The 57,671-nt window shown below is 35.1% G+C and carries 48 protein-coding genes, 3 tRNA genes, 3 other RNA genes and 1 pseudogene (1 of these 55 only partly in view); 31 read left to right on the forward strand and 24 right to left on the reverse strand.

Annotated features, from left to right (window positions below; all coding sequences use genetic code 11):
• Positions 1-94 precede the first annotated feature (94 nt).
• On the forward strand, positions 95-805 hold the full coding sequence (locus tag J3U63_RS07055; RefSeq protein WP_267371093.1) for a JAB domain-containing protein: 711 nt from the start codon (positions 95-97) through the stop codon (positions 803-805).
• 77 nt (positions 806-882) lie between these two features.
• On the opposite strand, the gene J3U63_RS07060 is transcribed toward J3U63_RS07055, so the two are convergent.
• The 4 genes and pseudogenes from J3U63_RS07060 to J3U63_RS13405 all read right to left on the reverse strand — a co-directional run bounded on the left by J3U63_RS07060 (position 883) and on the right by J3U63_RS13405 (position 6,465).
• Positions 883-4,176, reverse strand: coding sequence for a VPA1262 family protein (locus J3U63_RS07060; RefSeq protein ID WP_267371095.1), 3,294 nt, complete (start codon positions 4,174-4,176; stop codon positions 883-885).
• A gap of 747 nt (positions 4,177-4,923) precedes the next feature.
• A pseudogene (locus J3U63_RS07065) lies at positions 4,924-5,197 on the reverse strand (RtcB family protein); the annotation flags it as partial.
• 113 nt (positions 5,198-5,310) lie between these two features.
• On the reverse strand, positions 5,311-6,132 hold the full coding sequence (locus tag J3U63_RS07070; RefSeq protein WP_267371098.1) for a hypothetical protein: 822 nt from the start codon (positions 6,130-6,132) through the stop codon (positions 5,311-5,313).
• Positions 6,133-6,324: 192 nt separating this feature from the next.
• Positions 6,325-6,465, reverse strand: a complete 141-nt coding sequence (locus tag J3U63_RS13405) for a DUF6882 domain-containing protein (RefSeq protein ID WP_416381301.1) — start codon at positions 6,463-6,465, stop codon at positions 6,325-6,327.
• A gap of 223 nt (positions 6,466-6,688) precedes the next feature.
• On the opposite strand from J3U63_RS13405, the gene J3U63_RS07075 reads away from it, so the two are divergent.
• Positions 6,689-8,086, forward strand: a complete 1,398-nt coding sequence (locus tag J3U63_RS07075; RefSeq protein WP_267371101.1) for an RtcB family protein — start codon at positions 6,689-6,691, stop codon at positions 8,084-8,086.
• A 61-nt stretch (positions 8,087-8,147) separates the two neighbouring features.
• On the opposite strand, the gene dcm is transcribed toward J3U63_RS07075, so the two are convergent.
• Positions 8,148-9,515 (reverse strand): DNA (cytosine-5-)-methyltransferase, encoded by a 1,368-nt coding sequence (dcm, locus tag J3U63_RS07080; RefSeq protein ID WP_267371104.1) that lies wholly within the window; start codon positions 9,513-9,515, stop codon positions 8,148-8,150.
• A gap of 117 nt (positions 9,516-9,632) precedes the next feature.
• On the opposite strand from dcm, the gene J3U63_RS07085 reads away from it, so the two are divergent.
• From J3U63_RS07085 to J3U63_RS07095, 3 genes are read left to right on the forward strand one after another with little or no spacing between them, the layout of a single operon-like run.
• Positions 9,633-11,183 carry an McrB family protein gene (locus J3U63_RS07085; protein ID WP_267371106.1) on the forward strand — a complete coding sequence of 517 codons (1,551 nt, stop codon included), beginning with the start codon at positions 9,633-9,635 and terminating at the stop codon, positions 11,181-11,183.
• A 26-nt stretch (positions 11,184-11,209) separates the two neighbouring features.
• Complete coding sequence (locus J3U63_RS07090; RefSeq protein ID WP_267371109.1) at positions 11,210-12,484, forward strand: LlaJI family restriction endonuclease; 1,275 nt, start codon at positions 11,210-11,212, stop codon at positions 12,482-12,484.
• A gap of 16 nt (positions 12,485-12,500) precedes the next feature.
• Positions 12,501-12,983, forward strand: coding sequence for a very short patch repair endonuclease (locus J3U63_RS07095; protein ID WP_267371110.1), 483 nt, complete (start codon positions 12,501-12,503; stop codon positions 12,981-12,983).
• Between the two features lie 159 nt (positions 12,984-13,142).
• Here J3U63_RS07095 and pdxY read toward each other — a convergent pair whose 3' ends face one another.
• The 9 genes from pdxY to J3U63_RS07140 form a co-directional block, all read right to left on the reverse strand.
• Positions 13,143-14,009, reverse strand: a complete 867-nt coding sequence (gene pdxY / locus J3U63_RS07100; protein ID WP_267371111.1) for a pyridoxal kinase PdxY — start codon at positions 14,007-14,009, stop codon at positions 13,143-13,145.
• A gap of 12 nt (positions 14,010-14,021) precedes the next feature.
• Positions 14,022-15,299 (reverse strand): MFS transporter, encoded by a 1,278-nt coding sequence (locus J3U63_RS07105; protein WP_267371114.1) that lies wholly within the window; start codon positions 15,297-15,299, stop codon positions 14,022-14,024.
• 274 nt (positions 15,300-15,573) lie between these two features.
• Positions 15,574-16,560 carry a peptide ABC transporter ATP-binding protein gene (locus J3U63_RS07110; RefSeq protein WP_267367199.1) on the reverse strand — a complete coding sequence of 329 codons (987 nt, stop codon included), beginning with the start codon at positions 16,558-16,560 and terminating at the stop codon, positions 15,574-15,576.
• Positions 16,550-17,527 carry a dipeptide ABC transporter ATP-binding protein gene (gene dppD, locus J3U63_RS07115; protein WP_267344757.1) on the reverse strand — a complete coding sequence of 326 codons (978 nt, stop codon included), beginning with the start codon at positions 17,525-17,527 and terminating at the stop codon, positions 16,550-16,552. The genes J3U63_RS07110 and dppD overlap by 11 nt, the downstream gene beginning before the upstream one ends.
• 13 nt (positions 17,528-17,540) lie before the next feature.
• Positions 17,541-18,464: a dipeptide ABC transporter permease DppC gene (gene dppC, locus J3U63_RS07120; RefSeq protein WP_141671486.1), complete on the reverse strand. Its 924-nt coding sequence runs from the start codon at positions 18,462-18,464 to the stop codon at positions 17,541-17,543.
• Positions 18,465-18,478: 14 nt separating this feature from the next.
• Positions 18,479-19,495 carry a dipeptide ABC transporter permease DppB gene (gene dppB / locus J3U63_RS07125; protein WP_267344759.1) on the reverse strand — a complete coding sequence of 339 codons (1,017 nt, stop codon included), beginning with the start codon at positions 19,493-19,495 and terminating at the stop codon, positions 18,479-18,481.
• 147 nt (positions 19,496-19,642) lie between these two features.
• Positions 19,643-21,256, reverse strand: coding sequence for an ABC transporter substrate-binding protein (locus J3U63_RS07130; RefSeq protein WP_323849468.1), 1,614 nt, complete (start codon positions 21,254-21,256; stop codon positions 19,643-19,645).
• A 1,103-nt stretch (positions 21,257-22,359) separates the two neighbouring features.
• The gene (locus tag J3U63_RS07135; protein ID WP_267344760.1) at positions 22,360-23,826 is read right to left on the reverse strand and encodes a hypothetical protein; all 1,467 of its coding nucleotides are present in this window, start codon (positions 23,824-23,826) and stop codon (positions 22,360-22,362) included.
• 679 nt (positions 23,827-24,505) lie between these two features.
• Positions 24,506-24,581 (reverse strand) — tRNA-Phe (locus J3U63_RS07140).
• A 158-nt stretch (positions 24,582-24,739) separates the two neighbouring features.
• On the opposite strand from J3U63_RS07140, the gene J3U63_RS07145 reads away from it, so the two are divergent.
• The 5 genes from J3U63_RS07145 to J3U63_RS07165 all read left to right on the forward strand — a co-directional run bounded on the left by J3U63_RS07145 (position 24,740) and on the right by J3U63_RS07165 (position 31,488).
• Positions 24,740-25,189 carry an FxsA family protein gene (locus J3U63_RS07145; RefSeq protein ID WP_267334045.1) on the forward strand — a complete coding sequence of 150 codons (450 nt, stop codon included), beginning with the start codon at positions 24,740-24,742 and terminating at the stop codon, positions 25,187-25,189.
• A 133-nt stretch (positions 25,190-25,322) separates the two neighbouring features.
• On the forward strand, positions 25,323-25,616 hold the full coding sequence (locus tag J3U63_RS07150) for a co-chaperone GroES (RefSeq protein WP_034915350.1): 294 nt from the start codon (positions 25,323-25,325) through the stop codon (positions 25,614-25,616).
• A 46-nt stretch (positions 25,617-25,662) separates the two neighbouring features.
• Positions 25,663-27,309, forward strand: a complete 1,647-nt coding sequence (groL, locus tag J3U63_RS07155) for a chaperonin GroEL (protein WP_065633806.1) — start codon at positions 25,663-25,665, stop codon at positions 27,307-27,309.
• Positions 27,310-27,708: 399 nt separating this feature from the next.
• Positions 27,709-29,340 (forward strand): hypothetical protein, encoded by a 1,632-nt coding sequence (locus J3U63_RS07160; protein ID WP_267371116.1) that lies wholly within the window; start codon positions 27,709-27,711, stop codon positions 29,338-29,340.
• An 18-nt stretch (positions 29,341-29,358) separates the two neighbouring features.
• Entirely contained in the window at positions 29,359-31,488 is a 2,130-nt protein-coding gene (locus tag J3U63_RS07165) for an AAA family ATPase (protein WP_267334043.1), read from the forward strand.
• Between the two features lie 310 nt (positions 31,489-31,798).
• Here J3U63_RS07165 and J3U63_RS07170 read toward each other — a convergent pair whose 3' ends face one another.
• Positions 31,799-32,413: a hypothetical protein gene (locus J3U63_RS07170; protein WP_267334042.1), complete on the reverse strand. Its 615-nt coding sequence runs from the start codon at positions 32,411-32,413 to the stop codon at positions 31,799-31,801.
• 28 nt (positions 32,414-32,441) lie between these two features.
• Entirely contained in the window at positions 32,442-33,602 is a 1,161-nt protein-coding gene (locus J3U63_RS07175; protein ID WP_323849461.1) for a bifunctional tRNA (adenosine(37)-C2)-methyltransferase TrmG/ribosomal RNA large subunit methyltransferase RlmN, read from the reverse strand.
• 122 nt (positions 33,603-33,724) lie between these two features.
• Between J3U63_RS07175 and J3U63_RS07180 the strand changes: the two genes are divergently transcribed.
• Positions 33,725-34,477, forward strand: coding sequence for a M15 family metallopeptidase (locus tag J3U63_RS07180; protein WP_267344456.1), 753 nt, complete (start codon positions 33,725-33,727; stop codon positions 34,475-34,477).
• 7 nt (positions 34,478-34,484) lie between these two features.
• Here J3U63_RS07180 and J3U63_RS07185 read toward each other — a convergent pair whose 3' ends face one another.
• Entirely contained in the window at positions 34,485-35,780 is a 1,296-nt protein-coding gene (locus J3U63_RS07185; protein WP_065633801.1) for an ATP-binding protein, read from the reverse strand.
• 19 nt (positions 35,781-35,799) lie between these two features.
• Positions 35,800-36,480, reverse strand: coding sequence for a response regulator transcription factor (locus J3U63_RS07190; protein ID WP_065633815.1), 681 nt, complete (start codon positions 36,478-36,480; stop codon positions 35,800-35,802).
• A gap of 393 nt (positions 36,481-36,873) precedes the next feature.
• Here J3U63_RS07190 and J3U63_RS07195 point away from each other — a divergent pair, with 393 nt between their 5' ends.
• The 16 genes from J3U63_RS07195 (at position 36,874) to asd (ending at position 48,826) form a co-directional block, all read left to right on the forward strand.
• Entirely contained in the window at positions 36,874-38,169 is a 1,296-nt protein-coding gene (locus J3U63_RS07195; RefSeq protein ID WP_267334039.1) for a serine dehydratase subunit alpha family protein, read from the forward strand.
• Positions 38,170-38,292: 123 nt separating this feature from the next.
• A tRNA-His gene (locus J3U63_RS07200) sits at positions 38,293-38,368 on the forward strand.
• A gap of 22 nt (positions 38,369-38,390) precedes the next feature.
• A tRNA-Pro gene (locus J3U63_RS07205) sits at positions 38,391-38,467 on the forward strand.
• 41 nt (positions 38,468-38,508) lie between these two features.
• Positions 38,509-38,633: non-coding RNA, RtT sRNA (locus J3U63_RS07210), on the forward strand.
• Positions 38,634-38,674: 41 nt separating this feature from the next.
• A non-coding RNA gene (locus J3U63_RS07215) (RtT sRNA) lies at positions 38,675-38,799 on the forward strand.
• A gap of 41 nt (positions 38,800-38,840) precedes the next feature.
• Positions 38,841-38,965, forward strand: a non-coding RNA gene (locus tag J3U63_RS07220) — RtT sRNA.
• Between the two features lie 176 nt (positions 38,966-39,141).
• Entirely contained in the window at positions 39,142-39,864 is a 723-nt protein-coding gene (locus J3U63_RS07225; protein ID WP_267371119.1) for a GntR family transcriptional regulator, read from the forward strand.
• Positions 39,861-40,544 (forward strand): GntR family transcriptional regulator, encoded by a 684-nt coding sequence (locus J3U63_RS07230; protein ID WP_267334037.1) that lies wholly within the window; start codon positions 39,861-39,863, stop codon positions 40,542-40,544. Before J3U63_RS07225 ends, J3U63_RS07230 begins: the two co-directional genes overlap by 4 nt.
• Positions 40,545-40,555: 11 nt before the next feature.
• A complete protein-coding gene (locus tag J3U63_RS07235) occupies positions 40,556-41,023 on the forward strand; it encodes a PTS sugar transporter subunit IIB (protein WP_065633797.1) in 468 nt (155 codons plus the stop codon).
• Between the two features lie 17 nt (positions 41,024-41,040).
• Positions 41,041-41,877: a PTS mannose/fructose/sorbose/N-acetylgalactosamine transporter subunit IIC gene (locus tag J3U63_RS07240; RefSeq protein ID WP_267334036.1), complete on the forward strand. Its 837-nt coding sequence runs from the start codon at positions 41,041-41,043 to the stop codon at positions 41,875-41,877.
• The gene (locus tag J3U63_RS07245; RefSeq protein ID WP_065633795.1) at positions 41,858-42,679 is read left to right on the forward strand and encodes a PTS system mannose/fructose/sorbose family transporter subunit IID; all 822 of its coding nucleotides are present in this window, start codon (positions 41,858-41,860) and stop codon (positions 42,677-42,679) included. The genes J3U63_RS07240 and J3U63_RS07245 overlap by 20 nt, the downstream gene beginning before the upstream one ends.
• Before the next feature lie 13 nt (positions 42,680-42,692).
• Positions 42,693-43,778 carry an SIS domain-containing protein gene (locus J3U63_RS07250; RefSeq protein WP_267371120.1) on the forward strand — a complete coding sequence of 362 codons (1,086 nt, stop codon included), beginning with the start codon at positions 42,693-42,695 and terminating at the stop codon, positions 43,776-43,778.
• Positions 43,775-44,773, forward strand: a complete 999-nt coding sequence (locus J3U63_RS07255) for an SIS domain-containing protein (protein WP_267371121.1) — start codon at positions 43,775-43,777, stop codon at positions 44,771-44,773. The genes J3U63_RS07250 and J3U63_RS07255 overlap by 4 nt, the downstream gene beginning before the upstream one ends.
• A gap of 14 nt (positions 44,774-44,787) precedes the next feature.
• A complete protein-coding gene (locus J3U63_RS07260) occupies positions 44,788-45,219 on the forward strand; it encodes a PTS sugar transporter subunit IIA (RefSeq protein WP_267334033.1) in 432 nt (143 codons plus the stop codon).
• 148 nt (positions 45,220-45,367) lie between these two features.
• Positions 45,368-47,449, forward strand: a complete 2,082-nt coding sequence (locus tag J3U63_RS07265; protein WP_267371123.1) for a prolyl oligopeptidase family serine peptidase — start codon at positions 45,368-45,370, stop codon at positions 47,447-47,449.
• Between the two features lie 273 nt (positions 47,450-47,722).
• On the forward strand, positions 47,723-48,826 hold the full coding sequence (gene asd, locus J3U63_RS07270) for an aspartate-semialdehyde dehydrogenase (RefSeq protein WP_267344464.1): 1,104 nt from the start codon (positions 47,723-47,725) through the stop codon (positions 48,824-48,826).
• Positions 48,827-48,868: 42 nt separating this feature from the next.
• Here asd and J3U63_RS07275 read toward each other — a convergent pair whose 3' ends face one another.
• Genes J3U63_RS07275 through nagB form a run of 3 tightly spaced genes read right to left on the reverse strand, consistent with a single transcriptional unit; the run spans position 48,869 to position 52,096 of the window.
• On the reverse strand, positions 48,869-50,098 hold the full coding sequence (locus J3U63_RS07275) for an ROK family protein (protein WP_267348619.1): 1,230 nt from the start codon (positions 50,096-50,098) through the stop codon (positions 48,869-48,871).
• Between the two features lie 37 nt (positions 50,099-50,135).
• The gene (gene nagA / locus J3U63_RS07280; protein WP_267334029.1) at positions 50,136-51,278 is read right to left on the reverse strand and encodes an N-acetylglucosamine-6-phosphate deacetylase; all 1,143 of its coding nucleotides are present in this window, start codon (positions 51,276-51,278) and stop codon (positions 50,136-50,138) included.
• Between the two features lie 11 nt (positions 51,279-51,289).
• Entirely contained in the window at positions 51,290-52,096 is an 807-nt protein-coding gene (gene nagB / locus J3U63_RS07285) for a glucosamine-6-phosphate deaminase (RefSeq protein ID WP_267334028.1), read from the reverse strand.
• Between the two features lie 246 nt (positions 52,097-52,342).
• Here nagB and nagE point away from each other — a divergent pair, with 246 nt between their 5' ends.
• Positions 52,343-53,836, forward strand: a complete 1,494-nt coding sequence (gene nagE, locus J3U63_RS07290) for an N-acetylglucosamine-specific PTS transporter subunit IIBC (protein ID WP_267334027.1) — start codon at positions 52,343-52,345, stop codon at positions 53,834-53,836.
• Positions 53,837-54,046: 210 nt separating this feature from the next.
• Here nagE and tusC read toward each other — a convergent pair whose 3' ends face one another.
• The 3 genes from tusC to fkpA are packed head-to-tail and all read right to left on the reverse strand — an operon-like array spanning position 54,047 to position 55,600.
• Positions 54,047-54,400, reverse strand: a complete 354-nt coding sequence (gene tusC / locus J3U63_RS07295) for a sulfurtransferase complex subunit TusC (protein ID WP_267334026.1) — start codon at positions 54,398-54,400, stop codon at positions 54,047-54,049.
• A gap of 15 nt (positions 54,401-54,415) precedes the next feature.
• A complete protein-coding gene (gene tusD, locus J3U63_RS07300) occupies positions 54,416-54,784 on the reverse strand; it encodes a sulfurtransferase complex subunit TusD (RefSeq protein ID WP_267334025.1) in 369 nt (122 codons plus the stop codon).
• Positions 54,785-55,600: an FKBP-type peptidyl-prolyl cis-trans isomerase gene (fkpA, locus tag J3U63_RS07305; RefSeq protein WP_267344468.1), complete on the reverse strand. Its 816-nt coding sequence runs from the start codon at positions 55,598-55,600 to the stop codon at positions 54,785-54,787.
• 229 nt (positions 55,601-55,829) lie between these two features.
• Here fkpA and fabZ point away from each other — a divergent pair, with 229 nt between their 5' ends.
• The 3 genes in view from fabZ to lpxB are tightly spaced (at most 43 nt apart) and all read left to right on the forward strand, a layout consistent with a single transcriptional unit that may run on beyond the window.
• Positions 55,830-56,276: a 3-hydroxyacyl-ACP dehydratase FabZ gene (gene fabZ / locus J3U63_RS07310; RefSeq protein ID WP_065558097.1), complete on the forward strand. Its 447-nt coding sequence runs from the start codon at positions 55,830-55,832 to the stop codon at positions 56,274-56,276.
• Positions 56,277-56,319: 43 nt separating this feature from the next.
• On the forward strand, positions 56,320-57,099 hold the full coding sequence (gene lpxA, locus J3U63_RS07315; protein ID WP_065633782.1) for an acyl-ACP--UDP-N-acetylglucosamine O-acyltransferase: 780 nt from the start codon (positions 56,320-56,322) through the stop codon (positions 57,097-57,099).
• Positions 57,099-57,671: the 5' portion of a lipid-A-disaccharide synthase gene (lpxB, locus tag J3U63_RS07320; protein ID WP_267371125.1), read on the forward strand. The gene runs 582 nt beyond the window's last position; the window shows 573 of its 1,155 coding nt (coding positions 1-573); the start codon lies at positions 57,099-57,101; its stop codon lies beyond the right edge, outside the window. The genes lpxA and lpxB overlap by 1 nt, the downstream gene beginning before the upstream one ends.

The following is a 57,671-nucleotide window of genomic DNA, read 5'->3' on the forward strand; positions in this document are numbered from 1 at the left end:
TGCCAGCACAGGTATAACAAAGATTAATTAACTTCTGCTAAGCCTAAGAAAAATATGCTATATTATTTTTTAATTGATTTTACAAGGTGATACGATGGATATTAAACTGACTAAGCATGACAAACGCTATATTGAAGGCACAGACGATGTCTACAGCATTATGCAACGTGTGTTATTGCGTGATAACCAAATCGACCAAGAAAAAGAACATCTTTGGATGATTGGGATGAATCAAGCTGGTTATATCCTGTATATTGAACTGATTGCACTTGGCAGTTATAAATCGGTCGACGTTGAACCGATGAATGTATTTCGTGTTGCGGTAATGAAAAACGCCTCACGCGTGATATTAGTTCATAATCACCCGTCAGGATCGCTGACACCTTCCGAAGCGGATAAAGATATCACCGATCGCCTAATCCAAGTCGGACGAATTTTAAATATCGACCTAATCGACCACCTAATCATCACCCCTAAATCCTATATCAGCTTCCGCAGTACTAAACTTATGGACGAGTTAGAGCAAAGCCTAAAATACGTCCCAACTTATCAAGTGGTTGAACGCATCCGTAAAGAAGAAAAGTTGATTGCCAAAGAGAAGTTAGCGGTTGCTAACAATAAAATTAAGGCAGAGAAAGACAAAACAAAAGCCGAAAAAGAACAAAAAGAAGCAGCACTAGCACAAGCTAAAGCATTAGCAAATGCTTTGCTTAATAAAGGTGTTGATATTGAAACTATTGCAAAATTAATGGAAGTTACTCCGAAAAAAGTTGAGAGGATTTTGGGGAAAGTAAAGGACAATTGATATAGCTCTTTTATACCAATTCCGACTTAAAAAGATAAAATCCCTAAAAAACAACTTACAGTCATATCCGGTTATTGCTATCGCAAGTTTTCTTTATTATCAATTATGCCTTTCATAAAATCCATTATATAAAAATAGATGCTTTGTTCATCTTGATGTTCTAAAATCAGTTTTTGCAAAATTAATTCTTCCAACTCTTGCTTTAAAAGCAAGATAACATCTTCAATGTTATTTGGCTTATCAAGATAAAAAACTACTAATTCTAAGAAAGATTTAATCCAAAAAATAATTGCTAATGCATTATCCCATTTATTCCAATCTGCTGTACTTGCCAATGGTTTTAATATTTCTCTTTTGCATTTTTTTATAATTTGCTGAAATGGTTGCAATGAGATAATTTGTTGTGAATAATCACTTTGACTGAATAAAAATGCCGCCATCAGCGTTAAATTACCTTCAACTTCTTTTTGAAATAAAATAGTTTGATTTACTAAATAACCATTTAAGTCAGATAATAAATCTTGTAACCAAATTTTACTTAGGTCGTTAGCTGAAATTCTTTCTTGTTCTAATAATGGCATAATAATATTGTCTGATATCCATGGTTCACTATAAGAAATTTTTGTCATGTTTTGGCGTAAAGAGTTAATCAACAATATAGTTTGTTCTTCTTCAAGTTTAGTTGGTAAAATTTCAAACAATAATGCTAATAACTCATAAAATATCTGTGATTGAATATGTGATGTTCTTATACCTGTTTTGACTAAAAACCAACCAATGATTTGCACTTTTTCAATTAAATTTACTTGACCAACATACCTTCTAAACTCTTGTAAATCAGAATCCTTTTCCAACCTGAATTTGAATACATTTAGCCCCATCCATTTAAATAAAGGATAGTCACTATCAAGAAGTGCATTTAATTGCTTATTGGTAATTCTAATTTGAGCACTCAATGAAATTTCACCAAGTGATTGAATTAAAATTGCATGAGGAAAAATATAATTATCTCGATTCGTTTTCTGAATAATTTCCATGATACTGTCAAGAACATCAATCAAACGCTCTGGTGAAAATTGCCAAAGTATTTTGATTGCAAAAACATCAGCCCAAGTTAAAAAGGAAAATTTTATTTGATATCTAAAATGTTCAATTCTTTTGCTAGATTGCAATAATTTTTCAAAGGGTTCTTTGATAATAGAATCTATTTCGATAGTTACTTTTTTATTGGGATCTGTAGGTGTATATATCTTTTTATAATTAATCTTCAAAAATATTACCAATTGTTCTATAAATTGTTGTTTATCATAAAGCTCTAGTTGATTAATATTATTATCGGTAAATGATGAGGCAAAAATATCACTCAATGCGCACCACTTTTCATAGAAGTAAGTAGAGTCATTGTTAAGAGAGGATAAATAGTGTTGTATTCCTTGCAAAATATCAGTTTTTATAGATATCCCCTTTAATACTCTAATTTCTTCCAGTCTATTTTTTAGTTTGAGTCCAGTTAATGTTCTTAATGATTCTTCTTTAATGCAATCTGCTAAAATATGACCTGCCCATTTATTATCAAATAGTTGTTCTTCTTGTTTTATGAGCAAATTAGATGCAGAGGTATTTTTTTGGGAATCAAACAATAATTGTAAATTTGATTTTTCTAAAAGTGATTCAACGTAATTACCAACCTTGATTAGTGTATCTGATGGTATTGGCGTAATTAATAAGGGATAGTTTTCACTGGCATGCTGAATTGAATTTGATAAATGAAATCCTGAAACTAATCGATTACCGGCCATGATTAGTAAGTAACGATCATGTAATGAACCTTTTTCGATATTATATATTTTTAATTTCTGGTTTCCAATTGAGAAATCTAATTTTTCACAACTTGAAAGTAAGCGTTTAATTCTATCTTCATCATCATTTTTTTTGTTATTATTATCTGGTAATGAGATAAAAACAGTATATTCGCATTCATGTTTCATATTAAGAGCTAGCAGACTAATACCAGCACTGTCAAAATAAGGATCAAATAAAAAAACCTGAGAATTGCGCTTAGTCTCAAGTATCTTTCTAAGCCATTCGACAAATTCTAAGCGTGCTAGGCCATTACTATCTCCTATTTTTTCAAAAAACATACCCTGTGAAGGCCTCGGGTCAATTTTCTCCAATAATTTGAGTAAATGCTTATTAATGGTCACCCAAGAATCAGTTTGGCGCCCGCCAATTATTGTTGGTTCTGGCTTATAATTATTTTTTATAGTTTGAACTAAATTTAACCTAATTTTAGCATCCTTTTGTTGAATGATCTTTTCTAACCAATCCGACTGAATTTTGTTATTACCTTCATTAAATGAGGGCATAATATTTAAACTTATTTCACAGATATAGTGATTTTGCCAGATAGTACATAATACTAATTCGGTATTCTCTTTTTTCTGCCCATATATTTTGATTTCAAGTGAATCTACTATTACGCCCATTTTTTTAGCAATGGACATTTCACTTCTAAAAATATGATCTGTTTGTTTATCCATCTTATTTAAAGTTGAATGGATTATTTGGTCATCATTTAATAGTGTAAAATTTATATAAAATGAACGATAAAAAGGTAATTGTTGAGTATCAAATTGTACTTTTATTATTTCTTTATTGAACATAACATTGAGTAATTCTTTTTCATGATCATCAAGTGTTGGAAATACCAATAATTCAATATCACCTAACCGCCTATAATCTTGTTTTCTAAATTGTAGCCCGGTCATAGCATTTAATTCAGTTATAATGAATTTAAGCAACTCTTGACAATAATCACCATCCATTTGAAATAATTCTTTTTTTTGACTTTGAATTAATGCCGCACTATACGAACCAGCACTATGATGAGGGCTTGACAATGAATTAATAAGATGCGCATCTTTATTAAATAAATACATTACTGGTCGGTAAATGACTGGATAGCTAATTTTTACATTGCCAATTTCTTGTTCAAGTTTATCGGAAAACTCAAATCCTATTTTTTTACTTATCTCTGATAATGAATATTGGCTTTCTAGACTCTCAATCAATAAACGTGTATCTTTATTTTGATAATAGAGATTAACTTGTATTAATTTTATTTCATTATCTTCTATTATTATTCTTTTAGGATTACTGGTTGCAGACCATTTTTGATTAGCATAACTATATGGAAATATCCGTCCATAAATTATATGACTTACAACCTTTTTCTGCTCTTTTTGTTTAATTTGTAATATCCACAATTGTATTACACAATTTTTGTCTTTTCCTTTAAATAACCGAGCTAATCGTTCATCTTGAGAAATATCATCAAGTGAAAATATTTCTTTTTCCTCTGGATGAATCATTAAAATTATCCTTCTAAAAATTAGAGACTCGAAGATAAATAAAACTCTATTTACTCACAAAAATATTTAATCATTAAATCTGTTAAGTCATATCATTCTATAGGCTAAATTGACAGGAACCACGTTAACTATTTACTAATCTTGAGCTACTGAAACGACCTTAATATAAGGTTATAGTTATTTTGTTTTAATAGCAAATATATCAAATTTCATTAAGTTAAAACCCTGAGGAATTATTTATGAATAAAAACCTGAATTACTAAGTTGATATTAAAAATTTAAATAAAAGAACTATAAGGTACGAATTTGACTGACAATACAAATAGAGGAAAACAATCCCCCTTTCAGTAGGCTTTAATAATGTTTTTAAAATTTTATAAAATAAATAAGAATTTAATCAAATTCTGCAATCCATCTTGCAAAAAATTACTATGTCTTAACATCTATTCTTCATTTATGCCATTAACATCTGAACCAACGCCTCACCCAAACCGGTCAAATATCCGCCATTACGCCCCACGCGCAGTGGAACGGGGAGCCAGAGGGGTTGGTTTGAACCCCTCGGTCGCCTGAACACCTGAACTTCAATATTGCACGGCAGTTTTTAAGGCGAAACCTATTGCACTAACCTAAAGGAAAATCTGCAAATATCTTATCGAAGAAAATTATGGTAATTAGTAAGTTTGGTAATTTAAAGTTGATAGCAGTAAATATTAATTGAAATCGAGGATTGCTCCTCGATAATTTTTATCCCTTCACACCCACCACTTGCCTTAATTGATGCACTATCTCGACCAATGCATTTTGCGCAGCCATAACAGCATCAATATCTTTGTTTGCCATTGGGATTTCATTAATCACATTAGCATCTTTTCGACATTCAACATGTGCCGTTGCTTTGATTTGATATTTAATGGTAAATCTGTTTCTCGTCGCTGTTGGGCTTATCACTCACTACACAATGTGAACAGGAGCAGAAACAATCTGCTTTGACCAGCCCTTGTAAAATAGAGCTTTTTGCGATTTCGAGAACGAAAAAACAGAAGAGTAATGATGCCGACAGGCTAAAAAAATATTTGGTGGGCTGAGTTGGGATGAGATTAACAGCCCCTAGAGCAAATTAGAGATCATGCATTAAAGACCAAATAATTGCTTCACCATTTGTTGATTGTATTTATCCTGACCACGCCAATAAGTGGCATATACCCAATCGTGTTTTCCCCTTGTTGGGCGCTCATAAGAAGCGGGTTGTAAAATCCCCACACAAGCCAAAATCTCAATAATGGTGTTACGTTCATCCTGATTGGATTTAAAGTTAGGTACATCCGTCAGTTTATCACTCAGTGAACCCAGGTAATCATCTTGCTGACAGGATGCAATAATGGCTAATATCCCTTTTAAAATAGCTATATCATCTTTGGTCGGTTCAGAGATTGCCTGTTTAGTGAATTGCATGAGATCAAAGTAGGTATAAAGTAAATCACCATGACGCACTCCTCCCCACTTTATTCGTTCAAAGTTTAAGATATTTAAATCTGCTTTGACGTAGTTTTCATTACCTATCATGCCATATTTGAGATCTCGGCAGACTTGACACGTATAGGATGAATGACTCATTTGGCCATCTTGATAAGATTGACCAGACACGACTGGCGTATATTGATGCGCAGTCATTAATTTTGCGATAAAGTATGATGCAATACCTGAGCGCCAATCAAGTCGCCGCGTTGATAAGCTGCTCAAAAAGGCCTTGGCAACGTGTTCAAGTGTGATTGTGGCGACGATGTTTATGATTTTATTGACACAATCATCGTGTGATATGGTAATGGGATCAAACATTAATCCTTTTTCTTTCGCATACGCGAAGTCGTTCGGCTCTGTTTTTATCTCCTTTCTGTCCTTCCAGCCATTTTTCCAATAGGTTTGAAACAGAATCTTTTTTGCTTTTTTGTCCATTTAATCACCGTATTTGTCTATTTTACTTTGAATTAGCACGAGTGAGCCCTCTAGCCATTGAGTTTAACTCATTGCGATAAATGATCAGATTCAGCAGTGATTTGATATTTTTCTTTTACTGCAATTAGCTTCGAACCGTCATTAAAAGTCACGTGCTAATCTTTAGTAAGCAAATAGTGTGTTAACACTTGCCTAAGCCCAAAGCCAAGTTTCAGAAGCATAGGAAAACCTTCCCAATATTTGGATTGAAAAATACAAATCATCACCCAAAATGATCTGCTGCTTTTGAATATCAATCTGCCAAGGTTGACCATCAATAACACCTTTTAAGATTTAAATAAACTTCATCAATTTATCGGTGAGTTTGCTATTTTAAAGCAAATGAGCGAGTCATAAAAATAAATTTATCAGGCTTACTATATCAATTTTATCCTTTACAAATAAATAATCAGCGTATAGAATTCATCCGCTTTCCTGAATAGTGCTGCTGCAGGAAAACAGTAATTATCTTCTCAATTTGAGGAGACGCTTTTTTATTGTTTTCTAGGTGGCTATTATGTCTACATTTTCCCGTTTACAAAAACGTTTGTCCCGTCTTGGGATTGAAAGTCATTTTAATAATGATATTTATACTTTAAATAAAGAAAATACTTCTGCTCAGATTTTGTTACCGAGTCCATTGCCATTAGAGCAAAAAGCGGTAGAACAGCTACTGAACTTTGCATCTGTGAGCGTTCCTAATAGTGTAGGGAAAGTTTGCATGGCTCGTGCTACACCTGATTTTCATCCAGGTGCGGTTGCGCCTGTTGGTAGTATTGTTGCAACTACTCAGGATTTAATTATCCCGGCAGCAATTGGTACCGATATTAATTGCGGTATGCGGCTTTTTACCACCGGTTTAAGCTTTGATCAGGTGTGTGAACAAAAATCGACAATTATTGCGCAGTTAAAACGTGTGTTATTGCAAGATGAACGTGATGTACCTGTTACTCCGCAATCTTTTCAAGCATTATTCGATCAAGGTCTTGGAGCATGGTTATCGGCATTACCGCAGCAAGGTTTGTGGAATTCAGTTAATTATGAACGATTACACGCAGAGCTTAATAAAATATCGGGTAATCACTTAATTAAGGCAGATAGTCAGTATGCGCCTGAAGCCTTTTTTGAAAAACGCGATATTATCCGCCCTGCGAGTTTAGGTACAGTCGGATCTGGCAACCATTTTGTCGAGTTACAAATTGTTGATGATATTATCGATCGACATTTAGCTTATCAATTAGGTCTTGAAAAAAATAGTGTCGTCGTCATGATTCATACCGGATCGCGTGATGTTGGTTTTTACATTGGTCAGCGTTGGCAAGATAGAGCAAAAGCTTTATGGCCGACTAATGAAAAGCAACCAAAATCAGGATTGTTTGGTTTAACAGATAGTCATGCACAAGCCTATTTACACGCTATGGGCGTTGCCGCGCGTTATGCTTGGATTAATCGAATTGTGATTACCGAATTGATACGTAAATCGCTTGCAACTATTTTTCATCAAGATGATAGTCAACTCGTGGTCGACATTTCGCACAATATCATTTTGCCTGAACATGAGATGAATATTCATCGTAAAGGGGCAACGCCTGCTTATGCTGGTCAGATAGCTTTAATCCCAGGTTCGATGGGTGATCACTCTTATGTGGCAGTAGGAAAAGGTAATGCAGATTGGTTATGGTCTTGTTCACACGGTGCAGGTCGAGCAGAAAGACGACAAGCTATGCGTAGCAAAAAAGTCGAATATGATAAGGTCAACTTGCCATGGCAATGTATTACCTTAAAAGAAGAACGGCTACGTGAAGAGGCCCCTACCGCCTATAAACCGATCACACCTGTAATTGAAGCACAACAAAACGCCGGTTTGATTCAAACAGTGGTTAAACTTAAACCGTGGGTTACGTTTAAGGTGTAATTTTTATACAACAACCGCATTGATTTGGCTTGATGCGGTTGCTGTTATTATACTAATGATTTTATTTATTAGAATGTTGCAATTTCATTTTATTAAAAACTAATTCAGCCTCAGTCCAGTTTTTATCCCTGATCGCTCGATCAACTAAACCTTTTAAATGATCAGATGTAAAACTTTCAGAATCTTTCATCTGATTAGCTAAAGTAAATGCCGCTAATAGTTGCTTTGCTACAGCTTTCACAACCGGCACTGTAACAGAATTTCCAAATTGTTTGTACATTTGTCCGTCAGATACAGCGTTAATAATATAATTATCAGGAAAACCTTGTAATCTGGCACATTCTCTCGGTGTTAATTTACGAGGCCTTTTTCCTAAGTCTGATTGGTCAATTAAAATTTCACTACCATCTTTATAATAACGAGCACTTAGAGTATTAGTATATTCACTGTTTGAATTAAATAAACTATAACCAAAGCCATTACCTTTTTGGGTATGTTCTTTTTTTCTTCGTTGATGACCATCCCATAGTTTTTCAGAAATAGTATATTTATCATCAATTTCATTTTCAGTTTGAAGGATGTCTCCTAGCTTTGTTGGTATACACGGAGGTTGCGGCCATTTGAATAAAATATTGAAATCAATATGATCATAATAATCTCTGTCAAAACCAATAATGAAAATTCTTTCTCTATTTTGTGGTACTCCAAAATCAGCGGCTCGCAATACTTTATAAAAAACCTGATAATTTAATTTACTTGATAAAGCTTCTTTCGCCTCGCCAGATAACGGAATATCATCGGGAATATGGCCAATATTATGACCTTCTAAAATATTTAATATTGTTTTTAACGTATTACCTTTATTATGGCCTTTTAGTTGTTTAACATTCTCAAGTAAAAATGCTTTCGGCCTTTTTTCAACCAGAATCTTTTGAATCTCAAAAAACATTGTGCCTCTGGTATCATTGAATCCTTTTCTTAATCCCGCCTGAGAAAAAGCCTGACAAGGAAAACCTGCTAATAAAATATCATGATCAGGAATGTCTTTTGCAGCTATTTTAGTTATGTCTCCACTCGGTACCTCACCAAAATTAGCAGTGTAAGTTTTTTGAGCAAACTTATCCCATTCTGAAGTAAACAAACATTTTCCACCTAGTTCCTGAAATGGCAACCGTATACCACCTATCCCAGCAAACAAGTCAATAAACGTAAATTTTTGAACAGTCGACTCTTTTTGTTTAAAAGGGCAATTATCATGTAATTGGCTAATCAATTCTAAAGTTGCTTTAGACGGTGTGTGCTCACCTTTTTCCCAACCTCGTACGGTTCTCTCTCCATTTTCATTCATACCTAATAATCGGGCAAAATCTTTTCGGGTTAGTCCTATTTTCATTCGCTTTTGTTCAATAAATGATGAAATTTCATTCATATGTAGGTATCCTAGTACAATATTAATTAAAAAGTGAGTTATCCGTTTTATTCCCGGATAATAGCACTGGATATTTAAACAGTCAATATTTTGCTGTAAAAATGGGATTGATGAAATATGTTAAAAGATCTTGATAAAGTTATTCTGGAATGCCGAAAAAAATGGAGTACGCTCCCAAACTACAAAGAAATTAGATTAGATCACTTATTTAAAGTCCTGCTCAAAAAGCATGCTACAGAATATTTTAAACAAACTAATAAAACAGGTACACATTTATGTATTAATGATTACTCCATTATTTATACTAACAATGAGAACCTTCGAGCTAATTTCTCTACAACCTGTCTCTATTATGCATATGCTTTTGCCCCTCTTCTTGAAGAATTAGAAAAATATAAAAATAAGTTTGATACTATCATAAATAATATTTCTAAAAAGAAAAAATTATCCTCTGATTCTAAGAAAAATTTTTTAGGAAAATTACCTTGTAGAGATTGGGAAAATCTACCTGAAGCAAAAGATTGGGTTGATGATATCAAAAAAGAGCTTAATAACTTAAATGACAATGATAGAAAATATTTAAGTTATTTTATTTCTGATCCTGATTGGTGGATAAAATCAACAACATCATCTTCCGGTCGAAAATTAAACAGAAGTGATGTTATCCAATCCGCCTTAAATTTGGCTATGAATGTTATACTAGCCAGCTCAGATAAATTATACGAAATTATAAAAATATGCCTAAATTCTGAGCTCAAAGAGGCACTAAAGAATTTAATTGATAAAAATGAAATTGATATTGGGCGTAATATCATTTTTTATGGAGCTCCTGGAACTGGAAAAAGTTACCAAATAGATCAACTGACTAAAGGTGGAGATTGTATACATACTGTTTTTCATGCTGACACTCAATATAGCGATTTTTTAGGTATGCTTAAACCAGCGATGAACGATAATAATGAATGTAGCTATCATTTCATGCCAGGTCCTTTTATTCAATCTTATGTTAATGCATTGAAAAATCCTCAAATACACCATTATTTGGTTATTGAAGAAATTAACCGAGCTCAAGCTGCAATGGTATTTGGTGAAATATTTCAACTTCTTGACCGAGATGAAAAAGGAATTGGTTGTTACGAAATTGAACCTGTGGATCAAAGCTTAGTAGATTATTTGATAAATCAAATTGGTGGTTATCCTGATAACAAAGTTAAATTACAGATGCCAGGTAATCTATCTATTTTGGCTACCATGAACAGTAGTGACCAAGCTGTTATGCCTTTAGATACTGCATTTAAAAGGCGTTGGGAATTTGAATATATTCAAATTAAGATGGATAAAGCATCAGATAAAATTATCAATATTCCGAACAATAATCAGACAGTTGGTGTTACCTGGAGAAAATTAGCAACAGAAATTAATGAACGTCTGTCAGAATTTAATATTCCGGAAGATCGTCATCTTGGGCCATTTTTTTTATCAACCAATGAAATAAATGAAAAAGGCTTAACGAATAAGCTTTTTATTTACTTATGGGATGATTTATTAAGACATCAAGCCAAAACAATCATTTTTGATTCAAGTATAAGAACATTTGGGCAACTTATTAAGTGTTTTGAAGAAAAAAAAGATATATTTTGTCCTGAATTACAAGAAAAACTATTTTAGTTATAAAATATATTTTGACAATTACAATGAAATTTAAATTTATTACTGATCGAGATAATATTTCTGACTTACCATCAGTTTTAAGAAAAGAAATTAATCAGCGCGGTTTATTTACAGCAAAAAATAGTAATAATGTCTCTTTCTGTGGCATGATGATAAACAATGATACTGTGTATATGTTTATTCCAAGAAGTTCTGATTATTCGAAAATAAACAAAATGGAATTTGCTTGCTTACTAATGTCTATGTTAGAAAGGTATGCAACACGAAATAAATCCCACATAACTTCAGATGATGAAGAAAACATTGAAGTTGGTTTGTGTTATCTTACTCTCGCCAAAGAGCTGCTATCCGATTATCAGACTTATGGCTTATACAAAAAAGTGTCTAAAAAAGAATTAGTTAATTCAGGTAAAATAAACTGGAAAAGAACATTCCAAAAAGAACTTCCTATTTTTATACATTCTAATACTCCATTTTATCTTGAATATTATGGCTATAAATTCACAAGCTTTCATACCCATGAAATTTCTAAAATTCACGCAGAAATAGTACATAAATTAGATCACAGTTTGAGCTGGTGGTTGAACAGAAAAGCAGGTTTATTGATTGCCCCTGATTTAGCTAAATTTGAAAAGTCCACTTTAACCATCGAAGAAAAAATTTACATTTTAAATAAAGAATTAAATCAAGCTTATTCAGATCGAGAAATAAAATTACTAAAAAACCTTATTACTTTTTTAAGTCAAGAGCCAGGTACTGAATCAACAATACTTGTTTTAGGAATTAAAAAGTTTGAACAACTTTGGGAAAATATGCTACGCATTGTATTAAGAGGAACAAATAAAGCGAATGATAACAGGCTTCCAATTCCTGTTTATAAGCATACAACTAATCATTTATCAGATATTAAAAGACCTGGAATGAAATTAGATATTTTTATCAAAGATGATAAATTACTAACTGGCGCAGTTATTGATGCAAAATACTATGATGCTAAAGATAATAATAGCGAATCGCTTCCTGCTTTAGGTGATATACTTAAGCAGATTTGTTACCTTAATGCAGTACAGTTAGTGCATCGAAATTTAATTAAAATAGATAATATCTTTATTTTTCCAGGAAATCATAATACTTTTTCTCACATAGAATTTAATCACGAGCAAATTGAACAATCAGAAATATTAAAAGTATTTCCACATATAAAATGCCTCTATTTAAATCCTGTAGATGTTATTAAAGCTTATGTTAATCATCAATATCTTGATAACATAAGAACTGTTTTATTGTCAGATAAGTAAACAGAGATAAATCTTTATGGTTGATGTCCATTCTAAAGAGATTAGACGTAAAAATATGCAAGCAATAAAGAAGGAAAATACCTTTATTGAAATTCGGATTAATAATCTATTAAAAAACTTAGACATTCCTTTCAACTTTCAAATCAAAGAATTACCAGGAAAACCCGATTTCGTTATTGAGCAATATAAAGCGATTATCTTTGTTCATGGCTGTTTTTGGCATAAACATAACTGTAATTTATTTAAGTTACCTAACTCAAATACTGAATTTTGGCTTAATAAAATTAATGATAATTGCAAACGCGATACAAAAAATATACAAAAATTAGCTAAGTTAGGCTGGAAAATATTGATAATCTGGGAATGTGCATTAAAAGGGAAATTTAAATTAACCGATGAACAACTTATAGATAGAATTGAAGAATGGTTGTGCTCTCATACAAAAAATGCAGAAGTTGATACTGAGGGTCTGAAAAAATCTCAAATAAATTTACAATAATTACTAAAAAATGTAATACCTTTTAAAATCCACAATAAGACGTGATCTCCAACATATCTTGTCGAGACCAAAGAGTTTTGATTCATGCACAATAATAAACTATTTAAATTTTGCAGCTAAAATGATTATGACCAAACGATAATACCGATCTGAATTGCCTTATAATGCTAGCGGTGTCCCACGATACTTCAAATCCGGCTGTTTAATCCACTGCTGAGCATCAATAATCGCCAGCTCTCGGGCATTTTGTTGTTTGGTGATATCAAGCACGTGATTGGCGGCATTGGCGGCGAGTTCAAAGGCGGTTAGTTGGGATTGTCCATTGACTAAATGGGCTGTAAATAGGCTACAGATTAAATCCCCAACGCCTAATGGACGGTGTGGAAAATCATATAATGGTCGAGCCAGATGATAGCTTTGCGATGGTGTGGCTAAAATCATTTCAAATAATTCCGTCGTTTTACCAGCATGTAGCAGATTTTTAACCAATATGGCTTGAATCGGCTTATTTTGCAGTGTTTTTATTGCGTTAAGCACATCGTTAAAGGTTTTGATTTCCAGATTCGATAATATCTGTAATTCTAATAAATTAGGTGTAATAAAGTCAGCGTATTTGATTGCTTGCTTAGTGAAGAAATCAATAATATTTTGTGGCAGAGAACTGCCTTTATTGATGTCGCCACCCATCACCGGATCGCAAACATACATCGCATTAGGATTATAAAATTTAATCTTTTTTACGGCTTCAAGGATCTCTTCACCTTGTTCGGCAAGCCCAATATAGCCCGAAATAATGGCATCAATGAATGACAATACGCCAATTTTTTCTAAACTATTGACGATTCGAGTGATTTGCTGAGCGCCTAGCACAATGCCGTCATAATGTGGATAAACCGTATTACTCGATAACTGAACAGTGTGTATTGGCATCACTTCGACACCTTGTAATTGCATCGCTAGCGTCGCCACTTTATTACCGGCATAACCATAAACAACATTGGACTGAATTGATAAAACGGTTTTCATATATTGACCTTATTATTCATCATAATAACGATATTTGCTTAACAAGTAGATGCAGATAATGGATATCAGTGCTAAACCGCAATAAAACAAGGCTAATGGTAACCAAAAACTTTTGAAGGTATAAATAACATAACCACCTATCATCGGAATTAAGCTACCAAAAATAGCCGCACATCCTTGATAACTCATTGATAACCCAGTATAGCGCATTCTGGCAGGGAAAATACGACTCAAATACCCTGCTATTACACCATAAAAGCCGCTGTAACAAATCACATTTAGCGAAATCCCAATAATAAAACTGGTTTTTGTGCCTGTATTTATAATCGGGAATAACAAGAATACCGATGCCATTGCCAACATTGCTGTACAAATCAAAAAGCGTGTTGCTGAGAATTTTTCTGACCAATAAGAGATAAACGGTTGAGCAACAAAATGGACAATAGCGATCCAAAACAGTGCATCAACTATCACTGATTTTTCGACACCAAGTACCAAAGTAGTATAACCAATCATTAAGGTATTGGAAAAGATGCCACTAAATGACAGCACATTAGCACCAATCGCTAATAGTAATAATGGCAATGCTTTTTTAAATACTTCAATAATCGGTGCTGACTCTTGCTTTAAGTCTGCTTGTTTTTTAGATGCTTCAACAAAAACCGGCGATTCGGTTAACGTCACTCTAGCAATAATGCCAATAATTAACAAAATAGCACTGGCTAAAAAAGGAATACGCCAATAACCACTATCAATCAGTTCATTAACAGGTAAACGAATAATATAAGAAAAAACCAGTAATGCTAAAATATTGCCTGCTGGGCTTCCCCACTGAGCAAAGGACGAAAAGAAGTTTTTCAACCCTTTCGGCGCATGTTCATTCGTCATCAACACGGCACCCCCCCACTCACCACCAACAGCAACACCTTGTAAAATTCGCAATGCAACCAATAACGTTGGTGCCAAAATACCTGCTTGTTGATAAGACGGTAATAACCCAACACAAGTAGTCGCCGTCCCCATTAAAAGCAAAGTAATAATAAGTGATTTTTTACGCCCTAAACGGTCACCAATATGCCCAAATAACATCGCACCTAAAGGACGGGATAAAAAACCCACGGCAAAAGCAGCAAACTCCCCTAAAATTTGTACAAACTCGTTATCAGAGGGAAAAAATAGCTGACCAAAAATCAATACCGATGCTAACGCATAGATATAAAAATCATACCATTCAATAGTAGTACCAATAAAAGCAGCAAAAGCCACTTTTTTTGCAGATGAATTTGACATAAGTAAACCTTGGATAAACCAATACCTATTTTTATGTGAGTGATGAGTATGAAACTAACACAAAACCATAAATATCACAATTTGTTATCAGGAAAGAGGTGAAAATTATACAAAATATTGGGATATGCTGCTGCTTTCTAATGTATTAAATTGCTAGTTCGCTGATTATTAGCTGTTAATTTATGACTTTTACCAACAACATGTTTATATCATTAAACAATACAATAAATAGATTTATTACAGTATACGGTGACAGAATTCACTGTCACCTTTATTATCTTTTTTCTGTACAGAAACACGCAATTTTATGACCGTTATAATTGATAAGTTGCGGTTGTTCAATTGTGCAGCGTGAAAACGCTAAACGGCATCGAGCATTGAAAGCACAACCTAAAGGAGGATTAAGTGGGCTTGGTAATTCTCCTTCTAATTTAATCCTTTCACGTCTAAGATCGGGATTTAATCTAGGTGTTGCTGATAATAATGCCTGCGTGTATGGATGTTCAGGATTACCATAGATTTCATCTTTTTGTCCTTGTTCAACACAGCGACCTAAATACATCACCATTACCTCATCAGCAATATGTTCAACGACAGAAAGATCATGAGAGATAAAAATATAAGATAAACCGAGTTCTTGTTGTAGATCCATCATCAAATTTAGCACTTGTGCGCGCACAGAAACATCTAATGCAGAAACAGGTTCGTCAGCAACCACGATTTCAGGATCAAGCATTAATCCCCTTGCGATAGCAATACGTTGTCGCTGTCCGCCTGAAAACATATGTGGATAACGGTTATAAAACTCTTCCTTTAATCCAACTTTTTGCATCATTGCTAACACTTTTGCTTTACGATCACTTGCAGTTAAATCCGTATTGATAATGAGTGGCTCTTCTAGAATAGAGCCAATTTTTTTGCGTGGATTCAATGATGAATATGGATTTTGGAAAACAATTTGAATCTTTTGGCGACGCAATTTTTGCGCTTTTAAATCATTATCTAAAAGATTCTGATCTTTAAAATAAAGTTCTCCCGATGTGGGTTTTTCAATCATTGTCAATAATCTTGCTAATGAGGATTTGCCACAGCCTGATTCACCAACAATTGCAAGTGTTTTGGCTTTACCTAACGTAAAAGATACACCATCAACAGCCTTAACTTGTTTAGGTTCAGAAAAAAAACCAGTTTTAACATGATAATATTTTGTCAAGTTTCGGGCATCAAGCAATAATTCGTTATTTTCCATATTATTGTTCATATTGTGGTATTCCTTCGCTCGATAGTGGATAATGACATTTTACTTGCCTGGTTTGAGAGTAACTTATCAATGCTGGCTCCTCAGTATAACAACGTTCGGTAGCATAAGGACATCGAGGATTAAGTAAACAGCCCATTGGCCGATCATATTTCCCCGGAACAACACCCGCTAACGATGCTAACCGCTGTTTATCTTGAGTAAATTCAGGAAGCGAGCGTAATAGTGCTTGTGTGTAAGGGTGTAGTGGAACTTTAAAAATGATCTCCGCATCACCTATTTCAACTACCTGTCCAGCATACATGACAATAATTTTTTGCGCAGCCTCTGAAACTAAGGCCAAATCATGAGTAATGAGAACTAATGCCATATTATTTTTGCGTTGCAAATCAAGCAATAACTCAATAATTTGTCCTTGAATTGTTACATCCAGTGCTGTGGTTGGTTCATCAGCAATTAACAGTTTGGGATTACATGCAATCGCTATTGCAATCATTACTCGCTGACTCATCCCGCCAGATAACTGATGAGGATAAACATTGAGTCGATTTTCAGCATCAGGAATACCGACTAATTTAAGTAACTCAATTGCTCTTGCTTTGAGTGCTTTTTTCCTACCACCTTGATGGATTTTTAGTGTTTCAATGATTTGATAACCTATGGTAAAACATGGATTTAAACTTGTCATTGGATCTTGAAAGATCATCGCCACATCTGCACCCACAATATTACGACGCATTTTAGCTGAGATCTGTTGAAGATCTTTACCGTCAAAATGTAATGCATTTGCATTAACTTTACCCGGATAATCAATTAATCCCATTATGGCTAGTGAACTCACTGATTTTCCTGATCCTGATTCTCCTACAATGCCAACCACTTGTCCTTGTTCAACATCATAACTAATGTGATCTACTGCTTTAAATCCACCAAATTGAACAGATAATTCTTTTACTTCTAATAGTGCCATGACTGAATCTCCATTACTGTTTCAATTTGGGATCAAGCGCATCTCGCAAACCGTCGCCCATTAAGTTAAAAGCTAACACTGTCATTAAAATGACTAAACCTGGGAAGGTAACAACCCACCATGCAGATTGTGCAAATTGCAATACATCAGCAAGCATTGTTCCCCATTCAGGTGTCGGTGGCTGTGCTCCCATTCCCAAAAAGCCTAATGCTGCCATATCTAAAATTGCATTTGAAAATCCTAATGAAGCTTGAACAATTAATGGCGCTAAACAGTTTGGTAAAATATTTATAAACATCTGCCGTAAGGCGCCAGCGCCGGCAACACGGGAAGCAATAACATAATCTTTATTAATTTCAGCTAACGCCGCTCCGCGCGTTAAGCGGACATAATGTGGTAACGCGACAAATGCTAATGCCATAGAAGCATTAACAATAGAGGGACCAAATATTGCAACTAAAACAAGTGCAAGTAATAAGCTAGGTAAGGCAAGCATGATATCGACAGCACGCATAATTATATTATCGACAAAGCCACCAACATAACCCGCAATCAATCCCAATGTAATTCCTAAAATCAGCGAAATAATAACAACCAAACAGCCGACTAGCAGCGATAAACGTGCACCATAAATAAGTCTAGATAAGATATCTCGACCCACATCATCAGTGCCTAAAATAAATTGCCAACTCCCGCCATCCATCCAAACTGGGGGCGCTAATAATGCATCTCTAAATTGTTCAGAAGGTGAATGCGGCGCAATAAAATTAGCCAAAATAGCAAGTAATATAACAATCGCAATAAAGATCAAACCAACTAAAGCTCCTTTATTTTGTGAAAAATAAAACCAAAATTCACGTAAAGGGGTTAATGGTTGAGGTACCACCAAACTTGTGTCTTGCTCATTAGTGGCTTCAGTAATAACCTGTTTATTCATCTGTAAACACACTCTTATTTATGTCTTATACGGGGATTGATAACACCGTACAACATATCAACCAATAAATTCACCAAAATAATCATGCCTGCAACAATCAAAACACCACTTTGCACAACTGGGTAATCTCGACGTTGTAGTGCTTCAATTAACCAACGACCAATTCCCGGCCATGAAAAGACAGTTTCGGTCAATATTGCGCCAGCAAGCATCGAACCAACTTGTAAACCGATAACGGTAATTACAGGAATCATCGCATTACGTAACGCATGGATAAGAATGATTCGCAGTCGGCTAACTCCTTTCGCTCGTGCTGTTCGGATATAGTCTTCACTCAACACTTCTAACATAGAAGAACGGGTCATACGCACAATTACTGCTAATGGGATAGTACCTAATACAATGGATGGTAAAATTAAGTGAGTAACAGCATCAATAAAATCTTCCTTTTCTCCCCATAAAAAAGTATCAATTAACATAAATCCGGTTAAAGGTTGACTTTCATCTAAAAAAAGCATGTCGCTGACACGACCTGATACTGGGGTTAAATTTAAGTGTACAGAGACCAACATAATGAGCATCATTCCCCACCAAAAAATCGGCATGGAATATCCCGTTAAAGACAAACCTATAGCGGTGTGATCAAATATTGATCCACGTTTCACTGCCGCAAGCACGCCAATTGGAATCCCAAAACTAATCGCAAACACCATCGCACAAAATCCAAGCTCAAAAGTTGCTTTAAATCGGGGAACAAATTCCTCCCAAACTGGAATTTGGCTTTTAAACGATATCCCTAAATCACCATGCAGCATTCCAATAATGTATTGAAAATATTGCTCATATAGCGGTTTATCTAAACCTAATTGAGTCATTAATTCGGCATGACGTTCTGGCGATAAACCTCGCTCTCCGGCAAGAACGGTAATGGGATCACCAGGAATAAGGTGAACGAAAATAAAAGTCAGCAGTGTAATACTGATAAAAGTCGGAATAAGTATACCTAACCGCTTTAAAAGAAATCGAAACATGTAGTGGCTCTTAAGTATTGCTTCTAAATTATTGTCTATCAAATAGATAAACTTTTTATTGTTATAAAATAATATATTGATAATATTAAATTAGGTAAAACCCAACGCAGCGATTAACCGCATAATAGAGGTTAATCGCTAGGAATGCTATTTTTCAAGAGCAACTTGGTTGAAGTTATGTAATGCTAAAGGATCCATTATATAGCCTTTAACCTCTTTACGTATCGGCATATAAACCATTGAGTGAGCAATCATTAATGCTGGTGCTTGATCATGCATCTCAACTTGTGCTTGTTTATAGAGTTCAACCCGTTTTTCATGATTTGGTTCAATTCGAGCTTGTTGTAATAAATCATCGAATGGTTTATAACACCAATGTGAATAATTCGAACCAGATTTAACCGCATCGCAACTCATCAAAACTGAATAAAAGTTATCTGGATCACCGTTATCTCCCGACCATCCCATTAATACTGCATCATGTTCACCATCACGAATTCGGGATAGATACTCTCCCCATTCATAACTAACAATTTTAGCAGTTACCCCAATTTTAGCCCAATCCGCTTGAATCATTTCAGCCATACGGCGCGCATTAGGATTATATGGTCGTTGTACTGGCATTGCCCATAAATTAATAGTAAACCCGTTCTCTAATCCGGCTGATTTTAATAATTCTTTTGCTTGTGCAGGATCATAAGGATAATCTTTTACAGCATCGTTATAACCCCACATTGATGGTGGAATAAAGTTTTTAGCTGGTTCAGCTGCCCCCTGAAATACAGCTTTAATGATCGCATCCTTGTTGACAGCCATATTTAGAGCTTGACGAACTTTTAAATTATCTAGTGGTGGTTTATCCATATTGTAAGCTAAATAGCCAATATTAGTCCCTGCCATTTCTTTAACAACAATGTTATTATCTGATTTCATTCGTTCAACATCCGCTACATTTGGAAATGGCATTGCATGACACTCTCCTTTTTGTAACTTAGCATAACGCATTGCAGCATCAGGTGTAATTGAAAAAACTAAACGATCAAGTTTAGCTTTAGGACCAAAATAATCTGGGTTCGCTTTATAAAGGATTCGTGAATCTTTTTGATATTGAACAAAAGTAAATGGGCCGGTTCCAATAGGTAGTAAATCGACTTTTTCTGGTGTGCCATTTTTAAGCATAGCATCGGCATATTCTGCTGATAAAATTGAAGCGAAGGACATCGCTAAATCGGCTAAGAAAGGCGCTTCTGGCTGACTTAACTCAAATACGACAGTATGATCATCAACCTTTCTAACCTCTTTAATTAAATTAGGTAATCCCATACTTTCAAAATATTCATATTGGCCACCAGAAACTTTGTTATAAGGATGATTTTTATCCTTTTGTCGCATAAATGTAAAAACAACATCATCAGCATTTAAATTTCGGGTTGGTTTAAATTCTTTACTGTTATGCCATTTAACATCATCACGTAAATGAAAAGTATAAGTTAGACCATCTTGGCTAATATCCCAAGATTTAGCTAAAGAAGGTTCAATTTCGGTAGTGCCTAATTTAAATTCCACCAAACGATTATAAACAGGAACTGCACCCGCATCCATCGAAATACCGCTTGTCACAAGCTGTGGATTAAATGTTTCAGGTGAAGCTTCTGCACAATAAACTAACGTTCCATCAGCATACGATTGTGCACTGGTGAGCAACGTTATTAGTGCAGCACTCAATAAAAATTTTCGTTTATATTTACTTATATTTCTCATAAAATCATCCTAATTATCAACTATATTAAACCTATTTTGTCACACGTAAACAAAGTTAAGAGCATTGTATTTTTGATATCTTTAATATACAAATTTGATAAAATATCTTAATTTTAGTTCTTACAACAAAAAAATTTAATCTTGATTAAATCCATATTTTTACCATCTTCCGCACAGATATAGTGCAAAAAGCACCATAATTAAAATCAACGTGTGACATAGGCATTTACATTAACACACCATTTTTAATTGAAATGACTGCTAACATTAACGCAACAAAAGTTAGATACCGCCAAACAAATAAAAATATGCAAAATTAGTGCCAGTTTCAATTTGCAAATCTATATCAAAAATATGTTTTAGTTGTGATCAATTTAAGTATCACCCTTAACTTTTTATATAAATAATCACTTACTAATTGATTTTTATTAAATGTATTATAGTTAGTGTAAATAAAATAATCACCAAATTAATAATATAAAATTAAATTTTCAACTTGATTTCATGCAACTAAAATATAGTTGAAGCGTGGTTTTAGGAGGTTTTATAATTTTAGGATTGGTGCCTGATGGGAAATGAAGATATAGCTTAAAATATGAGGAGTTGGGATAAGGAATTTTAGGTAGAAAAAAGTATTTGTGTTTGTATTCTTAAAATTAATCTTTTTTTAAAGGCATTTTTACTCCGTTAACATCTTTCATGTTTTAACCAAACTTCTATCAAAAAAATTTAGTGTTTTATTAAAATTCGGTCTACAATACAAAATTTAAATACTTTGTAAAAAGCTAGTTTAGTAATACTAGTTACAAAATGACAGATTAAAAAATACTAATTCAAATCTCTTTAGTTAGATCAACTTTATCAAATACTGACATATCAATACTTATTTTCTTCAATTTTATTTCGACAATGCCTGATTACTCTTTTTTCGAGCCGCCAACACCACCGTTGGCGTTGTCGGTCGTAAGCGGTTGTCGCTAAAGCAACTACCGCTCTTTTCTCGCCAACTCTTTCGGCTCGGATTGCCCATGCCGCTGCGACTTTACATTGGCAGTTTATCCTTTATTACCTCTTATATACTCCCACAACTTAAGGACTAAGCACTAAGGATAGGCGCAAAGCGCGTTATGTGTGTTAAAGTTGTTGACAAAGCGCGCAGTACCTATGTCTACGTTCACTATAGCCAGGTCACCATCAGCATTACTCGGTTCACTAGTCCAGTACCATTGGCCTTTGAGACCAATGGCTGGATAATAAGCCATAGAGCCCCACTCCGCGAAAAAGCCCGCACCTATATAACGCATGTAATAATCACCAGGTGAGGAAGGAGAAGCGCCGACTAAACCGCTACAGAAGGTTAATGGAAAATCAGACGTACAAGATGCATTTGTCAAATCCTTTACCTTAGGTAATCGATAACCAATACTATTACACCAAGATAAGGTTTTAGAATGACTGTAATCTTTAGATCGGTTGACGAACCACTGCTTCAAAGTAAAACCATATTTAACGACAGCATTACCTCGACTGTCACGACCGACCAACTCGAATGTCTGGGGCAAAGTAGGTTTAGAAATAAGACCAGGATTGTCCGAATTTTGCTGGGATTCGGTAGCGAAAGGACCAGTTAAAGTAACGCGTACGCTTGTAGCAGTAGAATTACTCATTGTAGCTGTGATACCTCCCTGAGAGACCGGAGACCAAGACAAAAGCTGTTTACTACCGGTAATGAGTAAATCAAAGTACAATCCATTAGAACCAGTAGTAGGAAAGTTTTGACCATAACGTGATGGGTCAGTTGACTGAGAAAGAAAACCATTAGTAGGGTCCAACATCGAAGCCGGACCTGCAAATCGATCTGAAGCGTAAGTCAAATCAGGCCGAGAAAAACAAACCTCAGGCGTAGCCTTAGGATTGACGAAATAAGTCACACTACTTGCATTGAAATTACTACTATTAGGAACTCCGTAACGGGTAGTTAATGTGCCATTAGTACTGGATAACGTAACCTTATAAGGTGCCTTACAAATCTCTGGCACAGTACTACGTGATACCCATTGACCTCTTTTATCAACGATAGATAAACTTAGAGAACCGGTAGCTATAACGTCAGTATCTCCATCATCATCCCCCCAATAATTGTAAGGCTCGCCAATTAAGGTGTTCAAAGCGATAGCATCAGCAGCGGGTGGCACCAACATAGCAATATCAATAAAGCTTTCGTTTTCTTTAGGTAACACTATTGGATTATCTAAGGTTGAGGTATTATTTTGAGGAGTAATGCGGGTACCATCGGATAACGTAATACCTAACAGCCCCTCAGTCGTGGTAATTTTAGTTATCCCATTATCAGAGGTTAAATAGGGCTGACTACCATGAATGACTTGCGCCGTAGTCACCGACAACGCTCGAGTCGTAGTGGCATAAGGTAATAATAACAAAGGTATTAAAGCTAAATAGCGCTTTATATTGAAAACAATATATGGCGGACGATTAACCAATAATAGCTGTCGTCGACAATGATGTTGGGAGCTGGGTTGGCGAACGTGCGATACTAAACCAGATAGCAACCTCTGCCCTAAATTAGATACGCAATCACACTTTAATTTGAGCAAAAAACGAGAGACTAAATCGAATACTAAACTAAGTTTTAAATTAAGCTTTAGGTGTAATAAATCAGCTAAAGTGTGTTGATATAGATTTTTGACGTAAGGCTGCCAGTGTCTTGTGTCTTGTGTCTTGTGTCTTGTGTCTTGTGTCTTGTGTCTTGTGTCTTTATATTATAAAGCATAATGCGCAATCCTTCAAGCAAATTTATGTTTTATTTACACTTTTCCATTTTAGTGCGCAAAAAACTAAACGATTAATTTACCGGTCAAAGTATAGCACCTTAGTAAAATTTAACTACCGATTAACGACGATTATTTGTAAAGAATGGTAAATGAATAGGGAATGTTATTAATTTCTACTTATACGTTATTTAGCTAAAATTGCGAGAAAGTGGAAAAATAGACTTAAGTCAGTAACGTTCTTGTCATGCTTATTAACCTTAATATATAAAGGCATTAAAGCCATATTACCGATACATGCCATTATTGAAGCCAATCTACCTGTCTGTGTATTCGATATTGTACTTGATTTGATTTAATATTGGTGAAAGTTGATTGATAAGAAAATGCATTGCAAAGCTTATCAGAAAAGGCTTTAGACATAAAAAAACCAGCTTTCGCTGGTGTTCTTTTTTGGAATTGGTGCCCGGACGCGGAATCGAACCACGGACACGGGGATTTTCAATCCCCTGCTCTACCGACTGAGCTATCCGGGCAACAATGGATGCACATTAAACACGATCTGAGATTATCCGTCAATCCCTTTTGTAAGATATTTTAAAAAAAATAGATTGTTTGGTTGAAAAATAACTAATCATCTATATATTTGGATCTAATTTTAATAATATAACGTCACTTTTTAAGGAATTGTTATATGCGATATCTAGGCTTTATTGTTTTTTTTATTTATCTCTATTTTGAAATTAGTACATTTATGATGGTAGCTAACGCTATTGGCGTTTTTCTTGCCTTAATTTGTATTATTGCAACATCTATTATTGGTTTTTCATTAGTTAAAACACAAGGTTTAAAAAACCTGCGCGAAATGCAACAAAAAATAGCAGAAAATCAGAGCCCTAAAAATCAAATTATTAAAAGTGTTGCTTTATTGTTTGCTGGTTTTCTATTACTTATCCCTGGTTTTTTGACCGACATTTTAGGCGCTATTTTATTAATTCCTTATGTGCAAGAATCGATTGTTAATTTCATTGTGAGAAAAATGCCCAAAAAATCAATATTTTCATCATACCAACGCACTGATAAAAATGCTGATATTATTGAGGGAGAATTTACTCGTAAAGATGATGAAGAATTAATCAATTAAAAAATATTTTGATTTTATTCTCTTGAAGAATTTAAAACAAACCCCATGTAGTATTCACTATATTATATAGATCATAATTTGATGATTTATTGTTAATAATTATTTAATTTAAATTAGTGCTAGGAGATAACTAATGAAAATTCGTCCATTGCATGATCGTGTGATCATTAAACGCAAAGAAGTAGAATCAAAATCAGCTGGCGGTATTGTTTTAACAGGTTCAGCTGCGGGTAAATCAACACGTGGTGAAGTTTTAGCTGTTGGTAATGGTCGCATTTTAGAAAATGGTCAAGTTCAACCATTAGACGTTAAAGTTGGCGATATCGTTATTTTCAATGAAGGATATGGCGTTAAAACAGAAAAAATTGATAACGAAGAAGTGCTTATCTTATCTGAAAGCGATATTTTAGCCATTGTTCAAGCGTAATTGGCAAATAATTTAATTTATAGACAGAATTCAGGAGAAATACAAAATGGCAGCTAAAGATGTAAAATTTGGTAATGACGCTCGCGTTAAAATGCTTAAAGGCGTTAATGTACTAGCTGATGCAGTTAAAGTCACTTTAGGTCCAAAAGGACGTAACGTAGTATTAGATAAATCATTTGGTGCACCAACTATTACTAAAGATGGTGTGTCAGTTGCTCGTGAAATCGAATTAGAAGATAAATTCGAAAACATGGGTGCACAAATGGTTAAAGAAGTAGCTTCAAAAGCAAATGATGCTGCTGGTGACGGTACAACTACTGCAACAGTCCTTGCTCAAGCGATTGTTAATGAAGGTTTAAAAGCGGTTGCGGCTGGCATGAACCCAATGGATTTAAAACGTGGTATCGATAAAGCTGTTGTTGCAGCAGTTGAAGAGCTTAAAAAATTATCTTCACCATGCGCAGACTCTAAAGCGATTGCACAAGTTGGTACTATTTCAGCAAACTCTGATGAAACTGTAGGTACTTTAATTGCACAAGCAATGGAAAAAGTGGGTAAAGAAGGTGTTATCACTGTTGAAGACGGCACCGGTTTACAAGACGAACTTGATGTTGTTGAAGGTATGCAATTTGACCGTGGTTATTTATCACCATATTTCATCAATAAACCAGAAACAGCAACGGTTGAATTAGACAGCCCATATATTTTATTAGCTGATAAAAAAATCTCTAACATCCGTGAATTACTACCAGTATTAGAAGCAGTTGCTAAAGCAGGTAAATCACTATTAATCATTGCTGAAGATGTTGAAGGCGAAGCATTAGCAACATTAGTTGTTAATACTATGCGTGGTATTGTTAAAGTTGCCGCAGTTAAAGCACCTGGTTTTGGTGACCGTCGTAAAGCAATGTTACAAGACATCGCGATTTTAACAGCTGGTACTGTAATTTCAGAAGAAATCGGTTTAGAGCTTGAAAAAGCAACGTTAGAAGATCTTGGTCAAGCTAAACGTGTTGTTATCAATAAAGACAATACCACTATTATCGATGGCGTTGGTGAAGAGTCTTTAATCACTGCGCGCGTTGAACAAATCCGTAAACAAATCGAAGAATCAACTTCTGACTACGATAAAGAAAAACTTCAAGAACGTGTCGCTAAACTTGCTGGCGGTGTTGCAGTAATTAAAGTTGGTGCAGCAACTGAAGTTGAAATGAAAGAGAAAAAAGCACGTGTAGAAGATGCATTACACGCGACTCGTGCAGCGGTTGAAGAAGGTGTGGTTGCCGGCGGTGGTGTTGCGTTAGTTCGTGCTGCATCTGCAATTTTAGACCTTAAAGGTGCAAACGAAGATCAAAACGTTGGTATTAAAGTAGCTTTACGCGCGATGGAAGCGCCATTACGTCAAATCGTGACTAACTGTGGTGAAGAAGCATCTGTTGTTGTTAACGCAGTTAAAGGTGGCAAAGGTAACTATGGTTACAATGCTTCAACTGAAGAGTACGGCGATATGATCGCAATGGGTATCTTAGATCCAACTAAAGTAACGCGTAGCGCATTACAATATGCTGCATCTGTTGCAGGTCTTATGATCACAACTGAATGTATGGTTACTGATTTACCTAAAGATGATAAAGCTGATTTAGGTGCTGCTGGTGGCATGGGCGGCATGGGTGGAATGGGCGGAATGATGTAATTCATCCTATCGTTACAACCCAAAACCTGTTAAAAAACCACCCTTTTATCGGGTGGTTTTTTATTTATTTTCCTTCTATCAAATACTCATTAACTTCACAACTTAATCACATAATCAACACCGTGAATATCAAATAAAAGTCCATTTACACTAATTGTTGTTGAAAATAGCAATACATCTAATTTTTCTTTATGACTTTTAGTTACGCTTTTTTAGAATTGAACCAAGTATGTTGTTTTTTTCTTGTCAAAATGAAATGTAAAATAGATAATAACATGATGAAAAAATGAGGTTTATTTTTTCTATAAAAATAAATTAATTATACCAAACTTTATTACTTTATATGAAATAAGATATAAAGTTATTAAATAATAAGTGAATATAAAAAGGAATAGAACAATGAGTGTATCGTCCAGTAAAAAAGCTGCAACAGTTCAACAAAATGATTATTCAGCAAGACAACGACAAAAATCTACCCGAACAGAATCCCCTCAAGCTAACATTCAAAATAATACTTTTTTCAAAGTTATTTTTTCCGATAATCTTTCTCTTGAACAAAAAGTTCAAGAAGTTACACAAATTTTAGAATTTACCGATAATAAAGAAATAGATCGTGAAAAAGTAGAAGAGTTTGATAAGTTCAAAGAATATCTACAATCAATCTCTGAAGAGATGTCTAAGCAACGTATCGAAATGACTGATACCGAAGTGTTCGCTGAATTGCAACGAGTCTATGCTGATTTTAATAATGACCTTAATGATTTTATTGATAAAATCAAACCGCTTACCGAAATCACTGATGCGCTTTATAACTTACGCCAAAATGGTGAAACACGTAACGCTCTAGCGCAAATAAAAGCAGATCAAGAATGGGATGATGAGAAGCAAGCCGAAAAAAAACAAATACAAGATGAAATCACAAATAACAATACACTAATAACCAAACTAAAAGAAGAAATTCATACTTTAGAGCAAGATAGAATATTCTTCGGACTTGGAAAAATTAAAGCGGCTTCAAAAGCGAAAATAGCAATTAATCAAGAAAAAATAGCGCAATTAGAACAAGATATACAAAATAAAAATACACAATTAGCAAATCTTGAAGAAGAAATTAAACACCGCCATGCGCAACGTAGTGAATCACTTGATGTTGAGAAATTAAAAGAGCTACTGAATTTAACATCAGATGAACACACATTACGACAAGCTGATATGGTTGAATCTGCCTTAAAATTCGTTAACCAAGGTAAAGAGCGTTTTGGTGCTATTCGTGGTCATCTTGAAAAGATGGTTAAACAAATCGAAGGGCTTAGCGACAATAATGGTAACATGATCCAAATTTATGCCATTATGAACGAAGCGACCAAACAAGTTGAAAAAGTCCATCGTGAACGCCGACAAGAACTCGAAAATAAAGATGTTGGTGACAATTTGTTAGAGTCAATGAAACTGGAAGAAACTCGACGTAATTTAGATGAACATATCGATACCGTATCAACTGCAACTGTCGATACGATGCAAACCTACGGTGAATTAACTACCGAAGCAATTAAAATACGTAACATGCAAGCTGCAACTAAAAAACAAGTAGAAAGTGCAAGAGCAATGCATTCACGCGGTATTGCATCAGTCGCTTCACAACTTAGCGTTGTGGTAACAGCGGTTAACTCAGCAGCGATTAATGAAGCGCAATCCATGGCAGGAAATACTTTAGCTGAAATGGCGAGAGTAACTAACGATATTGCTAAGAACGAAGCAATACGAATTGCAACGGGTCGTGATGAAATCAATAACGACTTAGAAGCTATGCTACAAAACTTAGCTGAATTTGGCGATACTCAACGTGAAGCAACAGAAATCACCCGTTCTGCCCTTGAAACAATGCGCGCTAATTTAGAAGAAATCGAAAAAATGTCCAAAGATGTTCAAGGTGATACTCGTGAATTTATTGCAGTAACTGGTGATGTTTTATCTGAAAAGAGTGAAGCCAAAAAAGAAACTAAAAATACTACGTCCCCTTTTAAACTATAACTGACGAAGGAATGCACAATGTACCTAGTTAGAGGGCGTGAATATTTAGCGCAACATCCCAATTTTTCATTAGTGGGAAGAGAGCATGATTTAGAAAGAATATCATCAATTCTGATCCGACAATCATCAAACTCACTTTTACTAACAGGACCAGCTGGTGTAGGCGTTTCGGCGCTTACCCTTGGTTTACAAGCAGCTAAAAATAGTCCTGACACACCATTTGACTTAATTGTTAAAAAACTATTTTGGTTAAATAGTGATGCACTGTTTTCCAGTGGTGATAGCACTAAAATTAATAACGAATTTCAAAATATTTTAAAAAAATTACTGCAAACACCTGAATCGGTTTTAATTATTACTGATACAGCTAATTTTTTAGAAGCGGCACACAATACCGGTAATGCTCATTTTATTAATGCATTAAATAACGCTGATAAATCAGGTAATTTTCAAGTAATTCTAGAAGTTCGTGATGATAAACTTAGTAGTGTGCTAAAAGCTAGTACTAAAATGCCAGAGCTCTACACGCTTTATGATGTAAAAGAGCCAACAGGAAGTGATTTAAAAGCAATTGTTACAGTTGTTGCAAAAGAGCTGTCTGAACATCATCAAATCGAAGTTGACGATAATGCTATTGACGAAGCAATACACTTAACAAGCAAATATCGTGATAGTTTGGGTTTAGGTGGAGCACAGCCTCAACGCGCAATATCCTTGCTTGATCGCGCACTAGCAAGCTACCGCCAACTGACGCATAAACAGCACCCTAAAATTGCTCAATTAATGGCTAAAATTGCGAAAAGTACTGATGAAACAGAACGTCAAACTTTGCAACAGCAATTAAATCAATGGCAACAAGATTGGCAAGATTTGAAATCAGAAATTAGCAAAACATATCAATATCAACGTGATGCTGAAACATTACGCTTCCAGCTACAAGACGAAATCACCCAAATTCAGGAGCAAGAAGAGGAAAACAAAATTTCTGATTCTGCGGCCATAAAAACCTTTGCTCAATTGACAGCAGGTGGATTTGACTCGCCAGCTGTCACCAAATTGAAAGAAAAAATTCGACAAATTGATGCCGAAATTGCACAAAATAATGAGCAACATAAAAAACTAGTAATGCTTGCCAATAAAGATTTACGACTAAATCGACAAGAAGTAATTACTGAATTTAGTAAAATTTCGGGAATATCAACCAATAAACTCGATGAAAACGAAGTTGAAAATTTAATTAATTTAGAAGCGCATTTATTGTCACGTATTTTTGGTCAGGATGAAATCGTCAAACATGTAGCTAATTCGGTTAAAGTTGCTAAAGTCGATGCACTAAAAGAGTCTGGTCCAGCAATGTCTTACCTCTTTTTAGGACCATCCGGTGTAGGCAAAACAGAAATGGCAAAAGCTTTAGCGCAATACGTATATGGTGACGAAAAATCATTAGTGCGATTTGATATGTCAGAATATATGGAAAAACATGCAGTTGCTAAATTAATTGGTGCACCGCCAGGATATGAAGGGTTTGAAGCTGGTGGTATTTTGACTAATTCAGTTAGGGCTAAACCGGTTGGTATCTACCTATTTGATGAAATCGAAAAAGCACATCCTGATGTATTTAATATTTTCTTGCAGATCTTATCAGACGGACGTTTAACCGATAATATCGGTCGTACGGTCGATTTTTCTGACATAATGATTATTATGACATCAAATATTGGTCAGCCTTATTATCTTGATCCTAATCTATCTGATGAGGCAGCACGCGAACTAGCAACAAATGAGCTAAATAATACCTATCGTTCAGAATTACTGAATCGTTTTAATGGTAGAGAAAATATCGTTCACTTTAAACGACTACCAATGGAAGTTATCGAGAAGATTATCCGCCGTGAAATTGATAAACTCAATCAAGCTTATCAACCTCGAAACCTAACTATAGAAGTACAAGATGCTTGTCTTAGTGCATTTTGTCATGATCATTATGATATTATTCGTGGTGCAAGAGGTTTACCAGGTTATATTAAAGCCAATATTCGACCGTTTATCGTCAATCACATATTACAAAACCCACTTGATCAAGGCACGTTTAAAATAGTGTATAACCAACAAACGCATAGTTTTGATATGGAATTTTGTAAAAATTAAAAACGCTTCACTTCGTTTTTAGCGAAGTGAATTTACTACAATAAATTGAAGCTAACAGGAAATGTTCCTTTAGCTTCAATTATATAACCTGTCTTCAATCCAAAACTTTTTAGCGTAGCCACGTAAATTATCAGAAAATTACCCAATAGCAGTAGTAAATAAATTAACCGTTGTGATTTTTTCTCATAGTTATATTACGTAAAGTAAACCATCACCCAAAATGGTTTACTAACATAATTTAATTAAACTTACGCAACAAGCCTAGGGTGTAAACTTCCGCTTTGTACAAGCACGATATCGTTATCAATATTTATTTTTTCGCAACAGAAAATAGATAATTAGCCACCTTAGTATCACCATTTTTTTGGTATAATTGAGCCGTTTTAATGACACTTTCTTGTCGAGATGCATCATAATTAAAAAGCTGCTTAAACATTAAATCAGCAGTTTTCTGATCACCGTTTTGAATCGCACAATAACCATACTGTTCATACGCATCGGCTTTCCAACGGTGGCGATCTAAATCAATACTTTGTTGAAATTGTTTTTTGGCTTCTTGATAACGATTTCTACCACATAAAAAAGAGCCATAATGGACATGATACAGTCCATTACCGGGTTGCATTAAGGTGATACGTTTGTAAATCATTTCAGCTTCATTATATTCACCAACATGCTGATCAAACATTGCCATTGCTAGCATAACTTGAGGGTTATTAGGTGAATATTGGGCAGCCAATTTCAAGTTATAATGTGCAGCTTTGATATTTTCTGGTGACTCATCAGCTTTAGCCAAATAAGCTAAACCTAATCGCGTTCTAGATAATGCGGCAGCTTCGGGATCAAATTCTTCATGCCCTTTAACTTGGCAACCTGTTAAAGCAATCATGGATAAACAGCTGAAGATGACTAACCATATTTTCATTAACTTTTCCCTTTTCCGTTGTCTATTTTTATGCGGTTTGCTGAACCAAGTTTTGCTTTTTATACAGTGTTCTTTTAGTCCTGTCGACAACTTCACCGGCTAACTGACCACATGCTGCATCTATATCATCGCCGCGGGTTTTACGTACAATAACCGTAAATCCATAACCCATTAATGTTTTCATAAAACGGTCTATACGTGTATTTGAGCAACGAGAGTAAGGAGCACCAGGGAACGGATTCCATGGAATTAAATTAATTTTACTTGGTACATTTTTTAAGAATTGAGCTAATTCATGGGCATGTTCTACGCCGTCATTAATCTGATTTAGTAATACATACTCAATTGTTACCTTGCCATGATTGGCATTTGAAGTAGATAAATAACGTAAAATTGAATCGCGTAACATCGCCATATTATACTTTTGGTTAATTGGCATAATTTCACTACGTATCGCATCATTTGGAGCATGAAGTGAAATCGCTAACGCAACATCAATCATTCCTGCCAACTTATCTAAAGCAGGAACAACACCCGAAGTTGAAAGCGTAACACGTCTTTTTGATAAACCGTAACCAAAATCATCTAACATGATTTCCATTGCCGGTGCAACGTTAGATAAGTTGAGTAAAGGTTCTCCCATTCCCATCATAACAACATTCGTAATAGGCCTATCGGCTAATTTTCCTGTCACACCAATGGCATTTGATGCACGCCAAACTTGGCCGATTATTTCAGAAACGGTTAAATTACGATTAAAACCTTGCTGAGCGGTTGAACAGAATTTACATTCCAAAGCACATCCTACTTGTGAGGACACACACAAAGTTGCGCGATCGCGCTCAGGAATATACACCGACTCAATCATCTGATTATTGCCAACATCCAATGCCCATTTAATAGTACCATCAGATGAGCGCTGTTCCATCGCTATTATTGGGGCTTTAATTTCGGCTAACGTTTTTAATTGTTCACGTAATTTTTTATTAATGTCAGTCATTTGATCAAAGTCATCTATTCCAAAATGATAGATCCACTTCATCACTTGATCTGCTCTAAAAGGTTTTTCACCTAATGATATAAAAAACTCTCTCAATTGCTGGCGGGTAAAATTGAGTAGATTAATTTTTTCATTGGTTGCTGGAGTAGTTTGTGTTATTTTTGCAGCATCTGCACAATTTACAGACATGTTCGGTGTTGATGATGTTAACATAAGGCCTCGTTTTTACACATTATGGCTATTTAAATTTTTAGGGAAAGGATTATACTGGTTTTCACCTTATCTGGCTAATAAATATTAGTGATATATAAATGAAAATGAATTCAACAATTTTAAAAAAAACGTTAACGATTACTCATACAATAACTTTACTTTTATGTTCAACATTCGCTATGGCACAACCAATTCCATTAGATAAATTAACAGGTCAATTTGACGAAAAGAAAGATAACAATTTTATTGCGTTAGATTCAACAATTTTGCCTGTTAATAAAAAAGGCATGTATCTGCAAAAAGAACCTGCCGAGCAGTTAATTAAAGCTTATAACGACTTTAAAAAGTCTTATCCAGATATACCGTTTATAGTTGTGAGCGCAACTCGTAATTACACGTATCAAAATGGCATCTGGCAACGTAAATGGGATGACTTGTTACCAAAACTTCATGAACCACAAAAAATTGCTGAGCAAATTTTAAAACTATCATCTATGCCAGGTACCTCAAGACATCATTGGGGAACAGATATTGACATTACCAGTGTTTCATCAAGTTATTTTAGAAATGATAAAAAAGGCATCATACTTTACCAATGGCTACAAAAAAATTTACCTAAGTATGGTTTTTGCCAGCCATTCAATGAAGGTCGTAAAGGAGGATATTTGCCAGAAGAGTGGCACTGGTCATACAAACCTATTTCCAGCCAATATATCGCGCAATATAAAGCTATATTAGACAGTGAGCCTGATAAAATTATACAAAGGCTCAATTTTACTGGTCACGACAAAATTACACTTGAAAGTTTAGTCAAACAATATGTATTAACGGTTAATTCTGAGTGTTATTAATAATACATTAGTGGTTTCGCCAATAAGGAAGTTTGATAGTGACCACTAATCCCCCACCATCACGATTATTTGCTTGAATCGTACCGTTATGCATAATGACGGTCTTTCTTGCAATTGCCAGACCTAAACCATAACCTTTGCCTAATTGCGCTGACTGGATACGAACAAACGGTTCAAAAATACTCGATAATTTATTTGAATCAACACCTGGACCACGGTCTTTGACTTCAATTTGCAAATATTTACCCACTTCTTTTAACGACACTTCGACAGCTTGCCCAGCTTTAGAAAAACGAATTGCATTACGAATAATATTTTCAACTGCTCGGCGAATTTGTTCCGAATTACCTTTAATAATAGAATGCGTTATGGATGCTAAATTAAAATGTACATCAATTAATTGATGATTGGCTTCATAATTAGCATCACTAATCACCACACTAATTAAATCTTTTAAATCAAAATATTCATCAGTACGATTATTCATTTCGGCGCGTGAATAATTTAAAATTTCACCAATTAACTGATCTAATCGTTCCGACTCTAATTCAATTCTCGCTAAAGCAGTATCAATATTTTGTTTATTTTGTTGAGCAAGCCCAATGGCTAACTGTAAACGCGCAAGCGGTGTACGCAACTCATGTGATACATCATGTAAAAGTGCTTGACGATCTGAAATTAAAATATTTAATTGTTCAACCATCATATCAAAATCTTTACCCAATTCACTGAGCTCATCACGTCTAGGCTTTAATTTTTTAAATAACCTGACAGAAAGATCACCTTGTGATACACGAAAAAAACCTTGTCGCAATAAGCGCATTGGCCGAGTTAAGTTCCATGCTAAAAATAGACTAAAAGCTAAACCAACAAATCCCCCCATTAACATAATTGGCAATGGCATACTAAAAAATACCTTTTTGCTACGATCATCTTTATCTTCTTTAAACGAAACAGCATATAAAGTACCATCAGGCGCAATTGCTGTTCGTTGATAAATATAAGTTGGTGACTCTAATTCATCGGTCAATATATTAACTTGATCATTTTGTGGGGAAATTAATTTTATTGATAACAACGCCCGTTCACGTTCAGGTAAATGCGCAATAAAATTAAGTGTTTCATCTTCACCCGCAACATGTAACAATTGCGCAATCATATCGACTTTGGTCGGCATATGATTAAGAAAACGTTGATTTCTATTTTCTACATAAAAGGAGAAAGCTATCCAGGTTAACTGAAAGGTTAGATAAAAAATCACACAAAATATAATCAGTATTTTCCAAAATAATCGACGATTCATACCAAAGCCTATTCTATCGTTAACGGATACGGTAACCTACTGCTCGAATGGTTTCAATTGTCACATCGTTTTGTGCTACTTGAGACAGTTTTTGACGAATATTACTAATATGGACATCCACGCTACGATCATAAAGCTCTCTAGCTCGACCTAATCCTATTTCAGATAGCTCTTCTTTAGTCACAACCCGTTCGCTATGTTTGACTAATAAAACTAATAAATTGAATTCAGTTGATGTCAAATCAATAACTTGCCCATTCCAAGTACAAAGTCGCTGCGGTAAATCAAGCGTTAAACCATTAAAATGGTATTTTTTGTCATCGACCATTTCAACTGAACGTTCATCAAACCGACGTAAAACCGCTCGCAACCTAGCTAATAATTCTCGTGGATAACAAGGTTTAGGAATATAATCATCAGCACCAAGCTCTAAGCCTAACACCCGATCAATATTATCGCCTTTAGCTGTTAACATAATAACGGGCATATTACATTGCTGACGTATGCTTTTTAATACATCAATACCATTAATATCAGGTAGCATGACATCTAAAATTGCGGCACGATACTTACCCGATAATGCTTCATCAATACCATCTTTACCCAAATAAACACTTTTAATATTAAAACCTTCATTGGTCAAATATTCACTTAGCATTTGTGATAATTCAATATCATCATCAATTAATAAAATATTTATCATAATCGCCATTATTATCTAAATTTTAGGTCTTTACATTATTGCAATAATTAAAAAAAAGTCAGGTAGTTTTACTAAAATATTACATATTTTGAACTATTCCTGATTATTTAATTTACTAACCAACCATATAAAAAATTTAAGATAAATATTATCTCTTATTATATTTTTTGAAAGAATTTGAATAGTATTTATCAGTTAAATTACTTACCATATTATTTAAGTCAAAATTGTCAGATTGGTTATTAATATCAAACAGCAAATAACTAAGTCTTATACTGTTTACGCTGCAATCACATCGTTCAATTTTCAATAAATATTAAATAAAATAGTATGCTATCAAGAAGGTAACATTTCACCATCAACATTACCATTAAAATATGGAGATAAATAATGAAACAACAAGTAATGTGGCAAGAGTTAATTAAATTGGTGAAACATGAAGTATTACCCGCACTCGGTTGTACTGAACCGATATCATTAGCATTTGCCGCTGCAGTTGCGGCTCAATATCTAAACAAAAATAATATTGAAAAAATTGATGCTTATGTTTCACCAAATTTAATGAAAAACGGTATGGGCGTGACTGTGCCTGGCACTGGTATGGTTGGATTACCTATTGCCGCAGCAATTGGCGCAATAGGTGGCGATGCAAATGCAGAACTTGAAGTATTAAAAAATATTACAACAGAGCAAATCACCTTAGCTAAAAAAATGTTAGTGGATAACAAAGTGAATGTGAAAATAGCCAACAATAATCAAGCTATCTACTGTGAAGTCAATATTTATACTCAACACGATCATGTTAAAGTATGCATCGAAAATTCACATACCAATGTTATTTTGATTGAAAAAAACAGTAGCGTTATTTTTAAACAAAATAACATTACTGCAAATCAATTAAACAATAACGATATCATCAAACAGGTATCAGTCAGATTAATTTATGACTTTGCAACCTATGCAAATTTTGAAGATATTCAATTCATTTTACACTCTGCCGAATTAAATTGCGCCCTATCTCAAGAAGGATTAAAGCATGCTTATGGATTAAGTATTGCCTCAACATTACATGAACAAACCCAAACAGGATTATTAGCTGATGATTTGCTTTCAAAGGTCATTATTCGCACAACCGCTGCATCTGATGCTCGTATGGGGGGCGCAACGTTACCAGCCATGAGCAATTCAGGTTCAGGTAATCAAGGGATCACTGCCACCATGCCGGTTGTGGTGGTAGCAGACTATTTAGATGCAACACCTGAACAATTAGCTCGAGCATTAATATTATCCCATACTATTGCCATTTATATTCATAGCAAGTTTCCGCCTTTATCGGCTCTTTGTGCAGCATCAACAGCCGCTATGGGCGCAGCAGCGGGTATGGCATGGTTACTTGGTCAAGGCAGATATGAACCTGTCGATATGGCAATTTGTAATATGATTGGCGACTTATCAGGCATCATTTGTGATGGCGCTTCAAATAGCTGTGCAATGAAAGTTTCAACATCTGTTTCATCAGCGTTTAAAGCTGTACTGATGGCTTTAAACCATATTCGGGTCACAGGAAACGAAGGTATAGTCTGTGATAGTGTTGAAAATTCAATCAACAACTTAGGGGCTATCGCTAGTAATAGCATGAAAGCAACTGATACTCAGATTATTGATATCATGTCACATAAGGCTTAAACTACGTTTTAGTGCTAAAAGATTAAACTTTTAGCGCTTTTAATATAACCAATTGGTATATTTTTTAAAAAATATGCTGGACAATGTTGTTTTTTATGCGTAATATTTCGTCCTGCTTCAATGGTGGCTATAGCTCAGTTGGTAGAGCCCTGGATTGTGATTCCAGTTGTCGTGGGTTCGAATCCCATTAGCCACCCCATTTTATGAAGAAAAAAATCTAACGGCGAGTAGCGCAGCTTGGTAGCGCAACTGGTTTGGGACCAGTGGGTCGGAGGTTCGAATCCTCTCTCGCCGACCAATTTTAAATAAAAAAGCCTGCTCATTAAGTGGGCTTTTTTATTATCCGCTTTAGCTTAAAGGATGTGAACCGACAGAGGTTCGAGCCGAGCATCGCGAGACAACGTTGCCAAAGCAACGGCCCAACGGGCGAGCATAAAATGCGAGTCATCCTCTCTCGCCGACCAATTTTAAATAAAAAAGCCTGCTCATTAAGTGGGCTTTTTTATTATCCGCTTTAGCTTAAAGGATGTGAACCGACAGAGGTTCGAGCCGAGCATCGCGAGACAACGTTGCCAAAGCAACGGCCCGAAGGGCGAGCATAAAATGCGAGTCATCCTCTCTCGCCGACCAATTTTAAATAAAAAAGCCTGCTCAGTGAGTGGGCTTTTTTATTATCCGCTTTAGCTTAAAGGATGTGAACCAACAGAGGTTCGAGCCGAGCGCAGCGAGACAACGTTGCTTGAGCAACGGCCCGAAGGGCGAGCATAAAATGCGAGTCATCCTCTCTTCCCCCGCTCTATTTTTTATTATCTTACTGATTTAATGTTACTAACAATAAATATTGTGATCACAACAACAATTTTGGTACTTAAGATTGACAAGATATATTTTTTTAATTAATTTTTAACCAATAAAAATGGATTTAAGATATATCTTTTAGATATTACGATCCAAAAAGGAAGGGGATGACTATTGGAATATCGTGATATTGCGGTCAAAACAGCTGTTGAAGAGCAAATTAAAGCCAATCCAGCCATAATTAAGGATAAATTCACAGAACGTGGGCTTGCCGAATATTTTGGCGTCAGTCGAACAACGGTTAGAAAAGCGTTAAATGATTTGGCCATGGAAGGCTATGTTTTTTTTGATAAAAAAAATACGCAATATCCAACAATCTTTGAAATCAATATGTTAAAAATGTCTTCATTTAGTGAAGAAATAGATAAAGAAAATCCTAAACAAATTAAAATCAAAGTTCTTTCCAACCAAATTATCAAGATTCCCTCAGAATTGACAAAATTCTTTAATTTTAATCACCAATTACTCAAAATAATTAGGAAACGCGTATTAGGTGAAATGCCTTTATCTTACGAGATCTGTTATTTACCCTTCGAAAAATTCAGAGGTTTAGAAACACAAAATTTGAGCAATGTGTCGCTTTATCAATATTTAAAAGATCATTACCAGCTCATCCCGAGTCATGGTCGGGAAGAAATTACCTACGAAACCGCAACTAAAGAATGTGCCAAGTATTTAGGTATCAAAGAACAAACACCAATCTATAAAGTTTCAAGTTATAACTACGATAATAACTTTGAGCCTTTTGAACACACTGAGCAATATTTAATAGGTAACCGATTTAAATATCACTTATCGGCTAAAAATATCTTCAATTATAGCGAGACAGATAAATGAAGTTATTTGAAAAAATTGCAGTTCAATTAGGCGAGCTAATAGATACAGGTAGGTATGGTGTTGGTGCCGCATTACCGCCAGAAGGCCAGCTACAACAAAACTACGGCGTAAGTAGAACAACTATTCGTAAAGCAATAGATCGATTAGTTGAAAAAAATCAAGTTGTAAGAAAGAAAGGGGTGGGTTTATTTGTCGCACCTAAACTTTCAACGCAAAATATTCTAGAAATGACGGGCATCATCAAACCCTATGATTATCAAAATGATAAAAAAGTGATTAAAGAGTCTTATTTAAGACAAGCAGGAAGCTACTACAGTCAATTATTAAAAATAAAATCGTCCGAGCTTATTTATTATATCAGCTTTCTTGAAGTGGCAAAAAACAGTGTCGTAAAAGCTATATTTTTGTTACCTCTTAACTATTTTCCTGATTTTCAACTTTCCATCATAAAAGTGTTATCGGCGCTGGAAATTGTCAATTCGAGTAAAAAGAAAGTTGATAAATTAGAACAAGATTTACAATTAATTGTTGCCAATGCTGAACTTGCCAAACAGCTAGGTATCAAAATTAATAACCCATTATTTAAAATTTCTAACCACTATTTTGATATTAACAGCGAACCAATAGCCATTGAATATAAATTTGCTACTAATACTAAATATGTTGTCGATTTCACCTAGGAGGAAAATTAATGATTAAATTATTACGTGTTGATCATCGTTTATTACATGGTCAAGTTGTTGTTTCATGGTTCGATAGCGTTGGGGCCAATACTATTTTGGTCGCTAATGATACGGTGGCAAATGACGAACTACGCAAATCAGCTATTCGATTAGCTAAACCTGAACATGGCAAATTAGTCATGAAATCCATTGATGACAGCATTGAGGCAATTAATTCGGGTGTCACTGATAAATATCAAATGCTGATTGTTGTTGAATCGGTTGCCGATGCTGAAAAGCTAATTAGAGGCACTCAAGGAAAAATAACCAGCCTCAATTTGGGTGGCACAAAACCACGCGAAGGCACAAAGAGCTACTCTAAAACGATCAATCTAACTGAACAAGAAGCAGATTTATTAACTGCATTAAAACAAGATGGCATTGATATTTACATTCAACAAGTTCCGAGTGAAGCAAAGCAAAAATTTGAAAAATAATTTAGAGGATACAACACATGAGTATCGAATTAACAGCACTTCTATTAGCTTTAATTGCGATGTTAGCAAATGCTGAATACTTTTTAGGATCATCAATGTTATCTCGCCCACTTGTCACCTGTACTTTAGCAGGTTTAGTTATGGGGGATATCACTCAAGGCATTATCATTGGTGCAACCTTAGAGTTAGCTTTTGTTGGATCGTTTTCTATTGGGGGATCGATTCCACCCGAAATAATTTCAGGCAGTGTTTTAGGTACCGCATTTGCTATTGGTGCAGGCAAAAGTACCGAAATTGCTTTAACATTAGGTATTCCAATTGCGTCACTGGTGTTATTAGTCAAAAACCTCTGCTTCCTTTTTATTCTTCCTTATTTTGTTCACAAAGCAGACAAATATGCCAGTGAAGGCAATGGTAAAGGGATGGATAGAATGAATATCTTAGGTGGATTTTTCTCAATCAATCTTCCAATTGGGTTAGTTGTCGGATTTTCCTATTTATTTGGTAGTGCCGCTGTTAACAACTTATTAGAGATGATACCTAAATTTATCATTGATGGTTTAGGTATTGCCACAGGGCTACTACCAGCTTTTGGTTTTGCAATGTTAATGAAAATTATGATCAAAAAAACCAATACTACCTTCTTTGTTCTTGGCTTTGCATTAGCGGTATACATGAAAGTACCTGTTACCGGCGTGGCTATTTTTGGCGCTTGTCTTGCCTTAATTTTGACCGGTTATTCTGCATTTAATGGCAAAAAAGGCGCAATAGACGAAGGTAATCAACAGCTCAATACCAATACGGGTAATGCATTAGCATCACAGGAGATCGATTATGAAAATGAAGAATTCTAAATTAGTAACCAATAAAGAATTAAACAGAACCTTTTGGCGCTCGTTTACCGCTGAATGGTCATGGAACTATGAACGACAAATGAATTTAGGCTATGCCTATGCTATGCGTCCGGCTTTGGATAAAATCTACAGCAATAACAAAGTAGAATTAACCGATGCCTATCAACGACACCTTGAATTTTATAATATCACACCATGGTTAATCACTTTTCCATTGGGTATTTGTATTGCCATGGAAGAGCAACACGCTACAGACAGTGAGTTTGATAAAAACTCAATCAATGACGTTAAAATTGCCCTAATGGGACCATTAAGTGGTTTGGGTGACTCATTTTTTTGGGGAACACTACGTGTCATCGCAACAGGCATTGGTACCTCGTTAGCGTTGCAAGGCAATATTTTAGGCCCACTTTTATTTTTACTAATCTTTAATGTCCCGGCAATTTTGGCGCGGTATTTTGGCTTACTCATAGGCTATAACATCGGCACTTCATTTATCGACAAAGTTCAAAAAACAGGTTTGATGGATAAATTATCCTATGGCGCTTCGGTATTAGGGCTTTGTGTAGTCGGGGCGATGGTTGCCACCATGGTTACCTTAAATATGCCATTAAAAATTGGTTCAGGTTCAGACGCGGCATCACTGCAAGATATATTTGATGGAATTGTGCCACAAATATTACCGTTACTTTTTACGCTGTTTATTTTTGTACTTGTTAAAAAAGAAGTGAAAGCACATTGGATTCTATTATTAATTGCGGCAATAGGTATTTTTGGTGCCTGGAGCGGTTTGTTAGGTTAATGAGAGGAAAACAATGAAAAGTATCGCAGATTATGTGGCTTTAGAACCTGAGTATTATCAACATATACTCGATAATTACCAAACGTTATTTGCCAATATTATCGATTTAAGCCGGATCAAACAACTTAACGCAATTGTTATTTTTGCAACAGGTTCAAGCGCTAATGCGGCCTATAGCGCTCGCCCTTTTATGAGTAAAATATTAAACGTGCCAGTTTATATAGAAGATCCTTCTATTGCGGCTAATTATTCATATTACAATGATCCCAACAATTTATATTTTGCTATTTCGCAAGGCGGTGAAAGCTACTCAACGATTCATTTAGTTAAACAATTTGTTGAGAATAATCAAACTATATACAGTTTAACCAGCAATCCAAGCAGTCCATTGTATAAAGTGAGTAATCATATTTTATCAATGGGAATGCCAATTGAAGAGATGCCTTATGTCAGTGCAGGTTATAGTGTAACCATACTCGACTTGATGTTAATCGCTTTAGCTATTAGTCAAAAACTAGCGCGTATTAACGCTCAACAATTTGAAAGTTATTTCACACAAATACAAAAAATAACCCAACTATTGCCACAAGCCATTTTGCAGTCACAAGCTTGGGTTGCGAAACATCAAGATCAATTCAATCAAACTAACCGTGTGATTTTTATCGGTTATGGCGCAACATACGGCATTGCACGCGAAGGTGAAACCAAATTCACTGAAACCGTCCGCAATACAGCATTTGGCAAAGAATTAGAAGAGTATATGCATGGCCCTTATCTTGGCTTGCATCGCGATGATTATATCGTTTTTATTGAGCCACAAGGTCGACTCATGGACAGAGCTGAGTTGTTAAAACAGTTTTTAAAACAATATGTGCAAAACATTGCAACTATTTATGCACATGATACCAAAACACCGAAAACAGCCGATTTGTGCTTAAATATTGAGTGTGATGAACTTTTATCATCACTGTTTATGACTATCCCAATTCACTTACTCAGTTATCAAGTGTCGCAATTAAAAGGTCACAATCTAGAAAAATCAACATATCCAGAATTTGATGAAATCACTAAATCTAAAATAAAGAGGGTTACAGTATGAGAAAATATGACGAACAAAAAGAACTCGACAGCATGAATGGTGCATTAGCGTTACGTCCACAAATTAATGAGTTTATTGATAAAATTCATAAACGTGGTTACAGCAATGTTTGTTGGTTAGGTATTGGTGGCACTTATGCATCATCAATGCAAGCAGTTGTCCATATGAAAGAAAAAACAGCCATTGAAACTTTTGTTCAACATGCGGCTGAATATCTAGTAACAGGAAACAAACGTATCACTAAAGACACATTGATCATTATTTCATCTGTCACAGGTACCACACAGGAAGTCGTTGCAGCTATTGAAAAAATTCAAAAAGAAGTGGGGGCAACCGTATTCGCTTTCATGGATAAAGCTGATACACCATTAGGGAAAATGGCACATCATGTTATTACTTACCCAATGAATGAACAATTAAAATTCTTTATGACAGCAGATCGTTTAATGTATTTAGCCGGTGAGTTCCCTGATTATGATGAATTTTATCAACAAATGGATCAACATTTTGCTAAAAATATTGTTGCTGTTGCTAAAAAAGCCGATAAATTTGGTCAAGAAGTTGCTGAAAAACACCATAACGATACAATGCACTATTTTGTTGGTGCGGGCAATCAATGGGGAGCAACGTATTCTCATGCTATGTGTTATTGGGAAGAGCAACATTGGTTACGTTCAAAATCCATTGAGTCAGCTGAATTTTTTCATGGTACATTAGAAGTGATCGATCGTGATACGGCAGTTACTGTTTATGTTGGTGAAGATACACAGCGTCCATTAAGTGAACGTGTCGCTAAATTCTTACCACAAATTTGTGGAAATTACACCATTATTGATACCAAAGATTATGAATTACCGGGTATCGCTGAAAAATATCGTGGACACTTATCACCGTTTGTTTTTCGTACTATCAATAATCGAATTGATGCTTATGTCGAACACTTAAATCGTCATCCAATGTCAATTCGTCGTTATTATCGTTGCTTAGATTACTAAGGAGAACATTGCCAATGATTGCAGTATTAGTCAGCACCCATGGACCAATGGCAAACAGCATTATTGAAAGTGCTGAAATGATTTGTGGTAAACAAACACAATGTGAAGCAGTCCCTTTTTTAACAGAGCAATCGTTAGATGATTTTCAACAGCAAATTGAACAAACATTGACAATGCTAACACAGGAAGGACAAACTCTACTTTGTTTTGTTGATTTAAAAGGTGGCACCCCCTTTAATACATTAACCAGACTAATGGCAAATTACCCAAATCTCGAAATTGTTACTGGGGTGAATATACCCATGTTATTGGCAACATTTATGCTAAGAACGCAAATGGCGTTAGATGATTTATTACCAGAACTAATGCAAACCGCTAAACAAAGTATTGAACACTATAATATGGTGTCAATGACGTCATCAATAATAGAAGATGAAGAGTTTTAAACTGGTCAAATAAAAAACAATTAATTTAACTTTAATAAGGCAAATATATTTTTAACGCAAATAAAATTATATTTGCTTTTATCCATTACGAGTAATACCTTTCTATTTAAAGCCTTACATTGATCATCGAATAAATAGGTAGGCAAATTTGACTATATTTAGAGATAAAACAGTTATCATCACATTGATTCTATTATTAAGTAGTATTTGTAGCTGTTGTAAAACTAATAATGAATTAACATTAAAACAAATCGACACGAACGATAAATATCGTTGGATGGAAAATCAACCACAGTTAATCAATAATTGGTTATTGTCTGAATCTGAACGTACTGTCAAAACACTAAATGCGTTACCTTGGCAAAAAACAGTGAGTCAGCGGTTTGATGAGTTAACAGATTTTGGCGCTGAACCTAGAATATCTGATATTCAATACGTAGGCGATAATTGTTTTTATTTTAAACAAACAGCAGATCATCCGTATAATCGTCTTTTTGTTAAAGATCGCTTCAATAATGAAAAAGTATTAATCGATCCCCCTATTGGCTATGGTATATATGACTTTTATCCTTCACATGATGGTCAATATATTGCTTATAGTATTTATGAAAATGGTGCTGAGATATCATCAATAAAAATTATTAATGTAAAGACCAAATCACATCTTAATGATGATATAACCGGCATATCAGATCCAAATATCATTTGGTCTAAGGATAATTTATCCTTTTTTTATAAAAGAAATGATAGATATCAACATAATAGTCAAAAATCCGGCACAGAAGAGGTCTATCGTCACTATTTAAACGCAAATAGACAAAATGATGTTTTAATATTTGGTACTGGCCAGATATCCGATTATAACCCCTTTACTGATCAAAATACTTCATTATCCTTTTCCTCAAATTGGGCTATTGCTTCGGTCTCACCTTCTATATCGGGTTATAGTATCGATTTGTATATAACACCCTATGATGATCTTCAAAAAAACAATGCTCATTGGCAAAAAATCATCGATAGAAAACAAAATGTGACCAATTTTATTCTGAAAGATGATTGGTTATATTTAGCTGAATATAATGATTTGTCTGGTTATACTATTTCGCGCGTGAATCTAAATAAGAATAGCCAACCAGAAGAAAAAATTATGGCATGGCAAAATGGAGAATTGACCCAATTTGCCGCAAGCAAAGATGCTATTTACTTAGCTTATCATGAGTCAACAATCCCCTACTTTGTAACTATTCCTTTTGCTGACACTCATCATGTTAAATTGATTCCACTTGCCAATAATGAAGAAGTAACGGCCATTTTTAGTAACGCAGATCGCAAAGAAATATTATTTACTGCTCAAAATTGGACTGTCCCACCCAAAATATTTAGTTATGATCCTGATAATGGGTTAATTCAAGATACAAAAATGATTAATCCCAGCGCTTTTTCGTTTGCCAACTATGAGGCTGAACAACAATGGATAAAATCAAGCGATGGCACACTCGTTCCCATGACAATTATTCATCCTAAAGGGATCAAATATGATGGTACTGCTCCTACATGGTTAACGACCTATGGCGCATATGGTGTAAGTCAGCTCGCTTTTTTTGATGCAACACGTTTAATTTGGCTTGAAAGAGGTGGAATAATTGCAATTGCTCACGTTCGAGGCGGTGGAGAATTAGGCAAAAATTGGCATATTGGCGGTAGCTTAGCGAATAAACAAAACTCAGTTGATGACTTTATAAAATGCGCACAATATTTGATTAATCATCATATTACCCAACCATCTAAGCTAGTTATCAGCGGTGAGAGTGCGGGTGGTATTATAATTGGCATGGCATTAGCTAAACATCCTGAACTTTTTGCTGCGGCATCTATTAATGTGGGTATGTTAAATATGAGCCGATTAGATAACATCGCCATTGGCAACGCAAATTTTGCCGAGTTTGGTTCGCCATTAAACGCAAAACAGTTAAATGATTTATCTAAAATAGATGCCTATTTAAACTTAAAAGATAATGTTACGTATCCACCGGTTATGATTTCGCTAGGTTTGAAAGATGAACGTGTCGCACCATGGCAAAGTGCTAAATTTATTGCTCGTCTTAATGCGATAAACCATAGCAAAAAACAGCAGGTATTCGTTATTGCAGATCAATATGAAGGGCATTTTTTGGATAATTTTCTCAATACTGTCGAGTTTTTTATTTGGCAAACCATGCCAACACCATAATTAAAAATGGCTAACGTTAAAGTAAATATTATTTATGACAATCTTTATCATCAAATAGGTTACTTAAGCGCACTTATCATTGTAAAAAAAGAATAGGTAACGGACATCAATAAAAACTAGCTAGTAATTTAAATAACAATAGTTTTATATAATTCGCTGTTATCTTTTCATAATCTAAAAAAATAATTCTTATCTTACTTTGATTTATGATGATATTTTGCTTTAATAGTAAAAGTGACTATTTATATAACATCTACTTTTTGGAAATAAATTATGAAAAATGTTGGTTTTGTCGGATGGCGTGGAATGGTGGGTTCTGTTCTGATGCAACGTATGGTTGAAGAACACGATTTTGATTATATTAACCCTGTTTTTTTCTCAACTTCTCAAGCAGGTGCTGCTGCGCCAACTTTTGGTGGAAAAACAGGCACGTTACAACGTGCAGATAATATTGATGCACTAAAAGCATTAGACATTATTGTCACCTGCCAAGGGGGTGATTACACTTCCCAAATCTATTCAAAACTACGCGCGACAGGCTGGCAAGGCTACTGGATTGATGCTGCATCAACTTTACGTATGGAAGATGATGCTGTTATTGTGCTTGATCCCGTTAACAAAGCGAATATCCACGCAGCTCTAGATAAAGGCATTAAAACCTTTGTTGGTGGTAACTGTACCGTCAGTTTAATGCTAATGTCTTTAGGTGGTTTATTTGCTGAAAACTTGATAGATTGGGTATCAGTCTCAACTTATCAAGCAGCATCTGGCGGTGGTGCACGTCATATGCGTGAACTGTTAACCCAAATGGGAATGCTAAATGCCGAAGTTGCTAAAGAATTGCAAGATCCGCATTCTTCAATTTTAGATATCGAACGTAAAGTCACACAAAAAATGCGCGATGGAAGCTTACCTACCGATAATTTTGGTGTGCCTTTAGCCGGTAGCTTGATTCCTTGGATCGATAAAGCACTGGATAATGGCCAAAGTAAAGAAGAGTGGAAAGGCCAAGCTGAAACCAATAAGATTTTAGGAACCAGCCAAATTATCCCTGTTGATGGACTTTGTGTTCGAATTGGCGCTCTACGTTGCCACAGTCAATCATTCACGATTAAATTAAACAAAGATATCAGCGTGCCAGAAGTTGAAAAATTATTAGCTGCACATAATGATTGGGTAAAAGTGGTACCTAATGATCGTGAAATTTCAATGCGAGAATTAACACCAGCTGCCGTTACTGGTACGTTAACAACACCAGTTGGACGTTTACGTAAACTTAATATGGGTAAAGACTATTTATCAGCATTTACCGTTGGCGACCAACTATTATGGGGCGCGGCAGAACCATTAAGAAGAATGTTACGGATTTTAGCCTAATAAAAAAGCCCGAACCCTCGGGCTTTTTTTATCATCAAAAAACTATTGTTCACTATCTTCAACTAATGTCATTAACAACGAACCATTAAATAATGCTTGTTGAATAAGAGCAAAAGCGCCTATAGCTGAACAATCATTTAACACTGAACAATTAATGGTGAGGTTTTTTCTTAATCCCTCTAAACTTTGAGCATTCAATGCACTATTTACAGCATGTAACAATATTTCGGATGATTTAATTAATTCCCCTGCGAGTACAATACGTTGTGGGTTAAATATATTTACCATAATTGCGACAGCTCGCCCCAAATTTTCACCCGCGTCTTTAACTAATTTAATAGCTAGCTCATCGCCTTGATTGGCACAACTGCAAATATTTGCAATATTACACTCAGTAAGCGTTAATTTAGTTGGGTATCCTTGTTCGATCATCTGTTTAGCTCGGCGCTCTATAGCGTTATTTACGACGCGATTTTCTAAACAACCAAAATTACCACAATGACAACGTTCCCCTAGTGTATCGACCTGAATATGACCCACTTCACAAGCACTTTGGTTATGATTGGTTAATAATTGTTGATTAACAATTACGCCTGATCCTACTCCTCGATGAACCCGTATCAATATTGAATCATCGACATCTTGTGTGGTGCCAAAGTAACTTTCAGCAAGCGCTAAACTTTGAATATCATTGCCTAAAAAGATAGTGACATTAAACTCACGATGTAATACATCACCTAAATGCCACTCTTTAACTTGAATATGCGGAGCGTATCGAACAATACCGCGTACAGAGTCGATCAAACCAGGAAGTACGACCGCTATGGCTATCAGGCGTTTCACTTTTTTACTATTTTTATGAATAAATTCTTTGAGTAAAGCAACAAGATAGTCTTGCACTTCTTGCTCAGTAAAATCGGTTAACGGATAAACCTCTAACGCTATACTATGCGCACCTAAATCATAAAGTTCAATGGTAACATGTGAACGACTTAATTGTACGCCAATAGTTTGATAATAACTAAACTTAGCTTGTATAGAAACAGCTGGGCGCCCACCTGTTGATTGTTGTGCATCAACTTCTTTAATCAATTTATTTTTAAGTAGTTGGCGGGTAATTTTTGTGATACTTGCTGGAGCTAAGTGGCTAATTTCAGCAAGTTGTATTCGAGAAATTGGCGCTTGCTGAACAATCAAACGATAAATCATTGCATAATTAAGTTGCTTGATTAGCTCAGCATTGCCAACTAAGTTCAGATAATTAAATGTCATAAATTAACTCAGATAATTTCATTCGTTATCTGACATTCTAGCGGGTCATCACCCCATTAACAACCGTTTTAATTATTCTAAAGTCACGATTAAAAACAACAAGATTGGCTATTTTACCTGCATTAATTGTACCCAGTTGTTTATCGACACCTATGGCTTTTGCGGGATAAAGCGTTGCCATTCTTAATGCCTCATCCAATGCAATGCCTACATATTCAACTGCGTTTTTTACCGCCTCAATCATGGTTAGGGCTGATCCACCTAATGTGCCATTTTCATCAACGCAACGCCCATCTTTATAATAGATAGTTTTTCCAGCAAACACGCCCGAAGTTAAATTTGAACCAGCAAGTAACATCGCATCAGTTATTAAAATTAAATGATCTTGCTTTATTTTATGGCTATTACGAATATTAGCCCAGCTCACATGATGACCATCAGCAATAATGCCGACGTAAACCTCTGGTTCATCATAAATCGCACCAACTACACCCGGTTCTCGCCCAGAAATATAAGGCATAGCATTAAATAGATGCGTGCCTAAACGAATACCGTCATTAAATCCTCGACGACAATCATCATAATGCGCATTAGAATGACCCACTGATACATGAATACCTGCATTAACCAACTGTTGAATAAAATGACTTTCAACTTTTTCTGGTGCCAGGGTAATAATTTTAATCACATCAGCATTTTCACAAAGAAAATCAATCATTTTTTGCGACGGTTGACGAATAATATTAGGATCATGAATACCTTTCTTTTCTGGATTGATATAAGGTCCTTCAAGATGTAATCCCAAAGCTTGGTTAGGATGCGTGGCTAAATATTCACGCATAACATTCACCGCTTTTATCATAAATTCATCTGTTGAAGTAATCAAAGTCGGTAAATAACTGGTACAACCATGAACAAGGTTTGTTGCTTGCATTGCTTCTAGTGTTTTAACACTCAAAGCATCAAGTGTTTCATTAAACTGTACCCCGCCACAGCCATTGACTTGAATATCAATAAGACCCGGTGCAACAATAGCACCTTGTAAATCGTCAATAGTGATGCCAGCTGGCAATTGTTCTTGTTTACAAACTTTGCTAATCTTATCGCCGTCAATAATAACGGCGTGATTTTCAAGAATTTCATAACCAGTATAAATACGACAATTTGTTAATGCGTACATTGAGTTATCCTTTATAAAACAGTTATTTTAAGATTATCTGCTTCCATCTGTTTAAAATATTTTAAGGTTTTGACTTTAAGATCATCAGTACTTGGCTCATCACAAACAATAATTGATGCTGGGTGCATTTGTAATGCAGTCACAGTCCATAAATGATTAATTGAACCTTCAACACCGGCTTGCAGTGCTAAACTCTTATTATGACCACAAACAAGTAAAATTACCTCTTGTGCATCCATTAATGTTGCAACACCAATAGTCAGTGCGTGTTTTGGTACTTGATTTTTATCATTATTAAAAAAGCGAGAATTAGCAATAATGGTATCTTCAGTTAAAGTTTTAATCCGTGTTCTTGAACAAAGTGAAGAGCCTGGTTCGTTAAATGCAATATGTCCATCTTGACCCACACCACCAACAAAGATATTAATTTTACCATAAGCTTTAATTTTTTCTTCATATTGACGACATTCTGCATCGATATCAGGAGCATTACCATTTAAAATATTGATATTATTTTTATCGATATCAATATGATCAAAAAAGTTTTCATGCATAAAAGTATGGTAACTTTGAGGGTGATCTTCCGGTAACCCAACATATTCATCCATATTAAAGGTCACAACGTGTTTAAAACTGACATGACCTGCTTGATAATGTTTGATTAATTGTTGATACATAACTAAAGGTGAACTTCCCGTTGGTAAACCTAATAAAAACGGACGATCCGCTGTCGGTTTAAATTGATTAATTTTATTAACAATACGCTGTGCCACCCAAGCGCCAACTTGTTGCGCATTTTCTAAAGGAATAAGTCTCATGTGCTACTACCTCTTCTGATATAATAAAATAACTTCTTTTTTTTTAAAGTAAAATATGTTGACTATATTTTACTATATTAAAGTATTTAATCAAAAAAATTAGTGACAAAAATCACAAAAAGCAAATAATTAATTTGCGAAGTAAAATAATATAATATCAAATATAAAAAAATAACAACTAATATCTAACAACTGTTTTTAACTTAACTTTTTTAGATATTGTTTAACAATATATGAGGTTAACTTATGGGAATTTTAGCGTATTTACAACGCATTGGGCGTTCATTAATGGTGCCGGTGGCAGTATTACCTGCGGCGGCAATACTGCTTGGTATAGGCTACTGGATTGATCCAAATGGTTGGGGACAAAATAGCATTATTGCTGCCTTTTTAATAAAATCTGGTGGTGCAATTATTGAAAACATGCCAATCCTCTTTGCTATAGGTGTTGCTTATGGTATGTCTAAAGATAAAGATGGTGCAGCTGCATTATCTGGATTAGTCGGTTTTTTAGTTGTCACAACATTACTTTCACCAAGTTCTATTGCATTATTTAATGGTATTGATACCAGTGTTGATGGTTGGCAATCACAAATTTCCCCTGCGTTTAAAAAAATTAATAATCAGTTTGTTGGTATTTTAGTTGGCATTATTGCAGCTGAATTATATAACCGATTCAGTTCTGTTGAATTACATAAAGCGTTAGCTTTTTTTAGTGGTAAACGATTAGTTCCTATTATTGTTTCTATCGTGATGCTATTAGTTTCTGCTGTTTTATATTTTATATGGCCATCTATTTATGATGCATTAGTTGCTTTTGGTAAATACATTAAAGATTTAGGCTCTATTGGGGCGGGTATTTATGGCTTCTTTAACCGTTTGTTAATTCCGGTCGGCTTACACCACGCACTTAACTCGGTATTTTGGTTTGATGTGGCTGGCATCAATGATATACCAACCTTCCTTGGTGGCCAAAAATCAATTGATGATGGATTAGCAACCATTGGTATTACCGGTCGCTATCAAGCAGGATTTTTCCCAATTATGATGTTTGGTTTACCGGGCGCAGCATTAGCCATGTATCATACAGCTAAGAAAGGCAATAAAGATAAAACCGCATCGATCATGTTAGCCGCTTCATTTGCCGCATTTTTCACTGGGGTTACTGAACCTTTAGAATTTGCTTTTATGTTTGTAGCACCTTTACTTTATGTGATCCATGCTATTTTAACTGGAATTTCACTATTTATCGCTGCAACCATGCAATGGATAGCTGGCTTTGGCTTTAGTGCAGGTTTAATCGATATGCTGTTATCCAGCCGCAATCCTTTAGCTGTACATTGGTATATGTTGATATTACAAGGTTTAGTGTTCTTTGTTGTCTACTATGTTGTATTCCGTTTTGTGATTGTTAAATTCAATCTTAAAACACCGGGTCGTGAAGATGATGAAACAGTAACAACAAATAGCCAAAATTCACAATCAGGACTTGCTATTAGCGATGCATCTCAACTTGCACAGCAATATTTACTTGTTGTTGGTGGTAAAGAGAACTTAACCAATATCGACTCATGTATTACTCGTTTACGCCTAAGTGTTAATGATTCTGACTTAATTGATGAACAAGCAGCAAAAGCACTTGGTGCAATGGCAGTAATCAAATTAGGTAAAACAGGTGTGCAAATTGTGGTTGGACAGCAAGCTGAAAAAATTGCCGACCAAATGAAAAAACTGGTTTAATCGAGTTATGACTCAATTTCTATAAGTTATTTTAATAACAATAATCCAACCTATGACTGAGGGTAGCAAAGTAATAGGTTGGATTAATAACTTATATCATTAGTATTTTGTTATAAAAACATCCATACACATTCAATATATCAAATAGAAGTAAAAAAGATCTAAACAGTGGGTAGAGTTAAAACTGATTTGTGTTTTTAGTTTTAATAATTAAAACCGTAAAACCACATCTTGACTAGCTAATAATTGTTTTAAAGATGGTGCATCAAGCACCTTATGCGGAATATTTAAGTTGATATTAGTCAGATTTCGTGAGTTTAACGCAGACTGACAAACATAAACATCATCAATATCATAAAGTTCTAACAGGTTAAAAGTAGCAATATAATCGCGCATTAAAATTTTATCAGGATACTGATTTGGCAATAGATGAAATACCCCATCATCAATAAATAGTACCGAAATAGCGTTTATAGCCGATGCAGCAAGTGCAATATCAAGTGCTTCCCGACCTTTAGCATCACCATGAGGTAAAGCGCTAATAATAATGGCAATTTTCTTCATTGCAATAACCTTAAGTTAAAATTGAATAGTCCGATCTGAAGTCGCCATGGATTCGCTTAGCTCTCCAAGCCCAGTTAATTCAAAATATTGTGCAAGATTATTTTTAGTCACACCTCGCCTTTGTGCAGCAGCGACACAAACACCTAACTTTAAGGCATATTTTTCTGCTAATTGTTGCCAAGCTGAAATTAAATTAAATTCATCATTTGCCGGATCGGTATAATCGTTAGCATTATACACGCCATCGCCATAGAAAAAGATATTTTCAATACGATAAGAAGTTTGGCTTAACAGTGATTGAGCAAATTGATAGGCACAATAAGCAGATTGGGTCCCATAAGCAGGACCCAAAACAACAAGAGTGTAACTTAATGAATTACTCAATTAGTTTGTTGCCTTTGGTTGGGCTGATTGAGTATTTTGGTTTTCGCTATTAGCATCACCATTATCGATACCAAGTAATTCAACTTCAAAAATTAATGTTGAACCAGGTTGAATTGAAGCTTTATCACCTTGTCCAGGGAAGCTTTGATCACCATAAGCTAAATCAGGCGGCACAACCAACTTAATTTTACCACCAACACCAATTAATTGAATTCCTTCTGTCCAACCTTTAATAACTCCGCTTAATGGGAATGTTGCTGTTTCGCCACGGTCATAAGAACTATCGAATTTACGTCCATCGGTTAATGTTCCAGTATAGTGAACAATAACGGTGTCATCGGCAGTTGGATGACGATCTGAACCTTCTTTAAGAATTTGATAAAGTAATCCAGACTTAGTTTGTTTAACGCCATCTTGTTTAGCAAAATCTGCACGGAATTTATCACCAGCGGCAGTATTATCGGCTTTTTCTTTTTCAAAACGCGCTTTACTTTCTTCTTGAATACGTTTACCGAATGCTTCTAAAACATTTTTTACTTCATCTTTTGAAAGTTGAGATGCATCACGGAAAGTTTCATTAAAGCCACTAATGATATAATCTTGGTCGGCTTTAATTTGATTTTGTTCTAAATTTGCTTTCATGTAAGTTGCAAATGATGAACCCAAAGCATAAGCTTCTTTTTGTGCATCATTTGAAATGGTAATTTTATCTGTTCCTGACTGTGTTTTTTCTTGAGATGTTTTTTTATCATCACAGCCAACCAAAGCCAATACAATTGCACTACTTACTAACGTCATTTTAATCAATGATTTCATACTACTCTCCAAGTTAGGAACTTTTTAGCTAAATTTCAGATTATTATATATGATTTGATATAGGATAATATAGTATTTACAGATCATTTATTTAATAAAACTATTATTAATATAGCAATAATAGCTATAGTTAAACAAAACGGGGGATTTAAATCATCCTTGAGTGATAGTGGCATCCTCAGTTATAATATAAAAAATTTATAGAAAATAATGTAAAAGGATAGCTATTTTGACTACCGAACTTAATACCCTTGATATTGAAGAAATCATCAGTTTATTACCTCATCGTTATCCATTTTTAATGGTTGATCGGGTAATTAGTTATGAAAAAGGTAAAACATTAAAAGCGATTAAAAATGTCACAGTTAATGAACCTTTCTTCCAAGGTCACTTTCCAAATAAACCGATTTTTCCTGGCGTATTAATTTTAGAAGCTATGGCGCAAGCTACGGGAATTTTAGCGTTTAAAAGTATTGAAGAGTTATCACCAGGACAACTTTATTATTTTGCATCAATTGATAAAGCGCGCTTTAAAAGACCGGTTGTACCAGGCGATCAAATCGTGCTTGATGTTGAATATATTAAAGAACGTCGTGGTATTGCACTATTCCATGGAGTTGCAACTGTTGATGGCAAGTTGGTTTGCGAAGCAGAAATGATGTGTGCTCGTAAATAACTTGGTTTTTAAAATATCCCTAAAACAGTATTAAGGAACTGCTATGGCAACGGAAATACACCCAAGTTCAGTAATTGAAAAAGGCGCAAAAATTGGCGATAACGTCAAAATTGGACCTTTTTGCTTTATTGGTGAAAATGTTGAAATTGGCAATGGGACTTTTTTAAAATCACATGTTGTCATCAATGGTCATACTAAAATTGGTAACGATAACCAAATTTATCAATTTGCTTCAATCGGTGAAGTTAATCAAGATTTAAAATATCGAGGTGAGCCAACTCGCACCGAAATTGGCGATCGTAATATGATTCGTGAAAGTGTGACTATCCATCGAGGAACGGTTCAAGGTGGTGAGTTAACGCGTATTGGCAGTGATAATTTATTTATGATAAATGCCCATATTGCACACGATTGCCATATTGGAAATCATTGCATTTTAGCCAACAATGCAACACTTGGTGGGCATGTTCAATTAGACGATTATGTCATTATTGGTGGTATGACAGCTGTACACCAATTTTGTGTAATAGGATCACACGTAATGGTAGGTGGCTGTTCAGGTGTTGCGCAAGATGTCCCCCCTTATGTGATTGCCCAAGGTAATCATGCCACTCCGCATGGTGTTAATTATGAAGGTTTAAAACGCCGTGGATTTAGTAAAGAAGCGCTACAAGCCATTCGTAATAGCTACAAAATTCTTTATCGAAACGGATTAAGTTTAGATGAAGCTAAAATAGAAATTGAAACACTCGCAAAACAGCATCCAGAAGTACAATTATTTGTCGACTTTTTTGCGCGCTCAACACGTGGCATGATTCGTTAATGGCAGATAAGCCCTTTACTGTCGCTTTAGTTGCCGGCGAAACCTCTGGCGATATTCTTGGCGCAGGTCTAATCTGCGCTTTAAGAAAACTTCATCCCAATATTCAATTTATCGGTATCGCTGGCCCCAAAATGCAAGCCGAAGGCTGTCAAGCTTGGTATGAAATGGATGAGTTATCGGTAATGGGAATAGTCGAAGTATTAGGAAGATTGCGCCGCATTTTATCCATCCGCCAAGATATCACTAAACGCTTAATCGCCCTTAAACCAGATGTTTTTATTGGTATTGATGCCCCTGACTTTAATCTCTCTTTAGAAGGTAGGCTAAAACAAGCCGGTATTAAAACCATACATTATGTGAGCCCATCAGTTTGGGCATGGAAGCAAAAACGCGTGTTTAAGATTAAACGTAATACAAATCTGATTTTGGTCTTTTTACCGTTCGAAAAAGCGTTTTATGATAAGTTTGATGTGCCGTGTCGTTTTATTGGTCATAAAATGGCGGATGATATCCCTTTAATACCCGATCAATTCGCAATGCGCCAACAATTAGGTATCCCACTTAATAGTCGT

This window comes from Gilliamella sp. B2838 (assembly GCF_026536185.1).
Classification (GTDB): domain Bacteria; phylum Pseudomonadota; class Gammaproteobacteria; order Enterobacterales; family Orbaceae; genus Gilliamella.

Excerpts from the sequence above, each read along its gene's own strand:
- dppD (WP_267344757.1), bottom strand. The coding sequence starts at position 17,527 with ATGGCACTATTAGAAGTAAAAGAATTATCTGTTCAATTTGGTGGATTT.
- tusC (WP_267334026.1), bottom strand. The coding sequence starts at position 54,400 with ATGAAGAAAATTGCCATTATTATTAGCGCTTTACCTCATGGTGATGCT.
- J3U63_RS07165 (WP_267334043.1), top strand. The coding sequence starts at position 29,359 with ATGTACCTAGTTAGAGGGCGTGAATATTTAGCGCAACATCCCAATTTT.
- J3U63_RS07260 (WP_267334033.1), top strand. The coding sequence starts at position 44,788 with ATGATTGCAGTATTAGTCAGCACCCATGGACCAATGGCAAACAGCATT.
- J3U63_RS07255 (WP_267371121.1), top strand. The coding sequence starts at position 43,775 with ATGAGAAAATATGACGAACAAAAAGAACTCGACAGCATGAATGGTGCA.
- J3U63_RS07180 (WP_267344456.1), top strand. The coding sequence starts at position 33,725 with ATGAAAATGAATTCAACAATTTTAAAAAAAACGTTAACGATTACTCAT.
- pdxY (WP_267371111.1), bottom strand. The coding sequence starts at position 14,009 with ATGAAAACCGTTTTATCAATTCAGTCCAATGTTGTTTATGGTTATGCC.
- J3U63_RS07240 (WP_267334036.1), top strand. The coding sequence starts at position 41,041 with ATGAGTATCGAATTAACAGCACTTCTATTAGCTTTAATTGCGATGTTA.
- dppC (WP_141671486.1), bottom strand. The coding sequence starts at position 18,464 with ATGAATAAACAGGTTATTACTGAAGCCACTAATGAGCAAGACACAAGT.
- J3U63_RS07110 (WP_267367199.1), bottom strand. The coding sequence starts at position 16,560 with ATGAACAATAATATGGAAAATAACGAATTATTGCTTGATGCCCGAAAC.
- J3U63_RS07090 (WP_267371109.1), top strand. The coding sequence starts at position 11,210 with ATGAAATTTAAATTTATTACTGATCGAGATAATATTTCTGACTTACCA.
- nagA (WP_267334029.1), bottom strand. The coding sequence starts at position 51,278 with ATGTACGCATTAACAAATTGTCGTATTTATACTGGTTATGAAATTCTT.
- J3U63_RS07085 (WP_267371106.1), top strand. The coding sequence starts at position 9,633 with ATGTTAAAAGATCTTGATAAAGTTATTCTGGAATGCCGAAAAAAATGG.
- J3U63_RS07130 (WP_323849468.1), bottom strand. The coding sequence starts at position 21,256 with ATGAGAAATATAAGTAAATATAAACGAAAATTTTTATTGAGTGCTGCA.
- J3U63_RS07070 (WP_267371098.1), bottom strand. The coding sequence starts at position 6,132 with ATGGACAAAAAAGCAAAAAAGATTCTGTTTCAAACCTATTGGAAAAAT.
- J3U63_RS07105 (WP_267371114.1), bottom strand. The coding sequence starts at position 15,299 with ATGTCAAATTCATCTGCAAAAAAAGTGGCTTTTGCTGCTTTTATTGGT.
- dcm (WP_267371104.1), bottom strand. The coding sequence starts at position 9,515 with ATGAATGAAATTTCATCATTTATTGAACAAAAGCGAATGAAAATAGGA.
- J3U63_RS07230 (WP_267334037.1), top strand. The coding sequence starts at position 39,861 with ATGAAGTTATTTGAAAAAATTGCAGTTCAATTAGGCGAGCTAATAGAT.
- nagB (WP_267334028.1), bottom strand. The coding sequence starts at position 52,096 with ATGAGACTTATTCCTTTAGAAAATGCGCAACAAGTTGGCGCTTGGGTG.
- dppB (WP_267344759.1), bottom strand. The coding sequence starts at position 19,495 with ATGTTTCGATTTCTTTTAAAGCGGTTAGGTATACTTATTCCGACTTTT.
- fkpA (WP_267344468.1), bottom strand. The coding sequence starts at position 55,600 with ATGAAATCATTGATTAAAATGACGTTAGTAAGTAGTGCAATTGTATTG.
- J3U63_RS07160 (WP_267371116.1), top strand. The coding sequence starts at position 27,709 with ATGAGTGTATCGTCCAGTAAAAAAGCTGCAACAGTTCAACAAAATGAT.
- J3U63_RS07250 (WP_267371120.1), top strand. The coding sequence starts at position 42,693 with ATGAAAAGTATCGCAGATTATGTGGCTTTAGAACCTGAGTATTATCAA.
- J3U63_RS07175 (WP_323849461.1), bottom strand. The coding sequence starts at position 33,602 with ATGTCTGTAAATTGTGCAGATGCTGCAAAAATAACACAAACTACTCCA.
- J3U63_RS07275 (WP_267348619.1), bottom strand. The coding sequence starts at position 50,098 with ATGACATTTAATTATCTGAACTTAGTTGGCAATGCTGAGCTAATCAAG.
- J3U63_RS07060 (WP_267371095.1), bottom strand. The coding sequence starts at position 4,176 with ATGATTCATCCAGAGGAAAAAGAAATATTTTCACTTGATGATATTTCT.
- J3U63_RS07235 (WP_065633797.1), top strand. The coding sequence starts at position 40,556 with ATGATTAAATTATTACGTGTTGATCATCGTTTATTACATGGTCAAGTT.
- J3U63_RS07170 (WP_267334042.1), bottom strand. The coding sequence starts at position 32,413 with ATGAAAATATGGTTAGTCATCTTCAGCTGTTTATCCATGATTGCTTTA.
- J3U63_RS07145 (WP_267334045.1), top strand. The coding sequence starts at position 24,740 with ATGCGATATCTAGGCTTTATTGTTTTTTTTATTTATCTCTATTTTGAA.
- J3U63_RS07195 (WP_267334039.1), top strand. The coding sequence starts at position 36,874 with ATGAAACAACAAGTAATGTGGCAAGAGTTAATTAAATTGGTGAAACAT.
- nagE (WP_267334027.1), top strand. The coding sequence starts at position 52,343 with ATGGGAATTTTAGCGTATTTACAACGCATTGGGCGTTCATTAATGGTG.
- J3U63_RS07095 (WP_267371110.1), top strand. The coding sequence starts at position 12,501 with ATGGTTGATGTCCATTCTAAAGAGATTAGACGTAAAAATATGCAAGCA.
- groL (WP_065633806.1), top strand. The coding sequence starts at position 25,663 with ATGGCAGCTAAAGATGTAAAATTTGGTAATGACGCTCGCGTTAAAATG.
- J3U63_RS07075 (WP_267371101.1), top strand. The coding sequence starts at position 6,689 with ATGTCTACATTTTCCCGTTTACAAAAACGTTTGTCCCGTCTTGGGATT.
- J3U63_RS07245 (WP_065633795.1), top strand. The coding sequence starts at position 41,858 with ATGAAAATGAAGAATTCTAAATTAGTAACCAATAAAGAATTAAACAGA.
- asd (WP_267344464.1), top strand. The coding sequence starts at position 47,723 with ATGAAAAATGTTGGTTTTGTCGGATGGCGTGGAATGGTGGGTTCTGTT.
- J3U63_RS07055 (WP_267371093.1), top strand. The coding sequence starts at position 95 with ATGGATATTAAACTGACTAAGCATGACAAACGCTATATTGAAGGCACA.
- J3U63_RS07185 (WP_065633801.1), bottom strand. The coding sequence starts at position 35,780 with ATGAATCGTCGATTATTTTGGAAAATACTGATTATATTTTGTGTGATT.
- J3U63_RS07150 (WP_034915350.1), top strand. The coding sequence starts at position 25,323 with ATGAAAATTCGTCCATTGCATGATCGTGTGATCATTAAACGCAAAGAA.
- lpxA (WP_065633782.1), top strand. The coding sequence starts at position 56,320 with ATGGCAACGGAAATACACCCAAGTTCAGTAATTGAAAAAGGCGCAAAA.